At 39.8% G+C, this 57671-nt stretch carries 55 protein-coding genes, 1 pseudogene and 1 riboswitch (1 of these 57 running past the window's edge); of the genes and pseudogenes, 48 read left to right on the top strand and 8 right to left on the bottom strand.

Annotated features, from left to right (window positions below):
- The 14 genes from D5F11_RS08350 to D5F11_RS08280 all read left to right on the top strand — a co-directional run.
- Positions 1-1100, top strand: partial view of a lipopolysaccharide biosynthesis protein gene (locus D5F11_RS08350; RefSeq protein WP_120119026.1) — the 3' portion only. The gene continues 469 nt to the left of window position 1, outside the view; 1100 of the gene's 1569 nt are visible here — the last part of the coding sequence; the start codon falls outside the window, past its left edge; the stop codon is at positions 1098-1100.
- An 18-nt stretch (positions 1101-1118) separates the two neighbouring features.
- A complete protein-coding gene (locus D5F11_RS08345) occupies positions 1119-3086 on the top strand; it encodes a right-handed parallel beta-helix repeat-containing protein (RefSeq protein ID WP_120119025.1) in 1968 nt (655 codons plus the stop codon).
- A 72-nt stretch (positions 3087-3158) separates the two neighbouring features.
- Positions 3159-4199: a UDP-glucose 4-epimerase GalE gene (gene galE, locus D5F11_RS08340; protein WP_120119024.1), complete on the top strand. Its 1041-nt coding sequence runs from the start codon at positions 3159-3161 to the stop codon at positions 4197-4199.
- Between the two features lie 11 nt (positions 4200-4210).
- A complete protein-coding gene (locus D5F11_RS08335; RefSeq protein ID WP_120119023.1) occupies positions 4211-4831 on the top strand; it encodes a sugar transferase in 621 nt (206 codons plus the stop codon).
- Between the two features lie 111 nt (positions 4832-4942).
- Positions 4943-6079, top strand: a complete 1137-nt coding sequence (locus tag D5F11_RS08330) for an aminotransferase class I/II-fold pyridoxal phosphate-dependent enzyme (RefSeq protein ID WP_120119042.1) — start codon at positions 4943-4945, stop codon at positions 6077-6079.
- Positions 6080-6326: 247 nt separating this feature from the next.
- A complete protein-coding gene (locus D5F11_RS08325; RefSeq protein WP_185830580.1) occupies positions 6327-7268 on the top strand; it encodes a beta-1,6-N-acetylglucosaminyltransferase in 942 nt (313 codons plus the stop codon).
- 153 nt (positions 7269-7421) lie between these two features.
- Complete coding sequence (locus D5F11_RS08320; RefSeq protein ID WP_245998148.1) at positions 7422-8711, top strand: type III PLP-dependent enzyme domain-containing protein; 1290 nt, start codon at positions 7422-7424, stop codon at positions 8709-8711.
- Positions 8712-8894: 183 nt separating this feature from the next.
- Positions 8895-9854, top strand: a complete 960-nt coding sequence (locus D5F11_RS08315; protein WP_120119020.1) for an ATP-grasp domain-containing protein — start codon at positions 8895-8897, stop codon at positions 9852-9854.
- 40 nt (positions 9855-9894) lie between these two features.
- Positions 9895-10134 (top strand): hypothetical protein, encoded by a 240-nt coding sequence (locus tag D5F11_RS08310; protein WP_126646529.1) that lies wholly within the window; start codon positions 9895-9897, stop codon positions 10132-10134.
- A gap of 198 nt (positions 10135-10332) precedes the next feature.
- Positions 10333-10680 carry a helix-turn-helix domain-containing protein gene (locus D5F11_RS08300; RefSeq protein ID WP_120119018.1) on the top strand — a complete coding sequence of 116 codons (348 nt, stop codon included), beginning with the start codon at positions 10333-10335 and terminating at the stop codon, positions 10678-10680.
- A gap of 35 nt (positions 10681-10715) precedes the next feature.
- Positions 10716-11753 carry a lipid II:glycine glycyltransferase FemX gene (locus D5F11_RS08295; RefSeq protein WP_120119017.1) on the top strand — a complete coding sequence of 346 codons (1038 nt, stop codon included), beginning with the start codon at positions 10716-10718 and terminating at the stop codon, positions 11751-11753.
- Positions 11754-11809: 56 nt separating this feature from the next.
- Complete coding sequence (locus D5F11_RS08290) at positions 11810-12622, top strand: tyrosine-protein phosphatase (RefSeq protein WP_120119016.1); 813 nt, start codon at positions 11810-11812, stop codon at positions 12620-12622.
- A gap of 43 nt (positions 12623-12665) precedes the next feature.
- Positions 12666-13253, top strand: coding sequence for a sugar transferase (locus D5F11_RS08285; protein ID WP_281277081.1), 588 nt, complete (start codon positions 12666-12668; stop codon positions 13251-13253).
- A gap of 58 nt (positions 13254-13311) precedes the next feature.
- Positions 13312-14385 (top strand): ATP-grasp domain-containing protein, encoded by a 1074-nt coding sequence (locus D5F11_RS08280; RefSeq protein WP_120119014.1) that lies wholly within the window; start codon positions 13312-13314, stop codon positions 14383-14385.
- A gap of 183 nt (positions 14386-14568) precedes the next feature.
- Here D5F11_RS08280 and D5F11_RS08275 read toward each other — a convergent pair whose 3' ends face one another.
- Together D5F11_RS08275 and D5F11_RS08270 are read right to left on the bottom strand one after the other, a co-directional pair.
- A complete protein-coding gene (locus D5F11_RS08275; RefSeq protein ID WP_126646527.1) occupies positions 14569-14868 on the bottom strand; it encodes a hypothetical protein in 300 nt (99 codons plus the stop codon).
- 955 nt (positions 14869-15823) lie between these two features.
- Positions 15824-16768: an MBL fold metallo-hydrolase gene (locus D5F11_RS08270; protein WP_245998147.1), complete on the bottom strand. Its 945-nt coding sequence runs from the start codon at positions 16766-16768 to the stop codon at positions 15824-15826.
- Positions 16769-16921: 153 nt separating this feature from the next.
- Between D5F11_RS08270 and D5F11_RS08265 the strand changes: the two genes are divergently transcribed.
- From D5F11_RS08265 to D5F11_RS26185, 3 genes are all read left to right on the top strand, one after another.
- On the top strand, positions 16922-18784 hold the full coding sequence (locus tag D5F11_RS08265; protein ID WP_120118885.1) for a glycosyltransferase: 1863 nt from the start codon (positions 16922-16924) through the stop codon (positions 18782-18784).
- An 88-nt stretch (positions 18785-18872) separates the two neighbouring features.
- Positions 18873-19247, top strand: coding sequence for a cytochrome-c oxidase (locus tag D5F11_RS08260; RefSeq protein ID WP_120118886.1), 375 nt, complete (start codon positions 18873-18875; stop codon positions 19245-19247).
- A gap of 207 nt (positions 19248-19454) precedes the next feature.
- Positions 19455-19613 carry a hypothetical protein gene (locus D5F11_RS26185; RefSeq protein WP_185830579.1) on the top strand — a complete coding sequence of 53 codons (159 nt, stop codon included), beginning with the start codon at positions 19455-19457 and terminating at the stop codon, positions 19611-19613.
- Between the two features lie 32 nt (positions 19614-19645).
- On the opposite strand, the gene D5F11_RS08255 is transcribed toward D5F11_RS26185, so the two are convergent.
- Complete coding sequence (locus D5F11_RS08255) at positions 19646-20359, bottom strand: YjjG family noncanonical pyrimidine nucleotidase (protein ID WP_120118917.1); 714 nt, start codon at positions 20357-20359, stop codon at positions 19646-19648.
- Positions 20360-20908: 549 nt separating this feature from the next.
- Between D5F11_RS08255 and D5F11_RS08250 the strand changes: the two genes are divergently transcribed.
- The 5 genes from D5F11_RS08250 (at position 20909) to D5F11_RS08235 (ending at position 25942) form a co-directional block, all read left to right on the top strand.
- Complete coding sequence (locus D5F11_RS08250) at positions 20909-21967, top strand: YeeE/YedE family protein (RefSeq protein ID WP_120118918.1); 1059 nt, start codon at positions 20909-20911, stop codon at positions 21965-21967.
- 11 nt (positions 21968-21978) lie between these two features.
- Positions 21979-22203, top strand: a complete 225-nt coding sequence (locus tag D5F11_RS08245) for a sulfurtransferase TusA family protein (RefSeq protein ID WP_120118887.1) — start codon at positions 21979-21981, stop codon at positions 22201-22203.
- Positions 22204-22384: 181 nt separating this feature from the next.
- Complete coding sequence (locus tag D5F11_RS26180; protein WP_185830577.1) at positions 22385-22537, top strand: hypothetical protein; 153 nt, start codon at positions 22385-22387, stop codon at positions 22535-22537.
- Between the two features lie 362 nt (positions 22538-22899).
- Positions 22900-24846, top strand: a complete 1947-nt coding sequence (ltaS, locus tag D5F11_RS08240; RefSeq protein WP_120118889.1) for a lipoteichoic acid synthase — start codon at positions 22900-22902, stop codon at positions 24844-24846.
- A 682-nt stretch (positions 24847-25528) separates the two neighbouring features.
- A complete protein-coding gene (locus D5F11_RS08235) occupies positions 25529-25942 on the top strand; it encodes a VOC family protein (protein ID WP_120118890.1) in 414 nt (137 codons plus the stop codon).
- Positions 25943-25994: 52 nt separating this feature from the next.
- On the opposite strand, the gene D5F11_RS08230 is transcribed toward D5F11_RS08235, so the two are convergent.
- Entirely contained in the window at positions 25995-28064 is a 2070-nt protein-coding gene (locus D5F11_RS08230; protein WP_120118891.1) for a molybdopterin oxidoreductase family protein, read from the bottom strand.
- Positions 28065-28415: 351 nt separating this feature from the next.
- Between D5F11_RS08230 and efeO the strand changes: the two genes are divergently transcribed.
- The 14 genes from efeO to D5F11_RS08160 all read left to right on the top strand — a co-directional run bounded on the left by efeO (position 28416) and on the right by D5F11_RS08160 (position 40537).
- Positions 28416-29270, top strand: a complete 855-nt coding sequence (gene efeO / locus D5F11_RS08225; protein WP_120118892.1) for an iron uptake system protein EfeO — start codon at positions 28416-28418, stop codon at positions 29268-29270.
- Between the two features lie 5 nt (positions 29271-29275).
- On the top strand, positions 29276-30544 hold the full coding sequence (gene efeB, locus D5F11_RS08220) for an iron uptake transporter deferrochelatase/peroxidase subunit (protein WP_120118893.1): 1269 nt from the start codon (positions 29276-29278) through the stop codon (positions 30542-30544).
- Positions 30545-30558: 14 nt separating this feature from the next.
- Positions 30559-32295, top strand: a complete 1737-nt coding sequence (locus D5F11_RS08215) for an FTR1 family iron permease (RefSeq protein ID WP_120118894.1) — start codon at positions 30559-30561, stop codon at positions 32293-32295.
- A gap of 135 nt (positions 32296-32430) precedes the next feature.
- The gene (locus tag D5F11_RS08210; protein WP_120118895.1) at positions 32431-32811 is read left to right on the top strand and encodes a DUF4870 domain-containing protein; all 381 of its coding nucleotides are present in this window, start codon (positions 32431-32433) and stop codon (positions 32809-32811) included.
- Positions 32812-32919: 108 nt separating this feature from the next.
- Positions 32920-33037, top strand: a riboswitch (SAM riboswitch).
- Positions 33038-33245: 208 nt separating this feature from the next.
- Entirely contained in the window at positions 33246-33548 is a 303-nt protein-coding gene (locus tag D5F11_RS27330; RefSeq protein WP_245998145.1) for a YezD family protein, read from the top strand.
- Between the two features lie 392 nt (positions 33549-33940).
- Positions 33941-34774 carry a MetQ/NlpA family ABC transporter substrate-binding protein gene (locus tag D5F11_RS08200; protein WP_120118896.1) on the top strand — a complete coding sequence of 278 codons (834 nt, stop codon included), beginning with the start codon at positions 33941-33943 and terminating at the stop codon, positions 34772-34774.
- Positions 34771-35772 (top strand): methionine ABC transporter ATP-binding protein, encoded by a 1002-nt coding sequence (locus D5F11_RS08195; RefSeq protein ID WP_120118897.1) that lies wholly within the window; start codon positions 34771-34773, stop codon positions 35770-35772. The genes D5F11_RS08200 and D5F11_RS08195 overlap by 4 nt, the downstream gene beginning before the upstream one ends.
- A complete protein-coding gene (locus tag D5F11_RS08190) occupies positions 35762-36415 on the top strand; it encodes a methionine ABC transporter permease (protein ID WP_120118898.1) in 654 nt (217 codons plus the stop codon). Before D5F11_RS08195 ends, D5F11_RS08190 begins: the two co-directional genes overlap by 11 nt.
- Positions 36416-36441: 26 nt before the next feature.
- Positions 36442-37467, top strand: coding sequence for a CoA transferase subunit A (locus D5F11_RS08185; protein WP_120118899.1), 1026 nt, complete (start codon positions 36442-36444; stop codon positions 37465-37467).
- 2 nt (positions 37468-37469) lie between these two features.
- On the top strand, positions 37470-38228 hold the full coding sequence (locus D5F11_RS08180; protein ID WP_120118900.1) for a CoA-transferase subunit beta: 759 nt from the start codon (positions 37470-37472) through the stop codon (positions 38226-38228).
- 17 nt (positions 38229-38245) lie between these two features.
- Positions 38246-39031 (top strand): CoA transferase subunit A, encoded by a 786-nt coding sequence (locus tag D5F11_RS08175; protein WP_120118901.1) that lies wholly within the window; start codon positions 38246-38248, stop codon positions 39029-39031.
- Positions 39024-39755, top strand: coding sequence for a CoA-transferase subunit beta (locus D5F11_RS08170; RefSeq protein ID WP_120118902.1), 732 nt, complete (start codon positions 39024-39026; stop codon positions 39753-39755). Before D5F11_RS08175 ends, D5F11_RS08170 begins: the two co-directional genes overlap by 8 nt.
- A 43-nt stretch (positions 39756-39798) precedes the next feature.
- Positions 39799-40251: an OsmC family protein gene (locus tag D5F11_RS08165; protein WP_120118903.1), complete on the top strand. Its 453-nt coding sequence runs from the start codon at positions 39799-39801 to the stop codon at positions 40249-40251.
- A gap of 100 nt (positions 40252-40351) precedes the next feature.
- Positions 40352-40537, top strand: a complete 186-nt coding sequence (locus D5F11_RS08160) for a hypothetical protein (protein WP_126646525.1) — start codon at positions 40352-40354, stop codon at positions 40535-40537.
- A gap of 522 nt (positions 40538-41059) precedes the next feature.
- On the opposite strand, the gene D5F11_RS08155 is transcribed toward D5F11_RS08160, so the two are convergent.
- Positions 41060-42451 carry an NAD-dependent succinate-semialdehyde dehydrogenase gene (locus D5F11_RS08155; protein WP_120118920.1) on the bottom strand — a complete coding sequence of 464 codons (1392 nt, stop codon included), beginning with the start codon at positions 42449-42451 and terminating at the stop codon, positions 41060-41062.
- Positions 42452-42670: 219 nt separating this feature from the next.
- On the opposite strand from D5F11_RS08155, the gene D5F11_RS08150 reads away from it, so the two are divergent.
- The 6 genes from D5F11_RS08150 to D5F11_RS08135 all read left to right on the top strand — a co-directional run bounded on the left by D5F11_RS08150 (position 42671) and on the right by D5F11_RS08135 (position 46972).
- The gene (locus D5F11_RS08150) at positions 42671-43351 is read left to right on the top strand and encodes a M23 family metallopeptidase (protein ID WP_120118904.1); all 681 of its coding nucleotides are present in this window, start codon (positions 42671-42673) and stop codon (positions 43349-43351) included.
- 218 nt (positions 43352-43569) lie between these two features.
- A complete protein-coding gene (locus D5F11_RS26175) occupies positions 43570-43710 on the top strand; it encodes a hypothetical protein (protein WP_185830576.1) in 141 nt (46 codons plus the stop codon).
- Positions 43711-43931: 221 nt separating this feature from the next.
- Positions 43932-45254: a flavin monoamine oxidase family protein gene (locus tag D5F11_RS08145; RefSeq protein WP_120118905.1), complete on the top strand. Its 1323-nt coding sequence runs from the start codon at positions 43932-43934 to the stop codon at positions 45252-45254.
- Positions 45255-45294: 40 nt separating this feature from the next.
- Positions 45295-45468 (top strand): hypothetical protein, encoded by a 174-nt coding sequence (locus D5F11_RS26170; RefSeq protein ID WP_185830575.1) that lies wholly within the window; start codon positions 45295-45297, stop codon positions 45466-45468.
- Positions 45469-45520: 52 nt separating this feature from the next.
- Complete coding sequence (locus D5F11_RS08140) at positions 45521-45979, top strand: DUF2935 domain-containing protein (RefSeq protein ID WP_120118906.1); 459 nt, start codon at positions 45521-45523, stop codon at positions 45977-45979.
- Between the two features lie 75 nt (positions 45980-46054).
- Positions 46055-46972: a DMT family transporter gene (locus D5F11_RS08135; RefSeq protein WP_120118907.1), complete on the top strand. Its 918-nt coding sequence runs from the start codon at positions 46055-46057 to the stop codon at positions 46970-46972.
- 232 nt (positions 46973-47204) lie between these two features.
- Here D5F11_RS08135 and D5F11_RS08130 read toward each other — a convergent pair whose 3' ends face one another.
- Both D5F11_RS08130 and D5F11_RS08125 read right to left on the bottom strand, forming a co-directional pair.
- Entirely contained in the window at positions 47205-47999 is a 795-nt protein-coding gene (locus D5F11_RS08130; RefSeq protein WP_120118908.1) for an SDR family NAD(P)-dependent oxidoreductase, read from the bottom strand.
- Positions 48000-48052: 53 nt separating this feature from the next.
- Entirely contained in the window at positions 48053-50794 is a 2742-nt protein-coding gene (locus D5F11_RS08125) for an AfsR/SARP family transcriptional regulator (RefSeq protein ID WP_120118909.1), read from the bottom strand.
- Positions 50795-50881: 87 nt separating this feature from the next.
- Here D5F11_RS08125 and D5F11_RS08120 point away from each other — a divergent pair, with 87 nt between their 5' ends.
- From D5F11_RS08120 to D5F11_RS08095, 6 genes are all read left to right on the top strand, one after another.
- Positions 50882-51421, top strand: coding sequence for a 2,4'-dihydroxyacetophenone dioxygenase family protein (locus D5F11_RS08120; protein WP_120118910.1), 540 nt, complete (start codon positions 50882-50884; stop codon positions 51419-51421).
- 178 nt (positions 51422-51599) lie between these two features.
- A complete protein-coding gene (locus D5F11_RS08115) occupies positions 51600-53126 on the top strand; it encodes a spore germination protein (RefSeq protein WP_120118911.1) in 1527 nt (508 codons plus the stop codon).
- 12 nt (positions 53127-53138) lie between these two features.
- The gene (locus D5F11_RS08110) at positions 53139-54338 is read left to right on the top strand and encodes a Ger(x)C family spore germination protein (protein ID WP_120118912.1); all 1200 of its coding nucleotides are present in this window, start codon (positions 53139-53141) and stop codon (positions 54336-54338) included.
- Positions 54338-54571: a hypothetical protein gene (locus D5F11_RS08105; RefSeq protein WP_120118913.1), complete on the top strand. Its 234-nt coding sequence runs from the start codon at positions 54338-54340 to the stop codon at positions 54569-54571. The genes D5F11_RS08110 and D5F11_RS08105 overlap by 1 nt, the downstream gene beginning before the upstream one ends.
- A 4-nt stretch (positions 54572-54575) precedes the next feature.
- Positions 54576-55682 carry a GerAB/ArcD/ProY family transporter gene (locus tag D5F11_RS08100; protein ID WP_120118914.1) on the top strand — a complete coding sequence of 369 codons (1107 nt, stop codon included), beginning with the start codon at positions 54576-54578 and terminating at the stop codon, positions 55680-55682.
- 63 nt (positions 55683-55745) lie between these two features.
- Entirely contained in the window at positions 55746-56708 is a 963-nt protein-coding gene (locus D5F11_RS08095; protein WP_120118915.1) for a 2-hydroxyacid dehydrogenase, read from the top strand.
- Between the two features lie 158 nt (positions 56709-56866).
- Here D5F11_RS08095 and D5F11_RS28035 read toward each other — a convergent pair.
- A pseudogene (locus D5F11_RS28035) lies at positions 56867-57671 on the bottom strand (IS3 family transposase); the annotation flags it as partial.

Raw genomic sequence — 57671 nt, 5'->3', positions numbered from 1 at the left:
ATATAGATTCTACTTATCGTTATAGCAGCTTCATTCTACTTAATATCTTTCAATGTATTGTACTTATTATGTGGAAGAACTTCATTCTATTTGTCATATGCCAGTTAATATTCACTTTAATAGAAAATATTTTAGTTTCAAGAGCTGCGAACAAACTATATCCATTTCTAAAACATAAAAATGTAGCAAAGCTGAATAGATTTGTTTTAAAAGGTATTTATAAAAATGTGAAGGCTATGGCCATGCATCGAATAGGAACTGTAATTGTACTTTCAACAGATAACATATTAATTTCAAGCTATGTTGGATTGGTTGCCGTTGGGCTATATTCAAATTATCGATTAATACTAGCAGCATTGAACATCGTTCTTATACAATTTTTTGAGGCTTTAAAATCAAGTGTTGGAAACTTTGGTGTCACAGAGAGTCAGAAAAAAACTGAGAAAGTTTTTCGGAAAATATTTTTTATGAATTTTTGGTTATACGGCTTTGCCGCTGTTGGACTATTGTGTACCATGAATCCATTAATTGAAATTTGGCTGGGAAAAAAATTCATTTTTTCAATGGATATCGTATTACTGATTGTCATCCATTTTTTCCTTGGCGGGATGAGACAGGCTCCATTAACATTTAGGGATGCTCTGGGCCTGTATTGGTATGATCGCTACAAGCCTATTGCAGAATCAATCATTAATTTAGTTGTATCAATAATCTTACTTAAGATGATGGGGATTAGCGGTATTTTTCTTGGAACTATATTTAGTCTAATAACTACATGTTTTTGGGTTGAACCGTATGTACTTTATAAGTATGGATTTAATTTATCATCAAAATCTTATTTCATCACATATATTAAATATACTTCAGCAACAGTACTTGCCGGCCTAATTAGTTACGGTGCTTGTAATATGCTCATTGGTACAACGTTACTCATTTTTGTATCAAAAATATTGATTACAATTACAGTCACGAACACTTTATACTATCTGATTTTTAGGAAAACGGAGGAATATTTGTATTTTAAAGATTTAGTCATAGATGTCATACAGAAACTGTTTTTAAAGAAGAAACTTGCGCAAGTGAAAAATTTTAAAATTTGATTTTTTATTGGAAAAATAGTGGAAGTAAGAGGTCGTGATTTTATTATTAAAGCAAAAAGGCTCAGTGTACTGTTACTTGCTGTTGTATTTTTAATCATTATTTATTCTTCTGATAGAAGTGAGAAAGTAGACATGGAGGTGTTTCTTACATCTATAAAATTAAATAAAACAAGTTTTAAACTGAAGATTAATGAAAGCCAACCCATATTTGCTACGGCTGTATATTCTGATGACTCACAAAAAAATATAATGAAGGAAAGCAACTACTCAACCTCTAACGCAAGTGTAGTTGCAGTGGACAACTCAGGAACAATTATAGGAGTTGGTGTTGGCTCGGCAAACATTACAGTCAAGTACAAAGAGTTTGCTGAAACTGTTTCTATAACTGTTTCTGATGAATCTTTTAACATAAATGTGAAAGATTATGGGGCTTATGGGGATGGACGTCATGATGATACTAAATCTTTTCAACAGGCCATTGATGATCTGGCCGCAAATGGCGGGGGAGATGTCTTCGTTCCTGCGGGAACCTATATTTTGCAGCCTATTTTTCTAAAGCCTAATATTAATCTGATTGGGGAAAACAGCGATACTGTTATATTAAAGTTATCAAATGACGCACCGGATGATTATACCCGCTTGATTACGATGGATAACAATACGAAGATTCAGTCCATTACTTGTGATGGGAATTACCAAAACCATCCGAATGGAACAGAACACATGCATTGTATTTTTGCATCTGATAAAAATAATCTTATCATCGAGGACAACACTTTAATGAATGCGGTTGGGGATGGAATTTCAATTTCGGGATCTAAAAAGAACAGTAATTATATCGTTATTTCCAATAACACCATTCTTGAGAATCAGCGGTCGCAAATAGTTATTGAACAGGCAAATCATCTGTTGATATCTAATAACGCAATATCATCAAAAACAGGACGTCCTGGTATACATTTTGAACCGTGGGAGAAAATGCAATTTTATAATGCTGTTATTACTAAAAATACGATTGTAACCAATTCAAATGAATATTGTGTCTTATTGGCAGGCTCGGACTCCGGGATGGCGGGAAAAAGCAGTTCCGGCTATTTTTTTCACGGAATAGAATTTTCCCAAAACAGCATAGAAGGCCCGTTTTGTTCCTTACTGATTATGGATACAGCTGGAGCAAAAGTGTATAAGAATACACTGTATGTTTCAGATGTATTTGTTTGGAGAAAGAATGAGGACCTCTCTGTTTATAACAATGAGATAAGAGGTACCAATGGCATTCGGATGGAGGGAGGAGAAAACGGGCAGCTGGTTTCAAATCGGACTGTTATTTACGAAAACACGATTCGTTCTGCCGTGGACGGAATAAATATTACTGCAGGAGCAAAAAATACCACAATTTCCGATAATAAGTTTAGTGGTTTGAAAGATGGAGCAGGAGTACATTTATTTGCTTCAGATGATATCGTGAATACTATTGTTTCCAATAATACTTTCAAAAATTATTTTGATGGTGTTAAAGCCTCCAGCATTAGAAAAACTTATATAGATCGTCTAACAGTAACTCATAATGACTTTTCTGATAACGATGGATACGCAATGACTGTGCAGGGGGAGAGCCACCATGTAAAAATGGACAGCAATGTTATTACAAATACTTCAGGTGTATTTTTATTGCTTGAACAGGCCATGTCTATGTCTGATATTTCGATTACTAATAATAAAATCACAGGTGGAAAAAGAGGGATATATCAAAGTCAATCTGGAAAAGGATCTCTTGATGGCCTAACGATCTCAGGGAATCGTATTTCAAATACAACAGGGGAAAAAGCTGAGGGGGCAAGGGGGGCAGCAATCGAGTTCGATATTCATTCAAATCCGCATAAAAATGTTTCCATTAAAGAAAATATGTTAAGGAACAATGCGGTTAACGAGATCTTAATACCCGACTCATTACTAAAATCGGTCAAAGATAATAGGATAAATTAATTAAAAGCACTTCAAACAGTTTGCTGATTGAAGTGCTTTTAAAGTTACTTCTTAAAAATAAGGATGTGACCCATGAAAATACTCATTACAGGCGGAGCCGGTTACATTGGCAGTCATACTTGCGTGGAACTGTTGAATGCTGGTTATGAAATCATTGTAGTGGATAACTTAGCAAACAGTAAATCGGAAGCCTTAAATCGTGTTCGCCGGATTACTGGAAAAGATTTTGCATTTTATCAGGCTGATTTATTAAATAAAGAAGCTTTAGATAGCATTTTTACAGAAAATAGGATTCGTGCAGTGATTCATTTTGCTGGGTTAAAAGCAGTTGGGGAGTCGGTGAATTTTCCGCTTTCGTATTATCACAATAATATTTCCGGAACTTTGCGATTGTGTGAAGTAATGAAAGAACATAGCGTCAAAAGGATTGTATTCAGCTCTTCGGCAACAGTTTATGGAAACCCAAAATCCGTACCTGTATCTGAGGATGATCCACTTGGGGCAACGAATCCATACGGACGTACAAAAAAGATGATTGAGGAAATCTTAAGTGATCTGACTGTGTCTGATCCAGAATGGAGTGTCGCCCTTTTGCGCTATTTCAATCCCATTGGGGCGCATAAGAGCGGGCTTATCGGTGAAGACCCAAATGGAATACCTAACAACCTCATGCCCTACATTTCACAGGTAGCTGTCCGAAAACTGAATGAACTGAAAGTGTTTGGAAATGATTACCCAACAAAAGACGGAACGGGTGTCAGGGATTATATTCATGTAGTCGACCTAGTTGTCGGGCATGTAAGAGCACTTGAAAAGGTTTTAAAATCCAAAGGAGTAGCGGCATATAATTTAGGCACCGGCAGGGGATATAGTGTGTTGGAAATGATTGATGCATTTGAGAAAGCATCCGGCAGGAAGATCCCATATTCTGTTATGGAGAGGCGTCCAGGCGATATCGATATTTGTTATGCCAACCCGCTGAAAGCAAAAAAGGAACTTGGATGGACTGCTGCAAAAGGAATCAGGGAAATGTGTGAAGATACATGGAGATGGCAGTTAAAGAACCCTGATGGTTACGACACAAAAGCAAATGCATTTTCTAAAATGGTGTAACGGAGTGAATGATGAAAAGAGCTTTTGACCTGATTGTATCAATTACCTGTTTTACCTTATTTCTGCCACTTATTATTATAACAACCATATTAATCAAAATTAAACTGGGAAGCCCCGTTATTTTTAAACAACAGCGTCCAGGGTTAAATGACAAACCTTTTGTCCTTTATAAATTTCGTTCCATGACTGATGAAAGAGATGAAAACGGAGACTTACTGCCAGATCATATACGATTGACCCAGTTTGGAAAGCTTCTGAGGCAATTAAGTTTGGATGAACTACCGCAGCTTTTAAACGTGATAAAAGGTGAGATGAGTTTAGTCGGCCCGAGGCCGCTGATGATGGAATACCTTCCTTTATATACAACAGAACAGGCCAGGCGTCATTTAGTTAAACCTGGAATTACTGGCTGGGCTCAGGTAAACGGCAGAAATGCCATTACATGGGAAGAAAAGTTTAAAATGGATGTCTGGTATGTAGATAATAGAAACTTTTTCTTAGATATGAAGATATTATTTTTAACAGTCAAAAAAGTATTAGTGTCTGATGGGGTTAGTAATATGAATCATGTCACTATGCCGGACTTTGAGGGAGAGACTCAAAGTAAAAAGCCTGCATCCTATGACCATTAGAGGACTATCGGAGTGATCGGAAACATCCGGTCGTTTTTTTATTTCAAGCAGAACCTTGGGGGTAGAAAAGTGAGTAAAATAAAAGAAAAAATATATCTTTCTCCTCCGCATATGAGCGGAAATGAACAAAAATATATACAGGACGCATTTGACACAAACTGGATTGCGCCACTGGGACGGAACGTAGACCAATTCGAAAAGGAAGTGGCATCTTTTGTCGGGGTGAGTGATGCCGTTGCAGTCAGCTCTGGAACAGCGGCGATACATTTGGCTCTACGGCTTCTGGACGTGGGTCCCGGAGATACTGTATTCTGCTCAACACTTACTTTTATTGCCAGCGCTAATCCTATCTTGTATCTGGGGGCAAATCCTGTATTTATCGACTCTGAACCGGACACATGGAACATGTCACCACAAGCATTAGAGAGGGCATTAAAGGATGCAAAGGCTGAAGGGGCACTCCCGAAAGCCGTCATTGTTGTTCATTTATATGGGCAAAGTGCGAAAATGGATGAGATATTAGCTATATGTAATAAATACTGTGTACCTGTGATAGAGGATGCAGCGGAATCTCTAGGCTCCTCTTATAAAGGAAAAGCAAGTGGAACCATGGGTGCTTTTGGCATCTATTCATTTAATGGAAACAAAATCATAACGACATCTGGAGGGGGGATGCTGGTTTCCAATAATCGGGTTGCAATAAGTAAAGCTCGCTTTCTGGCAGCGCAGGCAAAGGATAACGCTCCTCATTATCAGCATAGTGAAATCGGGTTTAATTATCGGATGAGTAATATCCTTGCTGGGATTGGAAGAGCTCAATTAGAGGTATTAGAAGATAGAGTGCGGGCTAGAAGGTTGGTTTTCAATCAATATAAGTTTTATTTATCAGGTTTCCCAGGGGTTAAATTTATGGAAGAGTTGGAAAATACGAAATCCAATCGCTGGTTGACAGCCTTATTAATAGATGAAAAGGAGGCAGGGTTTTCTAGTCAGGCTTTGTTAGAGTTCTTGTCAGCTGAGAATATAGAAGCCAGACATGTTTGGAAGCCGCTCCATCTGCAGCCTCTTTTTAATGGTGCCCCCTATTATTCTCATAATGAAGAAGAAAATGTTGCGGAAGAATTATTTAGCAAGGGCATTTGCCTTCCGTCTGGCTCGGGAATGACAAGAGGCCAGCAAGGGAGAATCATTAACACCATTTTGAACTTTTGTATAAAAAAAGATCATCACACTGGCGTAAATTTATGAATATTTCCATGATGACTCAGAGGGAGTTTTATCAACTGTTACTTTTTACGTATACAAAAGTCAGGAAATCAGAAGAATTGGCGCTGCATGACATAATCGATGAAATGATTCACCATATTGAATCTACATGTGATGATCCAAGCTGGCTTTCTGGCAAAATAGAACAAAGGAATTATACTTAAAAAAAGAGTTAAGTGCAATATGCTCCCTGTGAGATCCAATATAAAGTTTAAAAGGGGAAATGAGAGTGAGTTCCACTTTACGAACCGCATATATCTTGCAAATCCACAAAAACCCTGAACAAGTTAATAAGTTTATTCATCAACTCATTTCAGATGACCAGGCAGACGTATACGTTCATATTGACAAAAGAAGTTATGAGCAAATGCGCAATAAAATACTGAAAAACGAACATGTTAAAGTATTAGATCAAGCAGTTATCTGCGAGTGGGGAGATATCAGTCAGGTCGATACGACCATTCTATTGTTAAGAGAGGTATTAGCCTCTCAAAAAGATTATGATTTTGTCTGTTTAAGGAGCGGTCAGGACCTGTTGGTTAAAAACGGGTTTAAGGATGTCTTAATAAATAATCATAGAAACATATATATGACTTTACGGGGAGTAGATAAGAGAAATTCCGGACTAATGGAAATTAACTGGCCCAAGATCGCACGCAAAAGGTACACTTCATTTCATCCTGTCAGGGTGTATAGGAGCATGGTTCATAGTTTATATCGAAAAGGAATAAATCTGTTTCCTAATCAAAATGAATGGCACAAAGGTTATTCCCTGTTTAATGGGGCACAGTGGTTTTCTATACCACTGGAAGTTGCTGAATATATGATAGATTTTATAGATTCTAATCCATGGTATTACCAATACTTTGAAAATACATTATGTCCGGATGAATGGTTTTTTCATACAATCATCATGAATTCTCATTATAAAGTTGACGTAGTGAATGACAATTTTATGTATGTAAACTGGGGTGAAACGATTGAAACGCGTAATTCACCTCTGGATTTGAAAGAGAAGGATATCAAAGCAATTGAGGAATCGAGTTCTTTTTTTGCAAGAAAATTTGATGAAGGTGTGGACCAATTAGTTATCGATTATTTTGTGGAAAGATATTGCTTTGGAAAAAGCCGCATTGCTAAGAAAGAGACAGCAACAAGTAATTCAAGCTAGGCTTACAGTGCTTCAAGAAGAGGTTTGGTCGAAAGATATTTGAAGAGGACGATAAGAACGGTAAAAGTGTCAATCAATATAAAAAATCATTTGGTGCATTATGCGGTTATGAAGAGTGTATAAAGCAGGCGGTTAATAATTGGAGGGAAGCCAGTGGAAAGTATAATTGAAGCAACTGGAAAAAACGATCTAGGTTTGGATCATGATGGGATTCATCAACTTGCGAATGAGCATGGTTCCTCTTTTTATGTATTAAATGTTAATAAATTAAGGGAAAATTACAGAAAAATAGATACAGCTTTTAAAAGCAGGTATGAAAACTTTATCATTGGTTATTCCTACAAAACAAATTATCTTCCTTATTTGTGTAAAGAATTATCAAATTTAGGGGCCTATGCAGAGGTCGTTTCACGTTTAGAGTATGATTTGGCGATAAGAATAGGCGAAGACCCGATGAGAATTATTTTTAATGGGCCACTTAAAACTATGGACGATATAACTTACGCTTTGAACAATAAAAGCATCATTAATATAGATTCTTTATATGAAATAGACTTTGTAAAAGAATTCGCCTTAAGCAATCCAGATATAGAAGTTTCCATTGGCTTAAGAGTCAACTTTGATATTTCTCAAAATGGGGTAAGTGCTCTCCAGGAAGGTTATAAACTCAGCAGATTTGGAATCTGTGTTAATAATGGAAACTTGAAACATGCCTTAACTGAATTAAGAACAATAAAGAATATTCGTATTGTTGGATTGCATGGTCATTTTTCAACTAAAAATAGGAGTTTGGAATCCTATAAGATCATTACGCAAAATCTTTGTATGTTGGCAAAAGAAAATATTTTGGATAGTTTGGAGTATATTGATGTCGGAGGCGGAATATATGGGGAATTGCCGGAATCTTATAATACGAACGTGCCGACATTTGATGATTATGCGGAAACGATATGCGGAATAATGAATAAAGAATTTGACGGTTTGGAGAAAAAACCGCTATTAATATTGGAGCCAGGAGTAGCGATGGTTGCCAATGTTTTTTTATTTATAGCAGAAGTTATAGAAAGTAAAAAAATAAGGGATGAATATTTTGTACTGGTTGATGGCAGTGTTCATAATGTAAAACCAACCATGCATAAGAACAATCTGCCAATGAGGATAGTAAGAAAAAATCCTGATATTGACACGGTGAAACAATCTTTTAACATCGTAGGATATACATGCATGGAAAAGGATTACTTGGCTTTTGAAATAAAAGATAGACTTCCCATGAAGGATGATTATATTTTTTTCGAAAATGTCGGTGCGTATACAATCGTTTTTAACCCTCCGTTTATTAAGGAACGTCCTGGTATTGTAGCTATGAATCATACGGAATTTACTACAGTTCGAAGGAAGGAGACTATAAAACAGTTTTTTAATGAAGAGATTTACATATTTTAAGAGGATATTTAAAAAGTCACCAAATGATAACCGGCGAATCTCTTCGTTGGCTTGTTTCCGTGCTGCTCATGTATCTAAAAGCATACATTGCGCTGCTCGAAACTGCGCCGCCTCGACCTTCTTGCTTCTAATTTGGCAACTTTTTGAACACGCACTTTAAGTCACTTTAGAAAGGGTTTTTTTATGAACATACTAATTTGCAGTGCTGGACGCAGAGTTAAGCTCATTCAATTCTTTAAAGAAGAGCTTCATAAAGTTGGGGGAAAAGTAATTGCAGTAGACTGTGACAGGACAGCTGCAGCCTTGTACCACGCCGATCTATATGAAGTTGTTCCACGGATAGACCACCCTGAATACATTTCGCATATTAAAAGTCTATGTAATAAATATAAAATCAAAGGCGTATTGTCACTAATTGATCCTGAGCTAACATTGTTAGCACGTGTTAAAGATGAACTTAAAAAGGATGGCATTGTGACCCTTTTGTCGGAGAAAGATGTGGTGGATATATGCTATGACAAATATTTAACATACAAATTTTTGCAAAAACATCATATTCCGTCTGTTCCAACTTATATTGACATCAGCGAGGTAATTAAAGATCTAAATAATAATACAATTGATTTTCCTTTAATACTGAAACCGAGAAAAGGCAGTGCCAGTATCGGTATTCATAAAGTTACTTCTATTAAAGAGCTTGAGGAGGCCCAGAATAGACATCGGGAGTTTATTATCCAGCCTTTTATAACGGGCGAGGAGTTTGGTGCTGATTGTTATATAGACTTACTAAATAAAAAAACTATAAATATATTTTTAAAAAGAAAAATAACCATGCGGGCCGGAGAAACAGATAAATCCATAGCTGTAAAAGATCCGGAATTAAAGCAAATAATTGAAAACCTTATAAGAATTCTTCAGCCGGTTGGGCCAATAGATATTGATTGTTTTAAGACTGAATCTGGCTATGTAGTGTCTGAAATTAATCCGAGATTTGGGGGAGGATACTTACATGCTCATGAATCTGGACAAAATTTTATAAAAAATATCATAGAGAATATAAAAGGGAAAGAGAATGCTATACAGCAGAATGATTATAAAGTAGGAACCACTATGATAAAATACGATCATTTTCTAGTTGTTTAACTTCATTCAGCAGAAACCTCCCACTTCTATAAGTGGTGAGATGAAAGCATATTGGTATTCCATTCAGTGTGGGTTCAAACCCCGGCTGAATAAAGTTAAGCCTCCGGCGGATGCCTCAGATTTTCAGAGGAAATTTATCGAGCGGAGCTCGATAAAATCTGGGCGCAAATACGCCAAGGCGCATCTGATCTTCATTCAGCAGAAACCTCCCACTTCTATAAGTGGTGAGATGAAAGCATATTGGTATTCCATTCAGTGGGGTTCAAACCCCGGCGAATAACGTTAAAGCCTCCGGCGGATGCCACAGATTTTCAGAGGAAATTTATCGAACAGAGCTCGATAAAATCCGGGTGCAAATACGCCAAGGCGCATTTGATGATATATACGTATACCCATGGGGTATTAAGTAACCTCGTTCACAAGAAAACATTCAAATACAATACTCAAAAACTATAGGAGAAAAATGAGGTATTAACCAATGATAGGAAAAAAAATCTACAATATTCGAAGAAAAAAAGGAATGACGTTATCAGAATTAGCCAAGCGGTCTAATATATCAAAGTCCTATCTAAGCGTAATTGAAAGAAGTATAAATGAAAATCCCTCTATTCAAGTGATTCATAAAATAGCGGCTGGTTTAGATGTAGACATCAAAACAATCATAGGAACGGATAAAGAACAAAAACAATATATTGAAAATGAGTGGATTGAATTTGTCAGTGAATTAAAGAAAACAGGGATTGATAAGAAACAGATCCACGAATATAAAGCAGTGATTGAATTTATTAAATGGAGAAAAGAGAATACAAGCAATGATGAGATGTAATTTTAGGCAGTTGTTAAGAGAGTGGTGGAAATGGAATGATACTGATTCAAATAATAGAAACACTTGCACAGTGGAATGAGGTATTAATGAAATTTAAAGATGTGGATATTTATTATACATTTGAATATGGCCGCTTATTTGCTGCGAAAGAAAATGGTAAGTTATTTGCTATGTATTTTGAAGATAAGGGTACAAAAATAATCTATCCATTTATTAGAAGAAAGTTCGAGTGGAATAAGGAAGTTGTTTATGATATTGTCACACCTTACGGATACGGTGGACCTCTACTCGAGGGAAACAAGGAGTCGATGGGTCAGTTTTATCGTCATTTTGAGGATTATTGTAAAGAAAATAACATTATAACTGAAACAATCAGGTTCCATCCCATCAATAAAAACTATTTTATTTGTAAAAAAGTCATGGATATTGAATATATCAGGCAGACTACTGCTGTGGATTTAACTTTGCCCATGGAGGAAATCCGAAAAACATATACATCAATGAATAAACGAAACATTATAAAAGCTAAAAGGGAAGGCGTTTTCTGTTATTTAGCTGAAAACACCCCAGAAAACATTAGAATATTTATTGAATTATATAAGGAGACCATGGATCGTAATCAAGCAGATAGCTATTATTATTTTGATGACAACTACTTTTTTGAACAGATGAAAAATACAAGTATAAGTAAAACATATTTAATTTTCGCTCAATATAATGGTGAAATTGTTGCAGCTGTTATGGTCATTATCGGGCCTAAATACTCCCATTATCATCTTGGTGCGTCAAAAACGAAATATTTTTTTGTTAAACCAAATAATGCTCTGTTTGATTATATGATTGAATTTTGTAAATCAAAGGGATCAGAGCTTCTCCATTTGGGGGGAGGATATACAGATGATGATGGGTTGTTTAAATTTAAGACATCCTTTACCAATAATAAAAATTTTGATTACTACATTGGGAAGAAAGTATATAACCCCAAAAAATATAATAAAATATTAGACGATATCACAGGACGATTCAAAGTGAAAAAAAACTACTTTCCAGCATACAGAGGGCTTATTGATTAGTGGTCAATCCTTGTTCTTAATTTAAGAGCAAACGAAAGGTTCCAGGGAGGAAAAGAATGATTGTAGATATTCATAACCATATTTTGCCTAATCTCGATGATGGACCGCAAAATTGGGAAGAAATGACCCTGCTGGCAAAACAAGCTGCGCAAGCTGGTATTACCCATGTCATTGCAACTCCTCATCATAAACATCGTCATAAGGAGCATTTTTATGAAAATGATCCTTCTGTCATTTTATTAATGACAGAGAAGGTAAATCAACGATTAAAAAAAATGGGTATTCCTTTGTCTGTTCATCCCGGGGTAGAATTTCATTTACACGAAAATATTCTAAAAGAAATAGACAATAGTTTGGATGACTTTCTAACGCTAAATAATAATGGGAAGTACATATTACTGGAGCCTCCCAGCAGGTTTTATCCGGACTATATTGATAAGGCGTTACTCAAACTAAAGGAAATAGGGCTCATTCCCATTCTTGCCCATCCGGAAAGGAATAGGGAATTAAGAAAAAACCCCAAGAATCTTTATCATCTAGTCGAAAACGGAATATTGATCCAAGTCACGGCAGCCAGTATTCTAGGTATTCATGGAAGGCGATTAAAAAACTTTGCACTGCATTTGCTAGACCATCACCTCGTTCATTTTATAGCATCGGATGCACATCACTTTGTTCGGAGAAAATTTGAGTTAATGAATGCATATGAATATATTAAAGACAAATACTCGCTAGATTTATGTGAATATTTTAAAAATAATGCTATCCATGCTTTAGAAGGAACTGATATAAAGGTAAAAAATCCGAAGAAAATCAGTAAAAAAAGACAATATTTCTTTTTATATAATCATCCATTAAATCAGATTTGAAAGAGAAAATAGCAAGTATCAGCGTGTTTACGAGGAAGGGATAATTGTGAAAAGAGTAGTCGATGTTTTGGGAGCCACTTTTTTGGTCATTCTGTTCTCTCCAATTCTCCTAATCATTGCCATTGCCATTTTTGTAAGCGATGGAGCTCCAATTCATTTTAAGCAAACACGTCCGGGACTGCATGGAAAGCCGTTCATTATTTACAAATTTCGGACGATGAATGATATAAGAGATGAGAATGGGCAGATGCTTCCGGGAAAATTTCGATTGACAAAAACGGGAAAATTTCTAAGAAGGTACAGTTTAGATGAATTGCCCCAGTTGGTTAATGTAATCAAGGGTGACCTTAGTTTAGTTGGGCCGCGCCCATTACTAATGGAATACCTTGATAAATATACCCCGGATCAGGCGCGGAGACATGATGTTAAACCAGGAATAACAGGTTGGGCACAGGTGAATGGCAGGAATGCCATTAGCTGGGATGAAAAGTTTCATTTAGATATTTGGTATGTGGATCATCAATCTTTTTGGTTGGATATAAAAATATTACTTTTAACTACGAAAAAAGTATTTAAAAAGGAAGGTATTCATGCCCAGGGTCATTATAGTATGGAAAGGTATAAAGGATAACTTGAGAAGAGTCAACTGAAATCAAAACAATTCCATAAATTAATGAGGTGTTCCTCTAATGAAAAAAATATTAATAACAGATGTTGGTGTAGCCCCCGCTGAAAATGTCATTAAATCTTGGAAATACTTAAATGGACATGAAGAGATCATCGGGGTTTCAAGAAATCCATTTGACCTGATCAGCTCACAAGCCGACTCGAAACAATATATCCCTTATGAGTATGCATTAGGGAAGAAATATAAAAATTCTCTGCTGCAGGTTATCGATGAGGAGAAGCCTGATCTTGCAGTTTTCATGAATGATAGAGAAATTCTTCAGGCATCATTATTTAGGGATGAAATTCTGGCAAGAGGAACGAAATTATTTATGCCGAGACATCGTGTAATTGAAATTTGTACGAATAAATATTTGTCATATAAAATGTGGAAGGCAAACGGAATCAAAGTACCGAAGACAATGATCATTAAAGATCGTGATGATCTAAAGCGTTCCTTTGAGTTGTTGGGAGATAATAACGGTAAAATATGGTTGAGACATACAGTTGGTGCCGGAGGTAAGGGGGCTTTGCCTACTAATGACTTTGAATTTGCCCAACATTGGATAGATATTTACAATGGTTGGGGGAATTTTACCGCATCAGAACTGCTTCAATCATCCAAAACAGTGACATGGTTATCTATTTGGTTTGAAGGGGACCTAGTAGTAGCCCAAACGAGACGGAGAAAATCATGGGGATTTGGAAACCGGACGATATCAGGTGTAACCGGAATAACAGGAGTAGGAGAGACGTATTCAGATCATATAGTGGATAAGGTTGCACTAGATACTGTACTAGCTATTGATGAAAATCCACATGGTGTATATGGCGTAGACATGACCTATGATCAAAATGATTTTCCTAATCCAACCGAAATCAATATGCGTTTTTTTACAACATCTTACTTTTTTACTCAAGCCGGATTGAACATGCCCCAAATATATAAAGATATAATCTTGTATAATACATTTCCTAGCCTTGAAAATAAAATGAATCCATTACCGGATGGATTGCTGTGGACCAGGGATATTGATAGGGAAGCTATATTAACAACCGAAGAAGCTATCAGTAAAATAGTTGAAAACAAAATTTGATTTTTAGAGGATGTTCAAAAAGTTACCAAATGAAAAGCGGCGAATCTCTTCGTTGGCTTGTTTCTGTGCTGCTCATGTATTTAAAAGCATACATTCCGCTGCTCGAACCTGCGCCGCCTCGACCTTCTTGCTTCTAATTTGGCAACTTTTTTGAACACGCACTTTTATGGAAGAGAAGGTTTGTCACCTTCTCTTGCTTTCCATGTAACACCAAGTGTTATTTACGTGAATTTTATCAACCCTCCCCCTCTCTTCCAAATAGTCCAGGTGTCCAATCACCTCTGACATAACGAGTGAAAATTGCCGCTCATATGTATCCCCATAATACCTTTTTGCAACTTCGTTTGCAGTTGAACAACCTGCATCAATCAGTGAAAGGAATTTATCCGCCTTTCTGTCAGCCCCTACGATTCTTCTTTCAATCAGTTCACGATGATTTTCGATCACCATGCCATGCCAGGAAAGTGACCAAAAAAGGAGCATACCCTTATGGGAATGCCCTGTTAAAAGCATTATATTTGCGTATTCTGGAAACAAAGCGATGTCTGACAACTGGTCATGTCAGAAACTAGTTGCTCATTCATGATGAGTTGAAAGATAGGGTTTTAAGATACTTGATAAAGTGTGCTTACACACCTAAATCTTGAGTTTTTAACCATGAAAAACAAACAGGTTTATTGCCAAATACTTCTTGTAGCTCCTCTTGGGCCGAAATAATAAGGTCATCCCCTATCTATAATTTAGGTGATAGTATGCAATTGAACCATTTTATCTATTTCTTTTGTGGAGCTTTATGAATTTGAAACGCCATAAATTATCAATCACAAAGAAAAGAATCAGAAGAACAATCGCTACTGGTATAAACACTTTGTCAGCGTTCTCTCCATAAATGTACCTTCCTAAAGAAAATAATATTATTATGGTTCCAGTTACTATGGTCAGTATCCCCATAGAAATTGCATAGGATCTTTCATTTCTAAAACCATTTAGGTTAGTATAGCCAATAATGAAATTGAGTAAATTTTTTCGGGAGATTAGATAGCCAATAAATATTATAATAACACCAAAAATGATCATCATAATAAGTTGCAAGTAAACATCACCTCAATCAGTTTTACACAAAAAATGAGGATTGTTAGTCTAGTTCTTTGTATATGTTTTTTTGAACGAGGGTTTTCGCCTATTCTCTATCCACCTGGTTGCAGTACAAGTCATGCAAGCCTATTCGATGAACCATATATACTACTCTGGTGGACAAGAGAGCCAACATCAATAAAAATCTGAATCATGGGATTAAAATGCTGTTTAGTCTAAAATATTTTTTTATTACTACCTTTAGAAAAATCATGGAATTTATTGAGTTCCTCTAAATATTGTTTTTAGACTTGATATGTCGCCAAGTATTCATAAAAAACTACTTTGTGATATCTATCAAATGTCATTCGTATGTCCAAACCCCATTTTTAAGTGATCTCCCAATTTTACCCATCCCCTCCAAATAGTCCAGGTGTCCAATCACCTCTGACATAACGAGTGAAAATTGCCGCTCATATGTATCCCCATAATACCTTTTTGCAACTTCGTTTGCAGTTGAACAACCTGCATCAATCAGTGAAAGGAATTTATCCGCCTTTCTGTCAGCCCCTACGATTCTTCTTTCAATCAGTTCACGATGATTTTCAATCACCGTGCCATGCCCTGAGAAAACGGTGTCGATATGGAGTCCCAAGCATTTCTTCATTGATTCCAAATGAAGGGAGAGTGACTGGATTCTATTTCCATTTTCGTCAGGCTCAACGAGGGCATTGCTAGAAATATGGTTGATCAGGAGATCGCCAGCAAAAAGCTGCTGTGTATCCGGATTATAGAGCGCCATTTGATCAGGCGCATGACCAGGTACTTCAATCACTTTGAAATTTTCAAAGGCTCCAGCGGTTAATTCATACAGCCCACATTCGATTTTTTGCGACTGGTTTACTTCCGCCGCTCTCCTTAGATGTTCCACCTGTTTCTTGCCAGCCTCTCCGCATCCCATTTCTCTGTATAGTTGGTCAAAGAACTCAATCCTCATTTGTATAAATTCTGGCTCTCTTTTTAATCGAGGAAAAGAGAGGGGGTGGGCGAATACTGGAATTGGGTTAGCCGAAACTACTCTGTTTACGAGTCCAACGTGGTCGATATGATGATGCGTCAGGAAAATATGGGTGATGTCACTTATGTCAAATCCATTGTTACTTAATGTATTGTTCAAAGCGTCCCAGCAATCGTCATTATTTAAACCAGCATCAATCAATAACAGGGACTGATCAGCTTTAAGTAAATAAAAATTAATACTTTTTAAAGAAGATTTGACTGGAACGATGACAGGGAGTACTTCTAACAATCTAGTCACTCCTTTAATTTAGATGACTTTATGATAGCACATGAGGACTAAATATAAGAGCAGCCACGTTTTCGATGTGATTTCGCTCCAAATTGTTTAATCATGTCTTTATTTGTCCATGCCTATAAAAAGAAAATAGAAGGGTGAAGTGCTTTGAATGATTGTGCCGTGTATTTTATGCTGCATTCGATTGAAAAAGTAAGGGGTGGGCTGACGAGGGCAGCCATCCAGCGAGCTAACAAGTTAAGCCGACTCTATGATGATATTGGATTGATCACTTTTGATTTTAATCCAGATTATGATCAAGTGATAAAACATTATAAAGATATCAGACTTTGGAATGATAAAATCAAGCATTACAATGTGTACGAATTTCTGATGAATCAGTCGGAAATCGAGAAGACGGGTGAATTGACACAGACAGTTTTTCAAGATGATTCGATTTACCAACGTGTGCTGTTTGACTTTGAGGGGCGACCAAGGAAAGTGACGCAGTTTGATAAAAAGAATGGGAAAGTAATAAAGGAATTATTGCTTACCAAAGATGGACGGCGTTTTTTTGAAAGGTGTTTTCTGTATGGGAGATATACTCTTTTGGATCAGAATGGCAGCGAAATCAAGTCGTTTAAAACGGTAAAAGGCTATCGTCGGCATTTTGTTGAATCGATTTTTAAGAACAGGGAAACGATTTTGTTGTCCGATAGCCGCTTTACGGACAGAATACTCATGGGAATCGAGGATACTAAGGCGGTTAAAGTAGCAGTTTTACACAGTAATCATCTGCAGTCACCGTATCAATATGGGAGTCCCCTTGTAAAAAGAAATGAATTATTATTTAATCGCTTGAATCAGCTTGATGCAGTTGTAACTTTAACGGATAGCCAAGCGGAAGATATTGCCAGCCGCTTTGGTCGGAGATCCACGATACATACGGCCGGTCACCCAGCTTTAATGCCGAGCAAAAATACGGAAGAGCATGACCCGTACACCGCGGTCATGCTTGTTCGCTATGAAGGAATCAAGCAAATTCCTCATGCAATTAAAGCATTTAAAAGAGTGGTCAAAAAAGTGGCAAAGGCGAAGCTTGAGATTTGGGGATTTGGAAGGGAAGAAGATAGGTACAGAAGGCTGATTAGCAGGTTAAGGCTGGAAAATCATGTTTTTATAAAAGGTTTTACCTATGATGTAGATACTACTTTCCAAAGGGCAGCTTTTTCATTAATGACATCCAAATCCGAAGCATTCGGCATGTCCATTGTTGAAAGCATGAGTGTTGGAACGCCCGTCATTTGTTATGCCTGCAAATATGGACCGACTGATATCATCACACATGAAAAAAATGGCCTGCTAATTGATCCTGGGGATATAAAAGGTTTAGCTGATGCTATGATTGATCTTTTCTTAAATAAAGAGAAAAGGAGTGCTTTAAGCAGAGAAGCAAAAAAGATAACCAAAAGGTTTGGGAATAAAAAGCTGGAAGAGAGATGGAAGGTCATTTTTGAGGAGGCAAGAAAACAAAGCAAACAAAGGATTTATCTTGAAGGCCTCAGAGCGGAAATGACTAATGTTGTATTTGATGAAGAAACAGGTATTAAAGTCGAAGGCCGGGTCCACTTTAAAGAAATTGAGCCGCTTTTCCACGATAAGATCATCCTTTTTTTGCAGTTTCGGAGACGAAAAGAAATGGAAGATTTGTATGCTCCGCTATCGGTCAGTTGGGAGAATCCAAACACCTTGATATTTAAGGGGAAGTTCTCTGATCTTCAAAAGCTGTTTAAAGGCTGCTGGGATATAAATTTAAGCGTTTCTTGTTTGAATTTCCATCAGTTTGTAAAGCCGATGCTCATAAATGCTAAGATTGGAGGGCGAAATACAGACCTGAAATTATGCAGAAAGAGACAGCGAGTTTTTGTGAAAGTGTACCAACCAAAGAAAAAAAAGCCACTCAATATTTATTTTTTTCTTGAAAAGTATAAAGCGAAAATCAGGGACGGGGTTCGAAGACTTGGAGGTTAGCTTAAGAGAAATTTATTATTCAGCCAACGCATATTCGATATGCCCTCCTCATATATTTATTAATGATAAAGAGATTAGGGGGGGTTTTATGGGGGTCAGACTGATCAAGATTGCTGTTGTGTATTTCCTCATAGCCATTTCCTTGGGGCTTTACATGTCATTTACTCATGTGTTCGCCTTGTCCACGGTCCATGTGCATATGAATCTGCTTGGCTGGATGTCGTTTGCAATTGCCGGAATTTTATATTTGTTATTTCCACATTTAACATTGACATCCTCCGCCAAAGCCCATTTTTGGCTTCATAATATCGGGCTGCCTGTCATGATGATCAGCATTGCACTTGCCATTTTAGGAGTCAGTCCGGTCTTCTTTCCGGTTGCAACGCTGGGCGGAGCCATTACTGTGCTGGGGGTTTTCTGTTTTGGATATAATGTTTTAAAGAATTTAAAGACGAACGCATAGTGTTCGAGTTTACCTACCTTCACAAAAAATGGAATAAAAAATGAGTGTAGAGAGCTTTCTCTGCACTCATTTTTATTGATTATTTTGTTTAGTTTTTTTAAAAGCATCAAGAGGTATATGGTGCGGCATCCCGTTCAACTGCTTCTTTTGCTTTAACTTCATTCAGCAGAAGTCTCCCACTTCTGTAAGTGGTGAGATGAATGCCTATTGGTATTCGACTCAGTGGGAGGCAAACCCCAACTGAATAAAGTTAAAGCCTCAGGCGGATGCCACAGATTTTCAGAGGAATTTATCGAGCGGAGCTCGATAAATTCTGGGCGCAAATACGCCAAGGCGCATTTGATTGAAGGAGATACTCATTTTTAATGCCGTTTTTCACCTTTTCCTTTTTTCGTTCTTCAATCAATAAAATTTTCTTTACACTTACTTTTAGACAATATTTTTTGAAGATCTGTCAATTCCTGAATTTCATAGGTCGGCAGAACATCAGTACAATTTTTTCGGTGATCGGGATTGAACCAGCATGTGTCAATTCCGTAGTTTACTCCTCCTTTAATATCAGAAGTCAAAGAATCACCAACAATTAACACTCGGTCCTTGTCTTCAATTTGGAGTTTGGAAAATGCATAATCAAAAATCCTTGAGTCAGGTTTTTGGTAGCCGGCTCTTTCGGACGTAATTAAATCCACGAATGTATTGTTAAGAGCCGATTTTTTGATTCGGGACTCTTGGACAGTGTGAAATCCATTTGATAAAACAGCTAGGCGGTAATCCGAAAGATTTTTGCATAGTTTCTCTGCACCCGGCTTAAGATGGAACCCTTTACCTAAGTTTTCTAAGTATCTGTTTCCGAATTCTTTGGCATCTACTTCGAGCCCATGCTTCAAAAAAAGCCTCCTAAATCTTTCTACCTTCAGTTCGGACAACATGATCATTCCTTGTTCTAGCTCCCCCCATAATATGGAGCTGATTTCCCTATAACTTGTACGATAATCCGACACACCTTTCGGCATACCAAATTCCAAAAATGTTTTTTGCAGTGCCTCTTCTTCTGAAAGTCTGAAGTCAAACAGGGTATCATCCATGTCGAACAGTATCACTTCGTATTTCATATGTACCTCCATCATTTGACGAGTTTGTAAAAGTGGGAAGGATTTCTGATGGTATTCCAATAATTGTAAAAGTCTTGGGACACTGTTAACTTCATTCATCAGAAGTCTCCCACTTCTGTAAGTGGTGAGATGAATGCATATTGCTATTCCATTCAATAGAGGTTCAAACCCCGGCTGAATAAAGTTAAAGCCTCCGGCGGATGCCAAAGATTTTCAAAGGAAATTTATCGAGCGGAGCTCGATAAAATCTGGGCGCAAATACGCCAAGGCGAATTTGATTTCTGATTCTCTTTATGCCCGAACTGACTGCAACAATAAGTATAACAGCCCATTTTCGATTGTACCCGATAGTTTGGACGCAACCGGATTCCACGGTTAAACGTAAGCACCGCCAAGTTTGAATAACACCAAATTGTCTAATACATTTTACCATTTATATTTACAAGAAAATTACTCTCTTGACGATGGTATATGAAACATTTACAATTATATTATAAAACCAATGTGATTACTGTGTTTTAAAAAGGAGAGGATAAAGGGATGTTTCAAATGATTGTCACGGGTCTTTTGTGCGGAGCGCTGCTCGGTTTTGTCATGCAGAGGGGTCGTTTTTGTTTAACAGGCGGATTCCGTGATATGTATATCGCTAAAGATTACCGCATGTTTTATGCGTTATTGATCGCCATTGCTGTTCAAAGCATCGGTGTTTATACATTAATCCAATTCGGAGCTATTGAATTTGTGGCAGGGGAATTTTCCTGGGTGGCCACCATCATTGGATCTTTTATTTTTGGAATTGGAATTGTGTTTGCCGGAGGTTGTGCGACAGGAACATGGTACCGTGCAGGAGAGGGGCTACTCGGTAGTTGGATTGCTTTGTTCGGGTATATGTTTATGAGCGCTGTGATGAAGTCAGGAGTCTTGGTTCCGGTTGATCAATCGATGAAGTCTGTAAAAATATCCACCAATTCCATTGCAGAATCGACTGGAATTTCTGTTTGGGTCTATATCGTTGTATTTATTGCGATTGTCCTTTGGCTCATTGTAAGGGAATTGAAGAAACCTAAAATTTCCATTCCGACAATGAAGTCTAAACGAACAGGGTTGAGCCATTTGCTTTTTGAAAAACGTTGGCATCCATTTTTTACAGCTCTTCTTGTCGGAGGAATTGCCATTTTGGCATGGCCGCTTAGTGAAGCGACTGGAAGAATGGCTGGTTTGGGAATTACAACTCCCTCCGCTAATATTCTTCAATTTCTTGTGAGTGGTAATCAGGAATATATTAACTGGGGCGTGTTTCTTGTTCTAGGGATATTTTTGGGCTCTTTTACTGCAGCCAAAGGAAGCAGGGAATTCCGTTTCAGAATGCCTGATGTAAAAACAGGAATATCCAGTTTCATCGGCGGTAACTTGATGGGATTCGGTGCAAGCCTTGCTGGCGGATGCTCCATCGGAAATGGTTTGGTCATGACTGCTATGATGACATGGCAAGGCTGGGTTTCTTTATTATTTATCATTTTAGGAACGTGGACGGCATCGTATTTTGTCTTTGTCCGCCCAAAAAACAAAAAGAATACAGTTGTATCCGATACAACTGTAACCGCATAGGAGGGTTTCAAATGACAACAACTTTGGATGTAATGGGCCAGGTTTGCCCATTTCCGTTAGTGGAAGCAAAAGAGGCAATCGAGAAAATTTCAGCAGGAGATGAGTTGGTCATCAATTTTGACTGTACACAAGCGACAGAAAGCATTCCGCGCTGGGCGGCTGAATCTGGGTATGAAGTCACCAATTTTGAACTGCTTAGTGAGGCTGCGTGGACAATTACTATAAAAAAGAAATGATATACACATTGAACCGGGGGCATGGTCAAAGTACGTAAGCTTTGAACATGCCTTTTGTTATTCAGTTTTTTTCTCATGAAAAGGGAGAAACGGCTCACTCCACCTTAGAACTGTGACTAGGAACGTCACGGGTACTTTTAACTTCATTCAGCAGAAGTCTCCCACTTCTGAAAGTGGAGAGATGAATGCATGTTGGTATTCCATTCAAGGGGGGTTCAAACCCCGGCTGAATAAAGTTAAAGCCTCCGGCGGATGCCACAGATTTTCAGAGGGAATTTTTCGAGCGGAGCTCGATAAAATCTGGGCGCAAATACGCCAAGGCGCATTTGATTGAAGATGTTTTTACTCACGGTCGTTATGATCCAAAAAAGTGGAGATTTATTAACAAGAAAAGTTCGACATTCTCTCATATGGTACATACAGCGATGAGTCGGCTTTTTCTTTGCTGGCTTACAGCAGTTTTCCCGTTCTTTCCCCACAATTTCACAAATTTATTTTATATAACAGCGCTTGCACTTTATCTTTTGGGTTTACTGATTGGCCAACATGTGGTTTAATAGTTAAGTATCAATTTTCAATGATGAGTTTCATATAAAGTGAAATGAACCAGTTAAAACTCCAAGGCAGGATGTTTGATTCTCTGTTTTGGGTTATTTTTTGTAATTTGACAGCCCTAAAATATTTGAGGTGAGATCAATGAAGAAATTCTTGAGTACAAAAACGGGCTTTTTTACAGTAATGGTGCTTTTCTTCTGGATTAAAACGTATATTATCTATCAAACTGAATTTAACCTGGGAGTAAAAAATGTAATGCAGCAGTTCCTGCTGTTCTTTAACCCGCTGAACTCCGCGCTGATTTTTCTAGGCCTAGCCTTATTTGCGAAAGGTAAGCGCATTGGTGTATGGCTGATTTCCATATATTCTGCGCTAAGCTTCTTACTGTATGCCAATGTTGTTTTTTATCGCTTTAACAGCGATTTTATAACAATCCCAACTTTGACCCAAACAAGCAATTTTGGGAGCCTTGGGGGAAGCATCGCCAATCTGGTGGCTTGGCATGATATTTTTTATGCGCTGGATATCATCATCATGGTCGTCTTTTTTATTAAGGCAAAGGGAAATTGGTCTACGGATCGTATCAAGATTCGCAAGCCTTTGATCGTTTTGACTTCAGGTGTTGTTTTATTCGTTGTGAATCTAGGACTTGCTGAGATTGACCGTCCACAGTTATTGCAGCGAACTTTTGATCGAAATTATATTGTTAAATATCTTGGAGCCTATAACTTTACCATTTATGATGCTGTTCAGAGTATTAAATCTTCCAAGCAGCGGGTAATGGCATCGAGCGACGATATGACGGAAGTCGAGAACTATACGAAGGCCAAGTATGCCCAGCCAAATCCCGAATACTTCGGCAAAGCCAAAGGGAAAAATATTATTAAAATCCATTTGGAATCTTTCCAAACCTTTTTGATAGATTACAAGCTGCATGGGGAAGAGGTCACTCCTTTTCTGAATTCATTGGTGCGTGACTCTGACTTTACGTATTTTGATAACTTTTTCCACCAAACTGAGCAGGGGAAAACAGCTGATGCAGAGTTAATTATGGACAATTCATTATATGGATTGCCGCAAGGATCTGCGTTTGTGATGAAAGGGAATAATACGTACCAGGCATTACCTGCGATTTTACACCAACAGGGATATACAACTGCAGTACTGCATGGTGACTATAAATCTTTCTGGAACCGTGATGAAATATATAAAGAGTTCGGTGTAGACGAATTCTTTGATGCAAGCTATTATGATATGTCCGATGAGAATGTCATTGGCTACGGTTTAAAAGATAAGCCGTTTTTCGAAGAATCCATTCCGATGCTAAAATCGTTGAAGCAGCCGTTTTATGCGCACCTCATTTCGGTGACGCATCACCATCCTTACTTGCTTGATGAAAAGGATGCAACGATTGCACCTGCTGAAACGGGAGATGCTTCAGTGGATAGATATTTCCAAACAGCCCGTTATTTGGATGAAGCTTTGGAGCAGTTCGTAAACGATTTGAAGGCAGAAGGTTTATACGATGATTCTGTCATCCTCTTTTATGGGGACCACTACGGTATTTCCGATAACCATAACCGTGCAATGGAGGAACTGATTGGAGAAGAAATCACTCCGTTGAAACATGCTGAATTGCAGCGTGTACCATTAATGATCAGAGTGCCTGGTGTAAAAGGTCAAGGTGTGAACCATGAATACGCTGGCCAAATCGATGTCGTGCCGACATTGCTTCACTTGCAAGGTAACAAAGCCCAAGATTATATTCAAATGGGAACCGATTTATTTTCAAAAGACCATAAAGCATATGTACCATTTAGGAATGGTGACTTTATGACTGAGAAATTCAGCAAAGTCGATGGTGTATATTACGATACTAAGACGAAAGAAAAGATTGAAGAACCAACGAAAGAAATGCTGGAAATCAATGAATCTGTCATCCGTGATCTTCAACTGTCAGATAAAGTAATGTACGGTGATTTATTGAGATTCTATACACCTAACAAGGACTGGACTCCAGTAGACCCGAGCCAATATACTTACGGAAAACCTGGAACAGGAAAAGCTTCATCTGCTGAAGAGAAATAAATCAGTGTAAACTAGGCGAAAGGAAACAGTTTGTTTTCTTTCGCCTTTTTGTGTACCCCGGCAGTGTAGGGTGTGAACTCTGAATCGTGAAGCTAGGATTCTCGGAAGACACAGTTATTAAACTTCATTCAGCAGAAGTCTCCCACTTCAGTAAGTGGTGAGATGAATGCCTATTGGTATTCCATTCAGTGGGGTTCAAACCCCGGCTGAATAAAGTTAAAGCCTCCGGCGGATGCCACATTTTTAGAGGGAATTTATCGAGCGGAGCTCGATAAAATCTGGGCGCAAATACGCCAAGGCGCATTTGATTGAAAGCAGACAGCAATTCTAAGGTGCACGAAAATGAGCTTCAGATAAGGCTGGGAATGTTTGATGAGTTTACTCAACAATGCAAAGGTTTTTCAGCTGTAGGCATTGTCGAACAAAAGGAGCGGATAAGCAGGGAGAAAGACAGCGTTCTTACCTAAGAAAGTCTAATGGAAATACCAAGTGCTCTTGGTAACCTGTCCATTGATGCATAGCTGAATGATCGGAAGTCAAAGCTATCCAAATTAATATGAAGGCCTTGGCATCCAGCCGAATGTAAGGGCCATATTATATTTTCAATTTGGACAGGTTCTTTTTTGTGCAGAGAAAATGAATGGTATATAATTTGACTAACAAATGAAAAGGAGTGGTTCATGTGGCTGTTGATGTTTATCTTATGTTTAATGGAAATTGCAGGGAAGCGGTGGAATTTTATGCTGAGGCATTTCAAACCGAAACACCGCATATTATGACATTCGGAGATGCTCCATCGAATCCCGAGCACCCAGTTCCTGAAGAAGCCAAAGACAGAGTTATTCATGCAAGGTTGAATATTGAAGGAAGCAATGTGATGTTCTCGGATACTTTCCCGGGGAATGAAGTAGAAAATGGGAACAATATCACACTTGCTTTTGTCAGTAAGAATATGGATGATGTAAAGTCCGTTTTTCATAAATTAAGTGAAGGCGGTACAGTCGAAATGGAGCTTCAGGAAACGTTCTTTAGCAAATGCTATGGTAAAGTGACGGATAAGTTCGGCATTGGCTGGCAACTCAGCCACGAAGAATAAATGAGAAAAAAAGCGGAGACCCTTGAACATCATAAGTCTCCGCTTAACCTTTTTAATTGGTTGTATCAGCTTCTGGAGAAGTTTTCTTTACGAACTCCACGTTTACTTTTCCTGAGAAAAATACCGCACCGCCTCCCATATCAGCTACCCTGTCAGGAGTAAGGGCATTGACGAGATGTTTGTTCCCGAATTGATCGGACCAGAGCCCTTGGCTGACGACAACATTAGGCAGGACCTGCTCTCCGACAGAGACGGTCATTTCACATTCCCCTCGCTCATTCCATATGCGGACCAACGAGCCATCTTCAATTCCAAGTCTTTCAGCATCCAAGCTATTCATAAATAATTGGGGAGCTTTTTCAAGCTTTACATGCTTTTCATTATTTGAAAATGTGGAGTTTAAAAAGTTGTGATTTGGCCCAGGGACAAACAGGAATGGGTAATCATTGTCCTCCACAAGCGGTATGTGCGTTGGAAGAGCAGGGTATCCGGCAAGCTCCATTTGTTTTGAATATAGTTCAATTTTGCCGCTTGGTGTGTTTAAATTTTTCCAGTACTCGTCTGTATTTTTTGCTTTAACAAATCGCTCCTTCTTCAGCTGATCAAGATTGATATCAGGGAAGTAAGGATTCTTTACGTTCCTCATGGCCTGCTCGATCAGTTCTTCATCGCTATCTTTCAGCTCAGGCTCATCAAAACCCATTGCTTTCGAAAGCAATCTGAAAACATCGGTATTTGACTTGCTCTCTCCATAAGGTGGAATGACTGGCTCCTGCAAGTGGAGATATTGATGCCAATAGGAAGTATAAAAATCAGTATTTTCATAGGATGAGGTTGCAGGTAAGACAATATCTGCATATTTGGCTGTTTCTGTAAGGAAAAGATCATGCACCACTGTAAAAAGGTCATCTCTCTCCAAACCCTCGCGGACTTTCCCCGCATTTGGAGCAACAACGGCAGGATTGCTGCAATATACGAAAAGTGAACGGATCGGCTGCTCCGATTCGTGAAGAGCGTCGGCCAATTGAATCATATTAATTGTTCTGTCCTGTTTTTTTCGAAGCTCTGGCCGTTGCAAAGCCCTTGTATTAAAGGCCAAGTATCCGCTGTTCGATTTAATAGCCCCGCCGCCTTTTAATTGCCATTGGCCTGTGAGGGCAGGGAGGCAGGAGATGGTGCGGACAATCATTCCACCATTGTCATGATGCTGCAAGCCGTTGCCTATACGAATCATGGAAGGTGAAATTCTGCCATACATGCGTGCGAGTTTATAAATATCATCAACGGGTACTCCGGTAATCTCCGACACTATTTGGGGATCATAAGACTTTACATGATTTTCAAGTTCTTCATAACCGACTGTATATTCCTTTAAAAACTCACGGTCCACCATTTTTTCTTCAAATAAAATATGCATGATTCCGAGTGCAAGAGCACTGTCTGTTCCTGGAAGGATAGGAATGAACCAATCCGCCATACGTCCGGTCTGATTTTTATGAACGTCGATGACAACGAGCTTTGCGCCATTTTTCCGTGCCTTTTGTGTAATCATCACCTGGTGCATGTTTGTGCTGGCAGCATTGATTCCCCAAAATATGAACAGCTTGGTTTCAGGCATATCCTCAGGATCGGTTCCAAATCCCCCACCCATTGTATAGCTATAACCAACGCTCCCGGCTGAAGAACAGATGGTCTGTTCAAGCTGGCTGGCGCCAAGGCGGTTGAAGAAACGCCGATCCATTCCTTCAGAGTGGATCTTACCCATGTTTCCGTAAAAGCTGTATGGCAGGATGGACTCTGCCCCTTTTTCAGAAATCAACTGTTTCCAGTGATCCACAATCGTTTGGATTGCTTCATCCCAAGTAATTGGTTTGAATTTGGCTGCACCTTTAGGACCTACTCGTTTTAAAGGCGTTTTCAAACGGTTTGAATCATACAGACGTTCCGCCATATTACGCACCTTATTGCAAATGCTACCCTTTGTCACAGGGTGATTGGGATCTCCAGCGACTTTTACAATTTTTCCGTCTTTTTTATGGATAAGCAGTCCGCATTGATCAGGGCAGTCCAAAGAACATACGGAAGGAACCACACCGTCTTTTATATTGATCCATGAATTCATTTTCCCCAGAGCCCTCCTTTAATAAAAGTAATTCATAGAATTATAACATGATTAAGCGTTTTCCGTCCTTGTTCACAATAAATGGTTGAGATATTTTTCCCCTAATCATGAAAGCTATTCAAAAATTTAACCAATAGAAAAAATTGTAATTGACAACATAAATGAGAGTGATTATCATTATAAAAGTAAAAAAACATATATGTGTGTGCTCAAAAAGTTGTCAAATCAGAAGCAAGAAGGGCTGGACTGCTTATTTTTAACAGGGCAGAAACGAGCCAAAAAAGAGGCTTGCCGCCATTTGATGATTTTTCGAACATCATCTATAAATCTATTAGTGTGAGGCGTTCCTAAATGAAAAAAATATTGAAGTCTGCTCTTTTTATGTTTTGTTCTGCAAGCTTGATGGCAGGATGTGGGACGGCAAAAGAAAAGGAAGATGCTAATGCAGGGGAAGAGGCAGTGGCAGAAAACTCTCTTAGTAAGGAAACGGAAAGCTATAAGCAATTTGCACTGGACCAGCTTGATCAGTTCGTCATTGAAACGGAAAAGTTTGTTGATGCGGTGAAAGCTGGAGATGTTGAAAAGGCTAAGGAATTGTACGCGCCTGCCAGGATGTACTTTGAACGCTCTGAACCGATTGCTGAAAGCTTCGGAGACCTAGATCCACGAATCGATGCCCGTCTTGCAGACATTGAGGAAGAAGGGCAAGGCAAAGAAGAGTGGTCTGGCTATCACAAAATCGAATATGGTCTTTGGGTGGAAGGAACAACAAAAGGATACGAGGAAACAGCTGATCAATTGTTGAATGACGTCAAAGAACTTCGTGCAAAAGTGGAAACGGTTGAAGTCACCCCCGATTTGATGATCACTGGAGCGGTCGATCTTTTAAATGAAGTTTCTACATCAAAAATTAGTGGTGAAGAAGAAATTTATTCCCATACAGATTTGTATGATTTTAAAGCGAATGTGGAAGGCGCGGAAAAGATTTTTGATATTTTCAAAGCGAAGCTGCAAGAAAAAGATACAGATCTTGCAAAATCATTGCAAGGTAATTTCTCGACATTGAATAGCTTGCTTGATCAATATAAAGACAAAAATGGTTTTGTGTCTTTTGAAAAATTGTCTGCAGAGGATACAAAAGAACTGTCAGAAGCAGTCGATCATCTTGGGGAACCTTTAAGCCAAATGGCAATTGTTGTGGAGTGAGAAAAATGAGCAAGCAGGAAGAGAAATCCTTTTTTCAGAAAGAAATCTCTCGCCGCGATATGCTGAAAATCGCGGGAATCGGCGGAGCAGGTGTCATGATCAGTGCATCTGGTCTTCCGCAGGTTTTGACGGCCTTGGGCGAGAGTTCATTCGTTGATGATGATGCGAGAGCCGCAAAAAAGGTCAATTTCTATGGAAAACACCAATCTGGCATTTTGACTAAAGACCCTAAACATGTATATTTTGTAGCTCTTCATTGTACGGCGAAATCGAAAGCTGAATTGAAAGAGCTATTCAAGGTTTGGACGGATCAAAGTGTAGAGTTGATGAATGGACGGCTTGTTGAGCCGTATAGTTCAAACACACTCATGCCGCCGTCTGATACTGGTGAGGCAACCGGCCTTGATGCTTCTCATCTTACATTGACCTTTGGGGTGGGGCCAAGTCTTTTTGAGAAAAAAGAGCTTAGACTGCAGCACATGAAACCAGATACGCTCAAAGATTTGCCGCATTTTCCGAAGGATCAGTTGGATCCCGCATATGTCGGAGGAGATATATGCATTCAAGCCTGCGCGGATGATCCGCAGGTCGCTTTCCATGCTGTCAGAAACCTTGTTCGTACGGCGCGCGGCAAAGTGACGATGCACTGGTCGCAAACTGGTTTCAACTCATATGAAATGAGAGGCAAGAAGAGCCAGACGCCTCGAAATCTATTTGCCTTTAAGGACGGCACGGGCAACCCGAATGTGGATGATGTTAAAGAGATGAATCAGTATGTCTGGGTACAGCCAGGTGAATCAAAATGGCTATCCGGCGGCACTTATATGGCAGTAAGAAGGATTCAAATGCATTTGGAAACATGGGACCGCACTGCTTTGAGTGCCCAGGAGGAAACTTTTGGCCGTCACCGCGACAGTGGAGCTCCGTTAGGAAAAACGGATGAAATGGAAGATTTGGAGCTGGAAAGGGTGGAAAACGGAAAACCCGTGATACCTGCTAATTCCCATGTTTATTTGGCAAGGCAGGTAAAGGATCGCATATTAAGGCGTTCTTTTTCCTATTCTGATGGGATTGACCGTAAAACAGGTACTTTTGATGCTGGATTACTGTTTATTTCTTTTCAAAAGGACCCGCGACAGTTCATTAATATACAAAACAGCTTCGGCAGGATTGATAAATTAAACGAATACATCACGCACCGAGGAAGTGCGCTGTTTGCTTGTTTCCCCGGCGTAAAAAAAGGAAGCTATCTTGGAGCGGAATTGTTCGGATAGTGGGAGGTTAATGTATGAAAAAGGTAATTGTGTTTTTTAGTTTTATCATCTTAATTCTTTCTCCTATCCAGCTTGTTTCTGCCAAGGAAAGCTACAGTCAGTTATTTATTTTAATCGGGGATACCATGATGAAAACAAAGGCTGACGAATGGGATCATACAAAGGAGCTTACTAGCCAGATGAATGCAGAATGGGAGCAAGCGGCCCCTTCAGCCAGCAAAACAGTAAAAGAAGTGGATAAAGCGATAAAAAATATGAATGTTGCTGTAGAGAAAGAGGATAAGGAAGCGACGCTGACAGCTTTATCTGATTTGTCACATGCTCTTGTTGCATTGGAAAAAGAACAAAATCCTGTCGATGTGGAAGCACAGCGGGAAGAAATCAAAACTATATTTTCCCCAATAATGACTGACTTGAAAAATGCAGTCAAAAACGAAGATGCTGTAAAGGCTGATGCCGAATATAAAAAGCTTTTATCAAAGTGGAATAAAAAGGAGAGCATCATCCGTGAGCAGAGCATTGCTTATTATGGAAAAATTGAAACGCAGATGGGACTATTGCGAATTGCGTTAACACAGGAAGAGAAGGATTTTGGACAAATGCGGGAGATGGTAAGCACGATCTCAGATGCATTTACTGAATTTGCCGCAGGTAAGGAAATGAAGGCAAAGGACGAAGGGTATTCTTTGCAGACATTGATTGATTTGCTTGAAAAAGCTGATAAGGCGATAGAAAAGAAACAAGTTGGACAGGCCGTGTCATCCTTACAGGAATTTTTGAGCGTTTGGCCGTCTGTTGAAGGAGAAGTCCGCACAAGGAACGGTGGGCTTTACACTAAGCTGGAAAGTGATATTCCAGTTATTGCAGGTAAACTTTCTTCCTCAAAAGTCGATTTGAAAGAACAACAAAGTAAAATCGACTCCTACAAGCAGGCGATTCTTCAGCTTCAGGAAAAGAGCCATTACACAATCTGGGACGCAGCATTAATTCTGCTTCGAGAAGGATTGGAAGCCCTTTTGATTGTCACTGCTTTGATTTCCTTTTTAAGAAAAGCCAATGCACGCCAATACCAAAAGTGGATTTGGATAGGTGCCCTGCTTGGGATTGCTTTGAGTGCGTGTGCTGCCCTTTTGATCAATGTCATGTTTACAGCCGCAGCGCAAGGTGCAAATAGGGAAGTCATCGAAGGAATTACTGGAATCATCGCAGTCATCATGATGATCGGTGTCGGCATTTGGCTTCATCAAAAGTCCAACATCCAGGCCTGGAATCACTTCATTGAAAAGCAAATGGGTACAGCACTTTCAACTGGCAGCATTATCTCAATGTCCTTTATCAGCTTCCTGGCCATTTTTCGTGAAGGGGCGGAAACAATCATTTTCTATATGGGGATGGCTCCTTCTATAGGAACAGGGGAATTAGCTGCTGGTATTGGCATAGCAGCTGCTATACTTACAGTTTTCGCGTTTTTATTGATTAAATACAGCGCTAAAATTGCACTTGGTCCATTTTTTAAGGCAGCAACCATTTTGATTTACTTTTTGGCCTTTAAAATACTGGGAGTGAGCATACATGCTCTTCAACTAACTGATCATATAAGTGCAACACAGGTCAATTCGTTGCCGGCGATAAATTTGATCGGATTTTATCCTTCTTTGGAAGTGATCATCCCACAGGTTGTCCTTTTGTTCATTATCATCATCGCTTCCATGAAAATTCATAAGACAGGCAAGCAGGTTCAAGCTTCCTAAGTCGTTAAAGGTACACCAACTGTGGTGTGCCTTTTGACTGCTTCTTTAAAATAATAAAAATAAGAAAATTAAGTTTATTCCTTCCTTATGTAATGTTTGATTTGTTACACTAAAAGCTATGAAAGGAGGGAAGAAATGGACGATAAACATGATATTGAATCAAGTGGAAATGAAGTAAAGTCATCTACTGGTCTGGATGAAAATATTGCTGGGTTGTTATGCTATCTTGGAACGTTTGTCACTGGCATCATCTTTTTTGTAATAGAAAAGAAAAGTACTTTTGTAAAATTCCATGCCACGCAGTCAGTTGTTCTCTTTCTGTCGCTGTCGATTATTGGGATGGGGGTCGGCTATGTTCCGTTTGTCGGCTGGTTATTGAAGGCACTGATTTCTTTGACGACCTTCGTGTTATGGATTGTGCTGTTGATTAAAGCCTACCAAAAAGAACGTATCAAGGTTCCAATTGTAGGGGATATTGCTGAAAGTCTAATGGGAAATTTTGATGATAAATCCTGATGACATCATAGTTCATCTTCTAATTTGAAGAATCGCGAAAATATGGTTGACAATTCATTCCATACCGAATAAAATAGGTTTTACATTCAAAAATTCATATTTTTATAGCTCTTATGCAGAGAGGTGGAGGGACTGGCCCTGTGAAGCCTCGGCAACCATTGGATATATTTTTTATTCAAACGGTGCCAATTCCAGCAGATTTTTTTACAAATCTGATAGATAAGAGGCAAAGCTTGATTTCTACTATTAAAAAGCGGAGACCTCTTATTATTAAGGGGTCTTTTTCTTGTGATATAGGAAATTATAAAATCTATGCTTGTGTATAACTTGTTTATCAGATTGTACTGCGTCCAACTCCAGCGCCTATCGACTAGCAGACTTCGCGCTTCCTCCTACGATAAGTCAACATCGGCTCCGACGTACAGGAAGTACTAGTGCAAGCGAGGCGACAGGACGTGGCGACATTCGGCGGCCAGCGCTTGTCGCCCTTAAACGCCGTCTTCACATTTCAGCTCAGTCTGTACGTCGTTGAACAGGCGCTTGCGCTTTTGTTCTATATCGGAAAACATTTAAAGGAGATGAGGGGAATGAGCCTCAAGGAAAAAGTGGACAATGAGAAGCTAAAAGTGATTGAGGAATTACTTAACAATTTACGTTTTGGTGAATTGCAGATTACAGTTCATGAAGGGAAAATCGTCCAGATCAACCGAATTGAAAAGAAGCGGTTTCCGGCATGATGCATATCGAACAATAAATCAGTAGGCTGACTGGACAACCGGAGGCTTTTTGATTTCACTGGATTGTTTACATGCGTATTTGTGAACAAGGTAAAAAAATTAAAGGAGAGTGGGAACAGATAAAAGTAGAATTTGCCATATTTGCGGGCAGCAAATTTGGTTGCATGGCTCAAATCGCTTTATTTCTGAGTATTCATATATGAAAAATTAACAATGATTGTTCCTGCTGTTATCTTGATGCATTTCGGGCAATCCGGAAAGCAGAGAGCTAGCAAATCAATAGATATGACATCACTCGGGGAATGAAGAAAAATCATATCACGGTTTTAAAGAAAAAGAGTCTATCATCTGAGGTATTGAAAAGACACATAGTGAACCAGAGGAGAATGAAAATGAAAAAAACTTTGCTTTATATCACTTTACTTTTTAGCTTATTCGTTTTAGGAGCTTGCGGCAGCGATTCAGCTACTAGCGAGGAAAAGAAAGAAATCGTAATCGGTGCTACTGCAGGACCATATAGTGACCAATTAAAAGACGGAATCATCCCAATACTTGAAAAGGATGGGTATGAAGTGAGAATTGTTGAATTCAATGATTATATCCAGCCAAATATATCCCTGAATGAAGGGGAAATCGACGCCAACCTGTACCAAAACAGCATCTACCTAAAGCAATTCAATAAAGACCATAATATGGATTTGGTAGCGTCATATGCAGTTCCAACCGCTCCAATCGCACTTTATTCCGAAAAACATAAGTCTTTGGATGATATAAAAGAGGGATCAACTATCACAATGCCGAATGACCCGACCAATCTCGCAAGATCTCTGAACATGCTTGTGTCCTTTGGGTTGATTGAAGTAGACGAAGATGCGGATCCTACTATTGTTTCAGAAAAGGATATTGTGAAAAACAAGCTCAATTTAAAAATAAAGCCGATTGACCCTGCACAAACACCTCGTTCCTTGGGAGATACAGATTTTGCTTTCATTAACGGGAACTATGCACTGGCTTCCGGATTGAAATTGGATGAAGCGGTAGAAATTGAGAAGACGCCAGAAGGTTATTTGATCTATGTGACTGTAAGAAAAGAGGATGAGGATAAACCTTTTGCGAAAGCTCTGGAAAAAGCTTATAAGTCTGATGAATTTTTAGAGTACACAAATAAAAATGCAAAAGGATATGTGAAACCTCCGTATCAAGTAGAAAAGGAGGGCAATAAATGATCGATATTCAACAGGTCACCAAGCGCTACAAAAATGTAGCAGCTGTGGATGAAGTAAGTTTGACCATCCGGCAGGGAGAAGTCTTTGGCATCATTGGCTACAGTGGCGCTGGTAAAAGTACTCTGCTAAGGTGCTTAAACTTATTAGAAAGGCCGACGGAGGGCAAGGTCTTGATTGATGGAAAAGATCTGACGGCACTTTCAGACAATGAAGTCAGGAAAGAGCGCCAGAAGATCGGTATGATTTTCCAACACTTTCATTTGATCAGCTCCAAAACGGTTTTTGATAACGTGGCCTTCTCTTTGAAAGCCGCAGGGAAAACGAAAGAAGAAATTAAAAAGAAGGTTCCTAAGTTGTTAGAAATGGTTGGGCTGTCAGACCGGAGTGGGCATTACCCAGCTCAGCTCTCTGGGGGACAGAAACAACGGGTCGGTATCGCAAGAGCCTTGGCCAATGACCCGAAGGTTCTCCTTTGTGATGAAGCGACTTCGGCTCTGGATCCAACGACAACAAAATCGATTTTACAGTTGTTGAAGAAAATCAATGAGACATTAGGCATTACAATCGTCCTGATTACTCATGAAATGGAAGTCGTGCAGGATATTTGCCATCGGGTGGCTGTCATGGAAGATGGGAAAGTGGTTGAACTTGGCGACATATATGATATTTTTGCTAACCCAAAGACCGATCTATCCAAACAATTCGTCCAAACGGTTCACTCTTTGGAGCTGCCTGAAAGACTTCTTGAGGGAAGAAAAGGCCCGATTGTACAAGTCGTTTTCCAGGGAGATTCGGCTGAAGAGGCAGTAATTTCCGAAACACTGAAACAATTCAATGTGAATGCCAATATTCTTCACGGACAGATTTCCTATATTCAGGATCGTGCGTTAGGAACACTCATTATTGAATTGATTGGCTCACGTCGAGATGTCCAAAAGGCGATTGATTATATCACGAAGCAAACAAGTCGATTGGAGGTGCTCGCTGATGTTGCCTGAGATGGTCAATGAGTTTGGAAAAGCTTTTGTGGAAACTTCTTGGATGATGGGCATTGCGGTCGCCTTTGCCATTATCATCGGCGTTCCTTTAGGTATAGCCCTCTTTGTAACCAGTGAAGGGATGTTTTGGCAAAACCGCTTCATGCAAAATGTGGCAGGAACCATTATCAATATTATCCGTTCCATTCCTTTCATTATTTTGCTTGTTGTTCTGATCCCATTCACGAAATTAATTTTGGGAACAACAATGGGACCGGCAGCAGCGAGTGTATCACTAACTGTAGCAGCTATTCCTTTTTACGCTAGGCTCGTTGAGACGTCTTTGCGGGAGATTGACAAGGGCGTAATTGAAGCGGCTGAATCATGCGGTGCTTCCCCTTGGCTGATCATTAAAGAGGTTCTGTTGCCAGAAGCAAGGTCCGGGATGATTGCAGGATTGACGGTAACGGTCATTAGTCTTTTAAGCTACTCAGCGATGGCTGGGATTGTTGGAGGCGGAGGAATTGGAGACTTGGCGATCCGCTTCGGATACTATCGATTCCAAAATGACGTTATGATTGCAACAGTTATTATCCTGGTTGTGCTTGTACAGTTAATTCAATTTATCGGTGATCGCGCGGCAAGAGCTGTGGATAAAAGATAGGACTTACTTATTGAGGAGGAAAGTAAATGGCTCAAACGATTGTAAAAGAAGGAGTCTCATCCAAGCTTTACGGATGGGAGCACCCTGATAAAATCAGAGAATATCGGAAGAATAACAAAACTTTTGCAAAAAAAGATAAGAGAACTACATTACAAGAGGCGGTTTCTCGCGGTGTAAAAGAAGGAGATTATATAGTTTTTGGCGGAATGGGATCTGTGCGTAACCCAATTGCAGCAGTTCATGAAATCATCCGTCAAAAAATTGGAAATCTAACTATTGGAACAAAAGGTTCACAACATGATTGGCAGTTGCTTGCTGCCGCAGGCAATATCACGAAAGCGGAAGTCTCGTATGGGTTTGCCGATGAAGTTCGGGGACTATCTCTTCCGACTAGAAGAGCGGTTGAATCTGGACGTCTAAAAGTACTGTCGGAAACAACCAATGCAGGATTCCAATGGCGTTTTACAGCGGCCATGAAGGGGCTATCTTTTTACCCGACCAGGTCTTCGCTAGGAACGGATACGCTGCATTACAGCGGATCAAAAACAATTATTGATCCTTTTACAAACGAACCGGTCGAACTGCTTCCTGCCTGCTATCCGGACGTGGCCATCATTCATGTCCATCGCGTAGATAAATACGGGAACTGCCAAATTGACGGAAACATCGCAGAAGATATAGAACTGGCCCATGCAGCTAAGTTTGTATTGATAACTGCTGAAGAAATTGTTCATGATGAAGTATTTTCAAATCGTCCTGATTTGACAAAAATTCCTTATTTTGTGGTTGATGCAGTTGTGGAGGTGCCGTATGGTTCTCATCCAAACCAAGTGCCAAGCCTTTATTCCTTTGATGAGGATCATTGGCAAATCTGGCTCGACGCTTCTATAAGCGAAGAGGGGGTAGAGGAATATTTGGAGGAGTATGTGCACGAGAGTAAGGATCAATATGAATACTTAGAAAAAATCGGCGGGGTTCGCGTATTAAGACAATTGGAAAGAATTGAAAAAAAATTGGCCCCATATCCGAAAGTAGCAAAAAGGAGAGGATAAGCATGGCAAACGATACAGAGAAAATGATTATCGCAGCATCCCGACTTTTGCCTAAGGATGCAGCAGTTTATGTTGGTACGGGAATGCCGCTCTTGGCTTCTGTTCTCGCATTGAACACACATGCACCGGGTTTATTGCTCGTTTATGAGGGCGGTGGTGTTGGAGGTAGGCCGACAGGCAGGCTTCCGATTCAGGTAAGTGAATCATTAACGTATGAGAATGGTGTGACGGTCGGCTCAATGGATTATGTTATGAGCCTGGCACAGGCAGGATGGATTCAATACGGGTTTCTAGGAGGAGCCCAGATTGATCAATACGGGAACTTAAATACGACTGTTATTGGCGACTGGGAGAAACCGAAGGTAAGGCTCCCGGGTTCAGGCGGAGGAGCGGACATCGCTTCCTTATGCGAACGGACAATTATCATCATGGGGCAGGACAAGAGGAAATTTGTTGAGAAGCTCGACTTTTTAACAAGCCCTGGTTATTTGGATGGGCCTAATGGCCGGGCGGAAGCGGGACTACCTGCAAATACAGGGCCATATCGTGTCATTACCCAAATCGGAGTGTATGGCTTTGACGATGAAACACGGAAATTGACATTATTACACCTGTTTAAAGGCTACACATTGGAAGATGTTCAAGCGAATAGCAGCTTCCCTATTGGGATTGCCGAAGATTGGTCATATATTGAGGAACCCACGGAGGAAGAATTGAAAACCTTGCATTCACTTGATCCAGATGGTGTTGTTATCGCATAAAGAAGGAGGAATAGCTCATGTCAAAACAAATAAGTTTGTCAGAAGCAGCTTCCGTCGTTTCAGACGGAGCGTTGCTCGCACTTGGCGGAAATGCGCTTCATCGTTCACCTGTAGCTTTTGTAACAGAACTGATTCGTCAAGGAAAGAAAAATTTATCTGTTATTAAAACAGCTGGTGCATTGGATGTTGACCTACTGGCAACAGAAAAATCCCTTAAGTCTGTTTATGGTGGTTATATTGGTTTTGAAATGTTTGGTCTGGCTCAAAGCTATAGGAAAGGCGTTCAGAACCAAGAAATTGTCGCTCATGAACATGCATGTGCGAGTGTTATTGCCGGATTGCGTGCCAGTATTTACGGCGTACCTTTCCAGCCTATTAACGGGTTTCAGGGGAGTGAACTGCCTGAATTGACCGGACAGATTAAATATGTTGATTGCCCTTTTACAGGGAAAAAGACTGCCGTTGTTCCTGCACTTCGGCCGGATTACAGTGTGATCCATGTCAACATTGCTGATGAACAGGGAAATGCCTACATTGAGGGGGCAGTATTTGAAGATTTGATTATGGTAAGAGCAGCGGAAAAGGTGATCGTTACTGCTGAAAAAATCATTTCTTCGGACAGCTGGACTGTCAGGCCACAAGTGCCGGGATTCCTTGTAGAAAGTGTTGTGCTGGCTGAACAAGGGGCTGCACCGGGTAGTTGTGCACCATCCTATTCCATTGATAAAGAAGCAGTAATTGACTACTTGAAGGATCCGAACAGCTATTTGGAAAAATTAAAGGAGGCTGAGATTCATGTCTAACTTACAAGCAGCTGATTATATCACTGTCTCAATGGCTCGCCTCGTTCAGGATGGAGAACGGGTTTTTCATGGAGTTGCTTCTCCTATGCCAGCTGTAGCTGTTCAATTGGCGAAAAAGCTTCATGCAAAAAAGGCGGTCTATTTAAGTATACCAGGCGGCGTTGATGCGGAACCAAGTTCTTTTTCCAGTTATTCCAGCGCAGATCCAGTTTTAAGGGAAGGATCTGTTTCAGACTTCCCTCTATCCGACATTTTCGATTTATCTGCACGTGGTACGCTTGATGTTGCTTTTTTGAGTGGAGCACAAATTGACGGTTACGGCCGTTTGAATTTAAGTGCGATTGGTCCTTTTGATAAACCGAAGGTCCGGTTGCCGGGCGGTGCTGGAAGTGCTGCGTTGCTTCCTACCGTAAAAAGAGGAATTTTGTGGAAAACGAACCATGACAAGCGAAGTTTTGTAGAAAAGCTGGATGTAATCACGGCAGCGGGAAATACAGAATATGTCATAACTCCGCTTGGGATTTTTAAACGTTCTGAAGAAGATCAACGTCTACGCCTTTATTCTGTGTTTCCAAACAGCTCAGTTGAGGAGATTACGGAAAACACAGGGTTTGTGGTTGAAAAGCATGAGGAGTTTGAAGAGTTCTCTCCAATCACAGAAGAAGAATTGCAATTGTTGGAGTTGGTTGATCAAAAAGGTACTCGCTACAGCGAATTTAAGTAAATATTTATCAGGGGCTCAATAAAAAGGATGGAGTGGATTAAAGATGGCAACAGCTCAATTAATGAAGGTAGAAACAAGCGGAAAATGGCAACAGGGATTACAAACTTCTATCAAGGTTAGGGATTTTGAACCAATCATCGTTGATGAACCGAAAACACTTGGGGGAACAGATGAAGGGCCGAATCCGGTTGAACTGGTTTTAGCTAGCCTTTCAAGTTGCGCTTCCGTTATGATTGCATTTATTTCTAAGGAATTGAACTTTTCTTATTCAGGTGTTGAATTTAAGAACGAAGGAACATTGGATTTGCGTGGTCTTCAAGGAGTAGAAGGAGTTTCTCCTCATTTCCAATCTGTACAATTTAATGTTGTCATCCACACAGAAGAAAGTGAAGAAAGAATAGAAGCATTAAAGAACGAAGTGGAAAGAAGATGCCCGGTTTTAAACCTTTTGGCAGATGCTGGCGTGACAGTAGAAGGAAGTTGGGTAAAAGCATAAGTGTTGGGACGGGCTTAGTGCCCGTCCTTTGCTGTTTCCATTAAAAATGTGCATGATTAACTTCATTCAGCAGAAGTCTCCCACTTCAATAAGTGGTGAGATGAAAGCATATTGGTATTCCATTCAGTGGGGGTTCAAACCCCGGCTGAATAAAGTTAAAGCCTCGGCGGATGCCACAGATTTTCAGAGGAAATTTATCGAGCAGAGCTCGATAAAATCTGGGCGCAAATACGCCAAGGCGCATTTGATTGAAGATAGATGCTCATCTTATGTGGTTCCCAGTTAAAACGGGACAATTAGTGGAGAAAAGATGTCCATCCTCCTCGACTTCCATTAAAAATGGTTACTAATAGCAGGAATAAATACCCATCTTATATGATTTCCGCAAAAAACAGTCACTAATAGCGGACTAACCTCAAAGATAAAAGAAAGTATTACGCTTTTTTGGATAGCATCCTCTTGATTGGACAGTATTTTTTTTACGTGGATAGTATATCTTATTTTCGGCTAGTATCTCGGTCAAACTGGCTAGTATATCTTTTTTTCAGCTAGTATCTTGGTCAAACTGGCTAGTATTCCACTTTTTCGGACAGTATCCCCGTTAAGTTGGACAGTGGGGCCTTTTCAGAGAGTCTTCTAAGCGGAAGTGCAACAGGGATAGCACAGATACTTCCTGAGCCAGTACCTGATATTGTGAAGAGCAATAATAGCGAAAAAGAAGAGGGTGTCATAGAAAATCAGTTTTCACTGATTTTCCAGACACCCTTTCTTCTGTGAATAAAAGCGATTCTTCCATTTCCGCTTTTTCTTATAGTCCGCCAATGGAAACATATTTTGTTTCCAAATATGGCTCGATACCTTCAATGCCGCCTTCGCGTCCGAGTCCGCTCTCCTTCATGCCGCCGAATGGTACGTGAGCTGCAGATGGTGCACCATCATTCCAGCCAATGATACCGAAGTTGAGGTTTTCATGAAGGTAGGTCCCAGTTTTGTAGTCGTTTGTGAAGAAGTAAGCTGCCAGTCCGTATGGAGTGTTGTTTGCAATCTCTACTGCTTCTTCCAATGTTTTGAATGGAACGATTGGAGCTACAGGGCCAAATGTCTCTTCCTGCATGATGTCCATGTCGTGTGTCACATTTTTAAGGACAGTCGGGTATACGAAATAGGATCCCTTTTCTTCGTCCACATTAAATTGGTTTCCAGCTAATACCTCTGCGCCTTTTTCAACCGCATCGTTGATTTGGAAAGCAATTTTTTCGTATCCTTTTTTGTTGATGACTGGACCTACATCAGTGTCTGCATCCAAGCCGTTTCCAACTTTAAGCTGTTTTGCTTTCTCAGCAAATTTCTCAGCGAATTGGTCAGCGATGCTTTCATGAACAAGCAGGCGGTTCGCACATACGCAAGTTTGGCCAGCATTTCTGAATTTAGTCAACATTGTTTGCTCAACGGCTAAATCTAGGTCTGCATCTTCTGCAATGATCAATGGAGCGTGTCCGCCAAGTTCCATTGTTACGTGCTGTACATTGTTCGCAGAGTCTCTGATTAGAGCTTTTCCTACTGGAGTAGATCCAGTGAAAGTGATTTTTCTAACGTGCTTGCTGCTTGTGAAAAGTTCACCCATCATGCGTCCGCTTCCGTTAACGACTTGAACTGCGTCTTCAGGAATACCTGCTTCGTGTGCAAGTTCGATTAGGCGGATTGTTGTAAGTGGTGTTTCAACTGCAGGCTTTACAATAAAAGTACAGCCGGCTGCAAGCGCAGGAGCCGCTTTTCTTGTCATCATTGCCGCAGGGAAGTTCCATGGAGTAATCGCCGCAACAAGACCAATTGGCTGTCTAGTAACCATGATTCTTTTTGATTCGGCTGAAGCAGGGACTGTACGTCCATAAATACGTTTTGCTTCTTCTGCATACCAAAGAACATAGCTTACTGCGTAGTCCACTTCACCCAAAGATTCACGAAGAGGTTTTCCGTTCTCTTTCGTCATGACTTCCGCAATACTTTCTTTATTTTCCTTGATTTTATCTGCCCATTTAAAAAGCAATTCAGATCTTTTGTGAGCATTTACTTGAGACCACTTTTTAAAAGCTTCGTGGCCTTTTTCGAGCTTTTTATTTACTTCCTCGGCTGTATCGACTTTAACTTCCTGGATGATTTCACCAGTAGCCGGGTTTTTTACCTGAAATGTTTCTGCCATGATCAAAACTCCTTTATGTAAAAAATTATTTCCATACATTTTGTAATAGGAAGCTCCCATTGACAAATGCTGAAAATGAGAAGTAGGTAAACCTTCTATTATTTTAACACAAAGTCTCGAAACTACCACTCACAAAATTTTGAAAGGGTAACTTTTAACAAAATAAAAATATATAAGGTAAATAAGCAAGTTCTATCATAAAGAAAGGAGTTGAAAAAAATGGTTTTTAAAGGCTATCGAATATCTTCCTCGTATGGATGGAGGTTAGATCCAATCCGGGGAGGAAGGGAATTTCATTCAGGGATTGATCTTGTGAAGGCAGATCGTGAACCTATTTTTGCTTTTACTGATGGAACCGTTCTGTTTGCAGGTATGGGACGGTCAGGCACTGGATTAGGAGGGTACGGAAATGTGGTAGTGGTCAAAGACAGGAATGGCTGTGCTCATCTCTATGCCCATCTCGCCAGAACAAAAGCAATAAAAGGCACATTTATAAACAAGGACCAGATTATCGGTTATCAGGGAGCGACAGGGAGGGTGACGGGTTCCCATTTACATTATGAAATCCGAAAAAAGACAACTCCAAGTTACGGTTGGAGCGCTAATCACGAGCAATCTACTTTGCCGCCGATCCATTATTTGCAATCCTATCATCAAAGCAAGACCAGAGTATTACAGAAATTGATTCTGCCTAAAACTTCTTCCTCATGGCGGGTATACCCAACAAACAAAAGGCCAGTGAAAGGAAATGAAATCGGGTTCTTGAATCCGAAAAAGTTCGGTGGACTGGAATATGAAATTATTGGTGAGCCCCAAAAAGACGTTTACACTATTCAAACTGCTCATTTTGGGAAGGTAAATATTTATGCATCTTCCGGGACCGGAGCAAAAATTAAATAAAATTCAACCTGCTAATGGAATGATGAAGCAGACGTTTTTCACCCATTGTTGTCGTGCATTGGGGAGGGGATAAAAAGAGCTTGTTATTAGAGGTTTGGAAGAAAATCCTGCCGAAGTCTTGCAGAAGAAATGAGGAGAACTAGAGTGGGTATCCTTGGCTATGGGCATCGTCATTTAACTTCATTCAGCAGAAGTCTCCCACTTCTGTAAGTGGTGAGATGAATGGATTCAAATCCCGGCTGAATAAAGTTAAAGCTTCCGGCGGATGCCACAGATTTTCAGAGGAAATTTATCGAGCGGAGTTCGATAAAATCTGGGCGCAAATACGCCAAGGCGCATTTGATAATGGAGCACTTTGAAGAGCTGTTTCAATTTCCCTATAAAGATGTAAAAATGAAAGACTCCAGTTAGTACGCAGACACTATTGAGAGCCAAGCCCATAGGAGGGCTTGGTTTTTAATACTTACAAAATTTGAATTATATATTAAACTAATGATAATGCTTGACATTTTTCTACAAGTAGATGTTCAGGCTACAAGATTTAAAAAGGCTTTCTTTATCGGCATGGGGGGTTTTATGGATGAATGAACAAAATCAATTGTATGATGTTATCGTTATAGGCGGAGGTTTTGCAGGATTGACAGCTGCACGGGAGCTTAGTATGCTGGGACGCAATGTTTTGTTGCTTGAGGGCAGGGACAGGCTGGGCGGACGGACATGGACGGATCACAGGCTGGGTTCTGACCTTGAATTGGGCGGTACCTATGTCCATTGGTATCATCCGCATACGTGGGCGGAAATGACTCGTTACGGTCTGGAAATTTGTGAGGCTCCAAGGGCAAAGGAGGCTTATTGGATCACAGGCGGACAATTACATAGAGGCACTCCTGCAGAACTGAATTCAATTGTAAAGAACAGCTTTGAACAGTTACTTAATAAAGCCTATGAATATCTTCCTCAACCGTTTAATCCACTACAAAATTCTTCTTTTGCAGAGATGGACGAGAAATCAGTTTATGATTTCTTGGAAGGCTTTTCATTAACTGAAGAACAGAAGGATTTTTTAAACAGTTTGCTGGCCATTGACTTTAATGGGGATCCAAAAGAAGGCGCTATCACGCAGATGTTCCGCTGGTGGGCTTTTTCCGGCGGCAGCCGCTATGTTTTTGCCGATACGGTGGCAAGGTATAAAATCAAAACAGGGACAAAGTCGTTGATTGATGCAATAGCTGCTGATGTCCAGGCAGAAATAGAATTGAATTCTGTTGTGGAGTCCGTTCAAAGCAAAGGAGACTTCGTTCACGTAAGAACCCGTGATGGAGAAACTTTCAAGGCAAAGGCGGCGATCGTTACAGTGCCTATGTCAACATTGGATAAAATTGAATTTCAACCGGCATTGTCATCTACCAAGCAGGCCTTTATAAAAGAAAAACAGGTGGCGAAAGGTGTTAAAGTATGGGCACGCGTTAAAGGAAGGATAGATCCTTTTGTTTCGTATGCCCCAACAGGATATCCATTGAACTCCGTCCATTTAGATAATTATGTGGAAGAAGACAGTATTATTGTCGGATTTGGTTCTGATGCCAGCCATTTTAATCCAAACGATTCGAAATTAGTGGAAGAAGCGTTGCGGCATTGGCGTACTGATTTGGAAGTCATTGAAAGTACTGGCCATGATTGGGCTGCGGATGAGCTGGCGCAGGAAACGTGGCCGATGTTAAAACCTCATCAATTCACGAACTATATTGAAGAAATGAAACGTCCGGAGCAAGGTGTGTTTTTGGCTGGAACAACTTATGCAAACGGGTGGGGTGGTTTCATTGACGGCGCCATTGAAAATGCTATTGTAACAAGCCGAAATGTTCATCAATATTTAGATGATCATAAGCAGTCTTCATATTAACTTCATTCAGCAGAAGTCTCCCACTTCAGTAAGTTGTGAGATGAATGATTCCATTCAGTGGGGGTTTAAACCCCGGCTGAATAAAGTTAAAGCCACCGGCGGATGCCACAGATTTTCAGAGGAGATTTATCGAGCGGAGCTCGATAAATCTGGGAGCAAATACGCCAAGGCGCATTTGATGTTCAGCAACAGTTCTGAAATCTCTTTAGAATAAACATGTCCCCCTCCCCATATATTGGAATAGATTGAAAATGGGGAGGGTGGGCATGCAATTTTATTACGGTCATCAAATGCCATTGCGTATTTTGGATGAGGCCGAGTTCTGGAAACATCAAGAAGAGGAACATACAGTTGTCATTAGGGAATTGGTCACTGGACTGGAAAAAGAATATGTTGATGCCTTACATGAGTGGGAAAAAGCCTTGTCAAAGACTCACCAACAGGTGGTTAGTTTCATTGAAACCGTGATTCGATCCAATCACTATCTTCCTTACTATCTTTATCAGCAAGTAATGCAGCTTATCTCCTTTTGCCTTGAGGAGAGTGAACGCTTTATCGAGCTGTGCAGACAGATTAAAGATGAAAGCCAGGTTGTCAGTAAAAACCAAACAGCGAGGGTAGTCATTGTTCATATCATACGTGAATCTGAATATTTTATCGGAATCGCCAGAGCACTTCTGTCCCAAAGCTTTGAGAGTATGGCGGGGCATCAACAGCAAAACTAAGGGCTTCTTCATTAGGAGGCTCTTTTTTTCTATGATAAAGTAAGGAGGGAGACGGTCTAAAAGGAGAGCTTCATTATGTATGCATACATAATAATGATTTTCGTAGTAATTTTTTATGCAGGAAATATTCTTGTCGGTAAGGCTATAAATGAACTGCCGCCGTTGACGATGTCATTCTTCCGGCTATTAATTGCATTCTTGCTTTTGCTGCCGATCGGATTTCGTAGTGCTTGGACTCAGCGTTCCATTTTTTTAGAATATAAAAAGCCTTTTTTAGTTATGACTTTTACAGGTATTTGCTTTTTCAATGTGTTTTTATATGGAGCCCTGCAATTTACGACGACTGCCAAAGTTTCAGTTCTAGAAGCGGTCATTCCAGTGGCAACAGTTTTGCTGAGTGCATTTTTATTAAAAGAAAGGCTTGGCGGCATCCAATGGGCAGGTATATTTCTATCCTTGGCTGGAGCTGTTTGGGTCATCATGGATGGGAAGGTTCTACAATTGGCGGGCAGCGGTTGGAATCTGGGTGACGGCATTATGGTAGGCGCTATTTTAATGTGGGCAGTCTACTCTATTTTCGTTAAACAATATATGCATCTCTTTCCCCAATATGGAGCCGTATTGGTGATGACGGGAATCTCGGTGATCGTCTTGTTCCCTGCGGTATTAATAGAATGGTATTTTATTGGAGTTCCGTCGTTAAACGGGCTAAATATCGTGGGACTATTATATTTGGGGGTCTTTCCTTCAGTTATTGCATTGGTATTATATAATCGGGGAGTGGAGCTACTTGGCCCGTCCAGAGCTTCTGTATTTTTGAATTTTCTTCCCATCGCCACGATGGCTGGCGCTTATCTTTTACTTGGGGAATCCATTTCAGTGATACAGATGGTAGGGGCGTTTGTCGTTATATGCGGTGTCATTTTTACAACCCGTCCAGTCCGGCAGCCACTGACTGAAAAAGTTGATTTGAAAGAAAATAAGTGTTCGTAATTTTATGGGAGAGCCAGACTTTTGGCTCTTTTAATTTTGCGAAAAAATTTTAATGCTTTTTCGGTGATTTCTGGTCTGTACCTAGCCGGTTCTATGGCTCACTAAATCAACAGAGGTAGTACACTTAGGTCCTAAGGTCGTCTATAGAGCCATAAAAACTGCACCTCAACTATTAGATTTGTGTCTGATAATTGGGGTGCGGTTCGTGTGTGAGTGATTTCCCAGTATATATTTAGATTGAAGAGGGTATCATTTCGTTCATTACTTTATCCATCTCGTTTACCAATCTGAACCCACCATCGACGATAATCGATATTCCTGTAAGAAAGCGGCTGTCAGGTGAAGCGAGAAAACAGGCAGCATTCGCAACATCTTCCGGGGAGCCTATTTTTCCAAGAGGCGTTGAGGCTGAAATCCGTTCTTCAGCCACTGCTAAAATGCTGTCTGTCAATGTCGAGCGAATAATTCCAGGTTTTAAAGCATTAACAGTAATATTATAAGAAGCGAGATCCTTTGCACTTGTCTCCGTAAGACCCAGGATGGCGTATTTAGCAGCGGCGTAGTGGGCAAATCCTTGCAGGGATGTTTCAGAAGCTAACGATGACATATTGATGATTCGCCCATAGTTTTGCATTTTCATATACTTTGCTGCGGCTTTTAAACAATAAAATGATCCATTGACATGGATATCGAGCAAATCCTTCCACTCTTCATTACTCATCAAATCCACCGGGGCGGGATTTCCGGATATGCCTGCGTTATTAACTAGAATATCAATTCGCCCGGAGCTTTTATAAATAAGGTCCACTGTGGAAATAACTTGGTCTGCATCCCGAACATCCAATTGGAGAAAATCGGCTTTACCACCGGATTCATGAATTTCTTGAACAGTTTTTTCACCCTCGTCTTTCTGGATATCTGTTACCCACACAAAGGCTCCCTCACCACTTAACTTTTCACAAATAGCTTTACCAATCCCTCTTGCTGCACCTGTTACAATCGCTGTTTGCCCATCCAACTTCTTCATTCGTACCTCTCCTTCCTATAATACGTTAACACCTGCATTATAGATTGAGAGTCTTACTGTGGCCTTACTACATAAACATTGTTTAGGAGTTTATCAACTTTATGGCTGATATCAATCCCCACTTCATTTTTCAAAATTTCAATGGCTTTATCGGCTACCCTTCTTGCTTTTCGCACTTCGCCGATGTCTTTTAATAATTTAATATACCTCAGATAGTATTTTTCTTCATACGAATCCAGCTTAATCATAGTTTCCAGAATTCTAGCGGCATCCCGTGGGTCATTACTTCTTTCACACTCTGCAAGCCACTTTAAAAGTGTTGAGAGATATTGGCTTCGAGTATCTTCTCGTTTATCTATAAGCCATTCTTCATATAAGTATTCTTTTAGCAGATCCCCTTTATAAATAGAGAGGGTTTCCGAAAAAACTTGAGGGCTGTATGGTTTATTTAATAGGTATTGAAGCCTTTCAAGATCTATATCCGCTTTATCAAACCCGAAATAATAATGAGATCCATCGTAGGGGATGAATGTTGAACTTCGGCCTTTAACTAAATCAGGTTCTAAAAATTTTCTTAAAACCGAGAGGGCTACGTATAGTTGGTTTGCTGCAGCCTCTTCAGTTTCATCAGGAAATAATAGTCCAATCAGTTCATCCGAGGACCATCTTCTTTGGCCGCTGGAGGCAAGAAGCAGTAATAATCTTAGACTTGATTTTCGTTTAATATGAGTCTTTTCTCCATTGATAAAAATTGATAGGGGACCTAAAAGTTGAATCTTTAATGATGAACACCTTCTAATTTCTAAAATTTCATATCCTTTTATCCATGTATATCCTGACTTCCGGATAATATCTCTTAATTTATTGTCGAGATGTTGTGCATCATCATACTTTTGCTGGTCGCACAAAATAGTGATCAGTCTCTTTTGGACAAGACAGGACATATATTGAAATCCGTTAAAACATTGCTTGGACTTTTCTAACATCCGTTGAGCTTCCTTTAATTGCCCCGCCGCTCTTAAGCACACGGCTATCTCGGCTTTAGCCCACCCCATATCTCCGGCAATATTAAAAAGACGGGCATTCTTAAGGGCCTGGCCAGCCCAATCGAGCGCCTTCTTTACGTCCCCGCGTTTTCTGAAATATCGACTCATCGTACACATGGGATATATGATTGATGCCTCATCGTATTCTCTTGATACTTCCAATGATTGTTCAGTCAGCCTTTTGGCCGTTTCTAGATTGCCTTTATCAAGCAGAAGTTCAGCCATATTCCAGAGCGCATGCATCTGAACTTGTTTGAAGCCTCGCGTTTCAGCGATTGCAAGGGCCTGGCGTGACAGCCTTAAGGATGTATCGTTTTCTCTGATAAAGCGGTACATTTGGGCGAGCAGGGTTGTGTTAAGTGCAAGCATCGGCTCGTTATCGGTACTAACTGCTATTTCAAGACTTGTCTTATAATAATGTATTGCTTTATTTAAATCCCCTTGGTAAAAATTTATAGTCGCCAATCTATGGCATACATCTGTATAAGCAAATAAATCTTTATCTTTATAATAGAAGGCAATGTCCTCCAAATGCTCTAAAAGCGAAGCGGTCAAGCTTACTGGCAAACATCTGAATAAAAATAAGCTTAACCTGTATAAATGAAGTGCTGGAGAAAATTGTTCCAGCCATCCATCCAATATTAAAAGAAATTCTTTCGGCTCATAGCGTTCCGCCATATCCTCGATAAACTCTATTACCAGTTGATCCTCGTTAGCAGCCAAGGCATGAGATAAAGCTTCGATATATCTAAATTTCTTTCTATAAAAAAGTGCTATTTCACGGTGGAAGGCCCCAATTTTCTTTGCACCCAGCTTTTTTTGCGCCAAGTCATAAAAAAATTTTCTAAAAAGCCTAGGAATCCTCAATTGGCCATCATTCTCCGAAAAAAACATTTGTATATGTGCAACGTCATTTAAATAGTCGGAAACGGGTGTGTCTCTTAAATATTCTTGTAACAGCTCTTTATCCAGTTTGTAAAAGAGGGAAGTGTTTAACATGAAAGCTAAAAGATGTTCCGGGAGTTTACTGACAATTTCAGTAGACAGATACTGGACGAGATCCTTATTTTTATAAAACGAATCTACGTAACATTTAAAATGATAGTAGGAGTCCACGTGAAGGGCTTCATTACAGAATAATGCCAGGCCAGCGGGCCATCCATCAAATGAAGCAAAAATATAATGAGTAAAATTATTTGGTATTTTGGTATGAAGAGATTCCTTTAACATCTCCTCGGCCTCCATCCGAGTAAAAGCAAGCATTTCTTTATTGATTATTATCCCGGTGCCTTGTACTTTCCATCGGCTGGCAGGAAAGCCTTCTGGATTTTTCCTGCCGGATAATACAAGTGTCATCGTATGGGGAAGTTTCTCAATCCAAGAGACCAGCTTTATAGTTTCATTTAAATCTAGTTGAATTAGTTCAGTCTGATCAATGACGAACCAAGCAGGTTTCTTATCTGGATGGGAAGGCAGCAAATTCATCAGCTGATCAAGGGTAGACACGGGTTCCGTAAGAGTGATCCAATTGCATAAGAGGTCAGGATACTGATGAAAAAAAGATTTAAGCAAGGACGTCTTTCCATAGCCGGCACCAGCTGTAAGCATAACAATCTGCTTGGAAGGGCGTGATAAAAGCAGCGAGAACAATCGTTTTCTTGGAATCAAGTGTTCATCCGGGTAAAGCTTAGCGGAAATTTGGTCCAATATCCCCACCTCATTATTTTGAATTTTCAAATATAATATCATATTAATTCTGTTCCCTCAATTCTGTAAGGTGAGAGTAAGGTTAATATTTTATGATAAATGTGGATTTAGTAAAAAGGAGGAAACGATATGACAAACCAAATTAAAAGATTCACACCAGATTTTTGGATGAAAAGCCCAGGTAACAGTCCTAAAGGAGAACGCAGGGATTTTATCAATCCGGATTGGATTCCTTGGACGGATTGGCTCATGCCGGGTACTTACTTTAAGCTTTTCATGTGTGATCTCGTATCAGGCAACTTTACGTTGCTTTTAAAAGTTGATCCTGGAATCAAAGCCGCTGTTCACTGGCATCTTCATAATACGGAAGCTTTTATCCTGGAAGGCGGTTTCTATTATGAGGAAGAGGGGGATGATAAGGGATATAAAAACTACTATACATGTGAAGCTGCTGGGAATGTCCATGAGCCATTCACTACACCAGAAGGTTGTACAATGCTTGCTGTATCCCATGGTCCAATCGGTGGCTATGATGACGACGGCAATCTTGTTGTGATGGCTGATGCACGTTTGCATTATTATATGGCAAAGGAAAACAACGCCATTGATTATACGACAGTCGTTGATTATACATTTGGTACTACGGACTTGCAGGAAAAAAATGATTAATTTATGTAATAGAGTTGGATGAAGAAGAAATGCAAAATGTAAATAGAACAGTTCGAACAATTTATTAGCAATTGTTCGAACTGTTCTTTTCTTCTTGGTAGCTTGCACGTTCGCGGTGAATAAGATGTAATCAAATGAACATAATACAAAGAGCGTTTTATTACCGGGGGCTTTGATTATGAGATTCTATAAAAAGGGAAAGGCCAAGTTCGTCATACATAAGGAGCAAGATTTTCATACTGATGATTCCTCTATTAGTCCTTCACTGGAAGAGGTGAAAACCGCTTTTGATGATCATTTCGGTCATCAAAATGACGTCATATATAGGAATTTCATCATTCAAAATATGGATGACCGTAAAGCAATGCTCGTATTCATGAAAGATATTACGAATCAAGACTGGATTTCTCAACAAATTACCAAGCCTTTAAGCGAAGTAGAGTATAAACAGGAATATCCCGGAAAAGGAGTGATGACCAGCATCAAGGAGCGAGTGCTGACAACCGGGGATATTGTTGTTGTTGATAACTTGGTTAAAGCTTTTGATGAACTGTTGTCCGGAAAAGCTATATTGTTTTTAGGGGATGAAACATCTGCACTGGCTATATCTGTGAGTGATTGGGAGAGCCGTTCGGTGGAAGAACCGACATCCCAAACAGTGGTTAGGGGTCCAAGAGAGGGTTTTACTGAATCATTAAGCAAAAATAAGGCCTTGTTAAGGAAGAGAATCCAAAGTCATCAATTTCGGATTGAAACGTCTAGGGTCGGAGAAATTACTCAAACAAATGTAAGTATCGCTTTTATTGAGGGAATTGCTGAAGAGAGCATTATAAACGAGGTTAAAAAAAGAATCAATGACATTCATATTGATGGTGTTTTAGAAAGCAACAATATTGAGGAGTTGATCCAGGATCAGGCGTTCACGCCTTTTCCAACAGTAGCGAACTCGGAACGGCCCGACGTTGTCGCTGCTGCGCTGCTCGAAGGCAGAGTGGCCATATTAGTTGATGGGACTCCATTTGCTTTAATGGTGCCTGTAGTATTTATGCAATTTTTTCAAACCCCTGAGGATTATTCCTCACGGGCTGTGGAGGCAAGCTTCCTTCGTATAATGCGCCATGCTTCATTGCTAATTACTTTATTGGTTCCATCCATCTACATCGCTTTGACAACATTTCACCAAGAAATGATCCCTCCTAAATTATTGACCGGTTTGGCGGCACAAAGGGAAGGGGTGCCCTTTCCAGCTTTTGTAGAGGCGCTATTTATGGAACTTACATTCGAAATTCTTAGAGAGGCTGGTATTCGCATGCCCAAATCCGTAGGCCAGGCTGTTTCGGTTGTTGGGGCAATTGTCATTGGGCAGGCGGCCGTAGAGGCGGACTTCGTTTCTGCGGCAATGGTGATCGTCGTTTCTATTACAGCGATTGCCAGCTTTGTGATGCCTAGCTATAATCTCGGAAACTCTGTTCGTATGCTTCGTTTCTTTATTATGATTTGCGCTGCTAGCTTCGGATTTTTCGGCATCATGCTTGGCCTATTTTCGATCATTGTACATCTTTGCAGCTTGCGCTCTTTCGGCGTTCCTTATATGGCACCGATGGCTCCGTTTAACCTCAAGGATCAGAAAGATACCTTTGTCAGGATGCCGCGTACTACATTCAGTTCAAAGGGTGAAATCTTACGGAAACAAACTCGTCAATAAGGAGGTTCCGTGATGCGGTCGAAAAAAATAGTGCAGCTTGTTATGATTGCTTCATTATTCATGCTTACCGGCTGCTGGGGCAGCCGAGAATTGGATGAGCTGGCATTCACATATGGTTTTGGCATAGATAAAATAGATGGGGAGTACAGTGTTACGGCACAGGTCATAAACCCTGAGCAAGTTGCTAGTAAGAAAACGGCTGGAACAGGTTCGCCGGTTGTTATATATGAAGGAAGGGACAAGAGCGTACTAAATGCGATTAGGAAAATTTCTATAGTCTCTCCAAGAAGATTGTACGGAGGGCATCTATATACACTTATTGTTAGTGAGGAAGTTGCGAAAGAAGGACTAACCGATATATTGGATTTTTTTAACAGGGATCCAGAATTGCGAAGTGACTTCTATGTAGTCATTGCCAAAGACCATACAGCAAAGGAAATTTTATCTATGATTACTCCTTTTTTGGTGGCCCCGACACTGGAAATATTTGAGCAATTGGAGCTTTCAAGTAAAATCTGGGATCCTTCAAAGGCTACAACATTAAGAGAATTGATTTCAAAAATCCCCCTTAAAGGCATCCATCCCGTTGTCCCAAGTATTTTGCCTGGCAAGCCAAGCGGAGGACAGTCGGAAACAAATATGAAAACGCCACAGCCGCCACTGCCAAGCGGAAAACTGGCGGTCTTTTATCATGACCAGTTGAAGGATTGGCTAGAGGATGAGGAAGCACGAACGTTCAATACGATTACAAATAATGTTAAAAACTCTGTAACAACCTTCCCATGTTCAAATGGGGGACATGGTGTGATGGAATCGCGTAATGTGAAGGCGAAGCTGGCACCGGATTTTTCAAAAAATAAACCTACGATGAATGTAGAGGTCGCTTTTAAAGGTGAGATTTCCGAGTTGGACTGTGGTCAAGACATTACAACCAGTGATGATTTTTTAAAAATGGAAAGGCAGATTGAAAAATATTTACAACGCTTTTTTACTACCTATACAAAAAGTATTCAACAAAACGTAGGTATTGATATTTTGGGGTTCGGACAGGAGTTTTATCGGAAAAAGCCTAATGCTTGGAAGAAGATAGAAGAAGACTGGGATGAAATCTTTAGAGAATTGCCAGTGAATATCCGCGTTACTGTAGACCTAGAGCATGCTGGGACAATCAAGAATCCGCTCAAGGAGAAAATACGGGGGATGGATGAATAGTGGACTATTTCTTTCCATTCGTTCTGGCTATTTTGCTTCTTTTCATTGATTATAAGGCGCTAAAAAACGGGAGTAAGCTGGAAAAAGGGATTTATTGTTCTATTCTAGGGATATTTATTGCTATCTGCTTGCTAAAATTATTGGGTATTGAAATCGGATTTCCTTTTCAATGGATATTGGACAATTTGTCAATCATTAAGCGTTTTTATCAGTTTTTAGAAGTGGAAGGGTGAGTTTATGGTTCCAGAACGAATAAGCGGAAAACAATTGTTTGTTTGCTCCTGTCTCTATACAGTTGGAAGCGCGATTATTTATATCCCGCATACGGTCATTGTAATGGCTAAGCACGACGCCTGGATCTCTTCATTTCTTGCGGTGGCGGCAGGATTGCTCCTTTCCTTTCTATACATATCTATCCATAGGCTTTATCCCGGTTTAACTTTGATCCAAATACTCGAATCCACATTTGGGACATGGGCAGGCAAAATAGTGGGCTTGTTTACAATTGTTGGTTTCTTTTATTTGATAGCTATTATGGCATTAAGAGATTTGGGAGATCTTATGGTCATTGAAGTGATGCCTGAAACACCACAATTAATTATTCATTTTGTATTTTTAATAGTGATCGCCTATTCGGTCAAGCATGGATTGGAAGTCATTGCGAGGACAGCCGAAATCTTATTTCCTTTTTCTATCGGTCTGTATCTGATTACTATTATTTTGTTACCTACTAAAATGGATTTCGCTCACTTACTTCCGATCGGAGAGAATGGTTGGAAACCTATTGTTGGTGGTATGGTTCCGAATGTAGGCTTTCCTTTTTTTGAAGTTTTCATCTTTACTATACTTCTGGCACTTGTTTATCCCCAGCAAAAGTCAGCTAAGCCTTTTGTCGGAGGCGTTTTCTTGGGGGGGATGATGGTGGCTGTCGCGACTTTATATTCATTGGCTGTCCTTGGTGTTGAGTATTCATCAAGCAAACTCTATGCCCCGTATATACTAGGAACTGAAATCAATTTTGGCGATGTCATTCAAAGGATTGAAGTCGTTATTGGGGGAATTTGGTTTATATCGATCTATATTAAAATATGCTTGGTTATTTTGTTAATTGCGATTGGTCTTGGAGAAATATTCAATTTGAAAGATTATCGCCTGCTTACCTTACCATTATGTTTACTGCTATTGCCTCTTTCTATAACGATCATGCCGAATATTGGCTATTGGAATGTTATTTTCGATGTTTGGCCTTTTTATGGCTCCATATTTGCAATCTTGCTTCCTGTCACGACATTATTGATTGGGCTGATAAAGGGGCGGAACAAGACGGCACAAAAAGGCGTGTAAGCGTTTCTCAGAGGTTTTTCTGTTATAATATTCTCTATATAAAGGAACAGAGGGGGAATCTCAGTGAAACCGAAAGTGTTTGTATCCCAGCCAATTTCACAGGAAATAAAAGATTATTTAGCGCAATATTGCGATTTTAAGATATGGGATCAGAAGGTGCCAATCAAAAGGGAGGACCTTTTAAAGGAAATTGCAGATGTAGATGGTTTGATCACATCTGGAAGAAGAATTACGGAGAACTTGCTAAATCATGCACCTAATTTGAAAGTAGTCAGCAATTTATCTGTCGGATACAATAACTTTGATCTAGAAGCGATGAAAAGTCGGAATGTGATTGGGACCAATACACCAGGTGTATTGGATGAAACGGTAGCAGATCTTGCTTTTGGTTTGATGCTAGCTTCGGCGAGACGGATAGTGGAAATGGACCAACTTGTAAAAGCGGGAAAATGGGAGCCGACCTCGGGCGATGATCGCTTCGTTGGAGTGGATGTCTATGGTGCAACGCTGGGCATTATCGGCATGGGCAGAATTGGTGAGGCGATTGCCAGAAGAGCGAGACTAGGGTTTAATATGGATGTTCTTTACTATAACCGGAATCGCAAGTCCGACACAGAAGAGGAGCTTGGAGTCAAATACAGCGATCTGGAGTCGCTTTTAAAACAGTCGGATTTTGTGTTATTGATGACACCGCTAACTCCTGAAACTGAAAGAATGATCGGTGAAAAAGAATTCAAGCTCATGAAAAAGTCAGCTATTTTTATTAATGTATCGCGCGGCCAGACAATTGACGAACAGGCTCTCATTGCTGCGCTTGAAAATAAAGAAATTCATGCGGCTGCTCTGGATGTGTTTGAGCAAGAGCCAGTAAACAAGGATAATCCGCTTTTAAAGATGCCAAATGTAGTGACAACTCCGCATATTGGGTCAGCTAGCAGAAAAACCACTGATGCGATGGCGATGAAGGCAGCTACAAACATGGTGGCTGCACTATCAGGGAAAGAACCAGAAAATAGAGTGGTTTGATCAAAAAAGAGTAGGATCATCTGTTCAGCTTGTAGAGACAAAACATCTATTCTTCCAAGCTCGGGGATGAGACAAAACCATATAAAAATAAATAAACCGCATGAAATCAATGTAAAAAACTTTGATTTGGTGGTTACCCCTAAAAGTTAGAGTTTTTATTATGCAGCTGGTGGGCTGGATTGAGTTCGGTATTCGAATGGANCGAATGGACTCAATCCAGCCAATTTTTCTTTTGACCGTTCATGATTGTACCAATAGATATATTCATCAATCCGTCTTTTTAATTCTTCATAGCTTACTAGTTCTTCCCCATAATACATTTCTTGCTTTAAAATCCCAAAGAAATTCTCCATCGAAGCGTTGTCTGCGCAAGTTGCTTTACGTGACATGCTTTGGAAGATTTTATTTTCTTTTAACATCTTTACCCATTTGTTGTGCTGATAATGCCAGCCTTGATCGGAATGGACGGTGGCTCGATAGGTTGCTTGATTCTTTATTATTTCTACAGTTTCTTTTAAAGGTTCCATGACAAGGTCTAACGTTGGTCGTCTCTTGATTCCATACGCAACAATCTCTCCATTATAAAGGTCAATTAATGGATTTAAATACAACTTCTCTTCACCAAGACATTTGAATTCTGTAATGTCCGTTACTAGTTTTTGAAGAGGGATAGGAGTGCTGAAACGACGTGATAATCGATTTTTTGCGACCTTTCCAACGTTCCCCTTATATGAGTTATATTTCCGAGATTTCCGCATGAATTTTACACATTTTAGTCCTAGTTCTCGCATAATACGATACACTTTTTTATGATTGATATAATGTCCTAATTTCTTTAATTCGTTCGTAATACGTTTATAACCATAGCGTCCATGAAACTTTTTAAATAGGTGTGTAAGGAGTCCTTTTAATTCTGTATCCGGGTCTTCTTTGCCTAAATTTTTCACATGATAGTGATAGGTT

It is taken from the genome of Siminovitchia terrae, from assembly GCF_003605405.2.
Taxonomy (GTDB): Bacteria; Bacillota; Bacilli; order Bacillales; family Bacillaceae_C; genus Siminovitchia; species Siminovitchia terrae.
Note: the sequence above shows the minus strand (reverse complement) of the source record. Positions and strands in the feature narration are given on the sequence as shown.

Excerpts from the sequence above, each read along its gene's own strand:
- D5F11_RS08335 (WP_120119023.1), top strand. The coding sequence starts at position 4,211 with ATGAAAAGAGCTTTTGACCTGATTGTATCAATTACCTGTTTTACCTTA.
- D5F11_RS08190 (WP_120118898.1), top strand. The coding sequence starts at position 35,762 with ATGTTGCCTGAGATGGTCAATGAGTTTGGAAAAGCTTTTGTGGAAACT.
- D5F11_RS08180 (WP_120118900.1), top strand. The coding sequence starts at position 37,470 with ATGGCAAACGATACAGAGAAAATGATTATCGCAGCATCCCGACTTTTG.
- D5F11_RS08125 (WP_120118909.1), bottom strand. The coding sequence starts at position 50,794 with ATGATATTATATTTGAAAATTCAAAATAATGAGGTGGGGATATTGGAC.
- D5F11_RS08140 (WP_120118906.1), top strand. The coding sequence starts at position 45,521 with ATGCAATTTTATTACGGTCATCAAATGCCATTGCGTATTTTGGATGAG.
- D5F11_RS26175 (WP_185830576.1), top strand. The coding sequence starts at position 43,570 with ATGAATGGATTCAAATCCCGGCTGAATAAAGTTAAAGCTTCCGGCGGA.
- D5F11_RS08155 (WP_120118920.1), bottom strand. The coding sequence starts at position 42,451 with ATGGCAGAAACATTTCAGGTAAAAAACCCGGCTACTGGTGAAATCATC.
- D5F11_RS08310 (WP_126646529.1), top strand. The coding sequence starts at position 9,895 with ATGAAAGCATATTGGTATTCCATTCAGTGTGGGTTCAAACCCCGGCTG.
- D5F11_RS08165 (WP_120118903.1), top strand. The coding sequence starts at position 39,799 with ATGGCAACAGCTCAATTAATGAAGGTAGAAACAAGCGGAAAATGGCAA.
- D5F11_RS08195 (WP_120118897.1), top strand. The coding sequence starts at position 34,771 with ATGATCGATATTCAACAGGTCACCAAGCGCTACAAAAATGTAGCAGCT.
- D5F11_RS08315 (WP_120119020.1), top strand. The coding sequence starts at position 8,895 with ATGAACATACTAATTTGCAGTGCTGGACGCAGAGTTAAGCTCATTCAA.
- D5F11_RS08280 (WP_120119014.1), top strand. The coding sequence starts at position 13,312 with ATGAAAAAAATATTAATAACAGATGTTGGTGTAGCCCCCGCTGAAAAT.
- D5F11_RS08250 (WP_120118918.1), top strand. The coding sequence starts at position 20,909 with ATGATTGTCACGGGTCTTTTGTGCGGAGCGCTGCTCGGTTTTGTCATG.
- D5F11_RS08200 (WP_120118896.1), top strand. The coding sequence starts at position 33,941 with ATGAAAAAAACTTTGCTTTATATCACTTTACTTTTTAGCTTATTCGTT.
- D5F11_RS08175 (WP_120118901.1), top strand. The coding sequence starts at position 38,246 with ATGTCAAAACAAATAAGTTTGTCAGAAGCAGCTTCCGTCGTTTCAGAC.
- D5F11_RS08245 (WP_120118887.1), top strand. The coding sequence starts at position 21,979 with ATGACAACAACTTTGGATGTAATGGGCCAGGTTTGCCCATTTCCGTTA.
- D5F11_RS08135 (WP_120118907.1), top strand. The coding sequence starts at position 46,055 with ATGTATGCATACATAATAATGATTTTCGTAGTAATTTTTTATGCAGGA.
- efeO (WP_120118892.1), top strand. The coding sequence starts at position 28,416 with ATGAAAAAAATATTGAAGTCTGCTCTTTTTATGTTTTGTTCTGCAAGC.
- ltaS (WP_120118889.1), top strand. The coding sequence starts at position 22,900 with ATGAAGAAATTCTTGAGTACAAAAACGGGCTTTTTTACAGTAATGGTG.
- D5F11_RS08230 (WP_120118891.1), bottom strand. The coding sequence starts at position 28,064 with ATGAATTCATGGATCAATATAAAAGACGGTGTGGTTCCTTCCGTATGT.
- D5F11_RS08130 (WP_120118908.1), bottom strand. The coding sequence starts at position 47,999 with ATGAAGAAGTTGGATGGGCAAACAGCGATTGTAACAGGTGCAGCAAGA.
- D5F11_RS08100 (WP_120118914.1), top strand. The coding sequence starts at position 54,576 with ATGGTTCCAGAACGAATAAGCGGAAAACAATTGTTTGTTTGCTCCTGT.
- D5F11_RS08295 (WP_120119017.1), top strand. The coding sequence starts at position 10,716 with ATGATACTGATTCAAATAATAGAAACACTTGCACAGTGGAATGAGGTA.
- D5F11_RS08290 (WP_120119016.1), top strand. The coding sequence starts at position 11,810 with ATGATTGTAGATATTCATAACCATATTTTGCCTAATCTCGATGATGGA.
- D5F11_RS08260 (WP_120118886.1), top strand. The coding sequence starts at position 18,873 with ATGGGGGTCAGACTGATCAAGATTGCTGTTGTGTATTTCCTCATAGCC.
- D5F11_RS08185 (WP_120118899.1), top strand. The coding sequence starts at position 36,442 with ATGGCTCAAACGATTGTAAAAGAAGGAGTCTCATCCAAGCTTTACGGA.
- D5F11_RS26170 (WP_185830575.1), top strand. The coding sequence starts at position 45,295 with ATGAATGATTCCATTCAGTGGGGGTTTAAACCCCGGCTGAATAAAGTT.
- D5F11_RS08150 (WP_120118904.1), top strand. The coding sequence starts at position 42,671 with ATGGTTTTTAAAGGCTATCGAATATCTTCCTCGTATGGATGGAGGTTA.
- D5F11_RS26180 (WP_185830577.1), top strand. The coding sequence starts at position 22,385 with ATGAATGCATGTTGGTATTCCATTCAAGGGGGGTTCAAACCCCGGCTG.
- D5F11_RS08145 (WP_120118905.1), top strand. The coding sequence starts at position 43,932 with ATGAATGAACAAAATCAATTGTATGATGTTATCGTTATAGGCGGAGGT.
- D5F11_RS08115 (WP_120118911.1), top strand. The coding sequence starts at position 51,600 with ATGAGATTCTATAAAAAGGGAAAGGCCAAGTTCGTCATACATAAGGAG.
- D5F11_RS08275 (WP_126646527.1), bottom strand. The coding sequence starts at position 14,868 with ATGCTCCTTTTTTGGTCACTTTCCTGGCATGGCATGGTGATCGAAAAT.
- D5F11_RS08170 (WP_120118902.1), top strand. The coding sequence starts at position 39,024 with ATGTCTAACTTACAAGCAGCTGATTATATCACTGTCTCAATGGCTCGC.
- efeB (WP_120118893.1), top strand. The coding sequence starts at position 29,276 with ATGAGCAAGCAGGAAGAGAAATCCTTTTTTCAGAAAGAAATCTCTCGC.
- D5F11_RS08120 (WP_120118910.1), top strand. The coding sequence starts at position 50,882 with ATGACAAACCAAATTAAAAGATTCACACCAGATTTTTGGATGAAAAGC.
- D5F11_RS08255 (WP_120118917.1), bottom strand. The coding sequence starts at position 20,359 with ATGAAATACGAAGTGATACTGTTCGACATGGATGATACCCTGTTTGAC.
- D5F11_RS08215 (WP_120118894.1), top strand. The coding sequence starts at position 30,559 with ATGAAAAAGGTAATTGTGTTTTTTAGTTTTATCATCTTAATTCTTTCT.
- D5F11_RS08210 (WP_120118895.1), top strand. The coding sequence starts at position 32,431 with ATGGACGATAAACATGATATTGAATCAAGTGGAAATGAAGTAAAGTCA.
- D5F11_RS08330 (WP_120119042.1), top strand. The coding sequence starts at position 4,943 with ATGAGCGGAAATGAACAAAAATATATACAGGACGCATTTGACACAAAC.
- D5F11_RS08300 (WP_120119018.1), top strand. The coding sequence starts at position 10,333 with ATGATAGGAAAAAAAATCTACAATATTCGAAGAAAAAAAGGAATGACG.
- D5F11_RS08110 (WP_120118912.1), top strand. The coding sequence starts at position 53,139 with ATGCGGTCGAAAAAAATAGTGCAGCTTGTTATGATTGCTTCATTATTC.
- D5F11_RS08160 (WP_126646525.1), top strand. The coding sequence starts at position 40,352 with ATGAAAGCATATTGGTATTCCATTCAGTGGGGGTTCAAACCCCGGCTG.
- galE (WP_120119024.1), top strand. The coding sequence starts at position 3,159 with ATGAAAATACTCATTACAGGCGGAGCCGGTTACATTGGCAGTCATACT.